This is a genomic window from Kitasatospora sp. NPDC059673 (assembly GCF_042734215.1).
GTDB lineage: Bacteria > Actinomycetota > Actinomycetes > Streptomycetales > Streptomycetaceae > Kitasatospora.
On the sequence record NZ_JBHWEN010000007.1, the window covers coordinates 1 to 56,555 of the forward strand.

The 56,555-nt window shown below is 71.8% G+C and carries 50 protein-coding genes, 2 pseudogenes and 1 riboswitch; of the genes and pseudogenes, 19 read left to right on the top strand and 33 right to left on the bottom strand.

The features are described from left to right. Window positions 1-562: 562 nt before the first annotated feature. The 4 genes from ACFV18_RS10670 to ACFV18_RS10685 form a co-directional block, all read right to left on the bottom strand. The gene (locus ACFV18_RS10670; protein ID WP_380481555.1) at window positions 563-844 is read right to left on the bottom strand and encodes a hypothetical protein; all 282 of its coding nucleotides are present in this window, start codon (window positions 842-844) and stop codon (window positions 563-565) included. Window positions 845-1,079: 235 nt separating this feature from the next. After that, window positions 1,080-2,162 carry a threonine aldolase family protein gene (locus tag ACFV18_RS10675; protein WP_380481974.1) on the bottom strand — a complete coding sequence of 361 codons (1,083 nt, stop codon included), beginning with the start codon at window positions 2,160-2,162 and terminating at the stop codon, window positions 1,080-1,082. Next, complete coding sequence (locus ACFV18_RS10680) at window positions 2,159-2,929, bottom strand: SDR family NAD(P)-dependent oxidoreductase (protein ID WP_380481557.1); 771 nt, start codon at window positions 2,927-2,929, stop codon at window positions 2,159-2,161. The genes ACFV18_RS10675 and ACFV18_RS10680 overlap by 4 nt, the downstream gene beginning before the upstream one ends. Beyond that, window positions 2,926-4,326, bottom strand: a complete 1,401-nt coding sequence (locus ACFV18_RS10685; protein WP_380481559.1) for a DUF6421 family protein — start codon at window positions 4,324-4,326, stop codon at window positions 2,926-2,928. Before ACFV18_RS10685 ends, ACFV18_RS10680 begins: the two co-directional genes overlap by 4 nt. A gap of 361 nt (window positions 4,327-4,687) precedes the next feature. Between ACFV18_RS10685 and ACFV18_RS10690 the strand changes: the two genes are divergently transcribed. Then, a complete protein-coding gene (locus tag ACFV18_RS10690) occupies window positions 4,688-5,239 on the top strand; it encodes a DUF5134 domain-containing protein (RefSeq protein WP_380481561.1) in 552 nt (183 codons plus the stop codon). Window positions 5,240-5,409: 170 nt separating this feature from the next. Then, complete coding sequence (locus ACFV18_RS10695) at window positions 5,410-6,357, top strand: M56 family metallopeptidase (RefSeq protein ID WP_380481563.1); 948 nt, start codon at window positions 5,410-5,412, stop codon at window positions 6,355-6,357. 89 nt (window positions 6,358-6,446) lie between these two features. On the opposite strand, the gene ACFV18_RS10700 is transcribed toward ACFV18_RS10695, so the two are convergent. Next, the gene (locus ACFV18_RS10700; RefSeq protein ID WP_380481565.1) at window positions 6,447-6,866 is read right to left on the bottom strand and encodes a MarR family winged helix-turn-helix transcriptional regulator; all 420 of its coding nucleotides are present in this window, start codon (window positions 6,864-6,866) and stop codon (window positions 6,447-6,449) included. An 88-nt stretch (window positions 6,867-6,954) separates the two neighbouring features. Here ACFV18_RS10700 and ACFV18_RS10705 point away from each other — a divergent pair, with 88 nt between their 5' ends. After that, window positions 6,955-8,424: an MFS transporter gene (locus tag ACFV18_RS10705; protein WP_380481567.1), complete on the top strand. Its 1,470-nt coding sequence runs from the start codon at window positions 6,955-6,957 to the stop codon at window positions 8,422-8,424. 247 nt (window positions 8,425-8,671) lie between these two features. On the opposite strand, the gene ACFV18_RS10710 is transcribed toward ACFV18_RS10705, so the two are convergent. Further along, window positions 8,672-9,538 (bottom strand): helix-turn-helix domain-containing protein, encoded by an 867-nt coding sequence (locus tag ACFV18_RS10710; protein ID WP_380481569.1) that lies wholly within the window; start codon window positions 9,536-9,538, stop codon window positions 8,672-8,674. A 418-nt stretch (window positions 9,539-9,956) separates the two neighbouring features. Between ACFV18_RS10710 and ACFV18_RS10715 the strand changes: the two genes are divergently transcribed. Continuing rightward, window positions 9,957-10,481: an ATP-binding protein gene (locus ACFV18_RS10715; protein ID WP_380481571.1), complete on the top strand. Its 525-nt coding sequence runs from the start codon at window positions 9,957-9,959 to the stop codon at window positions 10,479-10,481. Window positions 10,482-10,586: 105 nt separating this feature from the next. On the opposite strand, the gene ACFV18_RS10720 is transcribed toward ACFV18_RS10715, so the two are convergent. Continuing rightward, a complete protein-coding gene (locus ACFV18_RS10720) occupies window positions 10,587-10,829 on the bottom strand; it encodes a DUF397 domain-containing protein (RefSeq protein ID WP_380481573.1) in 243 nt (80 codons plus the stop codon). Window positions 10,830-11,177: 348 nt separating this feature from the next. Here ACFV18_RS10720 and ACFV18_RS10725 point away from each other — a divergent pair, with 348 nt between their 5' ends. Beyond that, complete coding sequence (locus tag ACFV18_RS10725; protein ID WP_380481575.1) at window positions 11,178-12,074, top strand: sirohydrochlorin chelatase; 897 nt, start codon at window positions 11,178-11,180, stop codon at window positions 12,072-12,074. Window positions 12,075-12,241: 167 nt separating this feature from the next. Here ACFV18_RS10725 and ACFV18_RS10730 read toward each other — a convergent pair whose 3' ends face one another. Beyond that, a complete protein-coding gene (locus tag ACFV18_RS10730) occupies window positions 12,242-14,248 on the bottom strand; it encodes a hypothetical protein (protein ID WP_380481577.1) in 2,007 nt (668 codons plus the stop codon). A gap of 498 nt (window positions 14,249-14,746) precedes the next feature. Continuing rightward, a riboswitch (cyclic di-AMP (ydaO/yuaA leader) is annotated at window positions 14,747-14,920 on the top strand. Here ACFV18_RS10730 and ACFV18_RS10735 point away from each other — a divergent pair. Further along, window positions 14,905-16,161, top strand: a complete 1,257-nt coding sequence (locus tag ACFV18_RS10735) for a transglycosylase family protein (RefSeq protein WP_380481579.1) — start codon at window positions 14,905-14,907, stop codon at window positions 16,159-16,161. It overlaps the preceding riboswitch by 16 nt. A 149-nt stretch (window positions 16,162-16,310) precedes the next feature. After that, window positions 16,311-16,508: a hypothetical protein gene (locus ACFV18_RS10740; protein WP_380481581.1), complete on the top strand. Its 198-nt coding sequence runs from the start codon at window positions 16,311-16,313 to the stop codon at window positions 16,506-16,508. A gap of 150 nt (window positions 16,509-16,658) precedes the next feature. Here the strand turns inward: ACFV18_RS10740 and ACFV18_RS10745 are convergent, their stop codons facing one another. The 7 genes from ACFV18_RS10745 to ACFV18_RS10775 form a co-directional block, all read right to left on the bottom strand. Then, complete coding sequence (locus ACFV18_RS10745) at window positions 16,659-17,681, bottom strand: LacI family DNA-binding transcriptional regulator (RefSeq protein WP_380481583.1); 1,023 nt, start codon at window positions 17,679-17,681, stop codon at window positions 16,659-16,661. Between the two features lie 25 nt (window positions 17,682-17,706). Beyond that, window positions 17,707-19,425: a glycoside hydrolase family 13 protein gene (locus ACFV18_RS10750; protein WP_380481584.1), complete on the bottom strand. Its 1,719-nt coding sequence runs from the start codon at window positions 19,423-19,425 to the stop codon at window positions 17,707-17,709. Between the two features lie 37 nt (window positions 19,426-19,462). After that, window positions 19,463-20,365, bottom strand: coding sequence for a sugar ABC transporter permease (locus tag ACFV18_RS10755; protein ID WP_380481976.1), 903 nt, complete (start codon window positions 20,363-20,365; stop codon window positions 19,463-19,465). Window positions 20,366-20,427: 62 nt separating this feature from the next. Next, window positions 20,428-21,378, bottom strand: coding sequence for a carbohydrate ABC transporter permease (locus tag ACFV18_RS10760; RefSeq protein ID WP_380481586.1), 951 nt, complete (start codon window positions 21,376-21,378; stop codon window positions 20,428-20,430). Between the two features lie 113 nt (window positions 21,379-21,491). Beyond that, window positions 21,492-22,772: an extracellular solute-binding protein gene (locus tag ACFV18_RS10765; RefSeq protein WP_380481588.1), complete on the bottom strand. Its 1,281-nt coding sequence runs from the start codon at window positions 22,770-22,772 to the stop codon at window positions 21,492-21,494. 313 nt (window positions 22,773-23,085) lie between these two features. After that, a complete protein-coding gene (locus ACFV18_RS10770) occupies window positions 23,086-24,156 on the bottom strand; it encodes an aldose epimerase family protein (RefSeq protein WP_380481590.1) in 1,071 nt (356 codons plus the stop codon). A gap of 104 nt (window positions 24,157-24,260) precedes the next feature. Next, window positions 24,261-27,215: an ATP-binding protein gene (locus tag ACFV18_RS10775; protein ID WP_380481592.1), complete on the bottom strand. Its 2,955-nt coding sequence runs from the start codon at window positions 27,213-27,215 to the stop codon at window positions 24,261-24,263. A gap of 276 nt (window positions 27,216-27,491) precedes the next feature. Between ACFV18_RS10775 and ACFV18_RS10780 the strand changes: the two genes are divergently transcribed. Both ACFV18_RS10780 and ACFV18_RS10785 read left to right on the top strand, forming a co-directional pair. Next, the gene (locus tag ACFV18_RS10780; protein WP_380481594.1) at window positions 27,492-28,535 is read left to right on the top strand and encodes a hypothetical protein; all 1,044 of its coding nucleotides are present in this window, start codon (window positions 27,492-27,494) and stop codon (window positions 28,533-28,535) included. Between the two features lie 338 nt (window positions 28,536-28,873). After that, on the top strand, window positions 28,874-29,200 hold the full coding sequence (locus tag ACFV18_RS10785) for a nuclear transport factor 2 family protein (protein WP_380481596.1): 327 nt from the start codon (window positions 28,874-28,876) through the stop codon (window positions 29,198-29,200). A gap of 15 nt (window positions 29,201-29,215) precedes the next feature. Here ACFV18_RS10785 and ACFV18_RS10790 read toward each other — a convergent pair whose 3' ends face one another. Further along, window positions 29,216-30,436 carry a serine hydrolase domain-containing protein gene (locus ACFV18_RS10790; protein WP_380481598.1) on the bottom strand — a complete coding sequence of 407 codons (1,221 nt, stop codon included), beginning with the start codon at window positions 30,434-30,436 and terminating at the stop codon, window positions 29,216-29,218. A gap of 75 nt (window positions 30,437-30,511) precedes the next feature. Continuing rightward, window positions 30,512-30,844: a hypothetical protein gene (locus ACFV18_RS10795; RefSeq protein ID WP_380481600.1), complete on the bottom strand. Its 333-nt coding sequence runs from the start codon at window positions 30,842-30,844 to the stop codon at window positions 30,512-30,514. Window positions 30,845-30,958: 114 nt separating this feature from the next. Here ACFV18_RS10795 and ACFV18_RS10800 point away from each other — a divergent pair, with 114 nt between their 5' ends. The 5 genes and pseudogenes from ACFV18_RS10800 to ACFV18_RS10820 all read left to right on the top strand — a co-directional run bounded on the left by ACFV18_RS10800 (window position 30,959) and on the right by ACFV18_RS10820 (window position 36,736). Continuing rightward, window positions 30,959-31,486: an NUDIX hydrolase gene (locus ACFV18_RS10800; RefSeq protein ID WP_380481602.1), complete on the top strand. Its 528-nt coding sequence runs from the start codon at window positions 30,959-30,961 to the stop codon at window positions 31,484-31,486. A 62-nt stretch (window positions 31,487-31,548) separates the two neighbouring features. Then, complete coding sequence (locus ACFV18_RS10805; RefSeq protein ID WP_380481604.1) at window positions 31,549-32,331, top strand: TetR/AcrR family transcriptional regulator; 783 nt, start codon at window positions 31,549-31,551, stop codon at window positions 32,329-32,331. 302 nt (window positions 32,332-32,633) lie between these two features. Beyond that, on the top strand, window positions 32,634-35,189 hold the full coding sequence (locus ACFV18_RS10810; RefSeq protein ID WP_380481606.1) for a hypothetical protein: 2,556 nt from the start codon (window positions 32,634-32,636) through the stop codon (window positions 35,187-35,189). A 238-nt stretch (window positions 35,190-35,427) separates the two neighbouring features. Continuing rightward, window positions 35,428-36,158: pseudogene (locus ACFV18_RS10815) on the top strand (dienelactone hydrolase family protein). A 113-nt stretch (window positions 36,159-36,271) separates the two neighbouring features. Next, on the top strand, window positions 36,272-36,736 hold the full coding sequence (locus ACFV18_RS10820) for a DUF4259 domain-containing protein (RefSeq protein ID WP_380481608.1): 465 nt from the start codon (window positions 36,272-36,274) through the stop codon (window positions 36,734-36,736). A gap of 7 nt (window positions 36,737-36,743) precedes the next feature. On the opposite strand, the gene ACFV18_RS10825 is transcribed toward ACFV18_RS10820, so the two are convergent. The 7 genes from ACFV18_RS10825 to ACFV18_RS10855 all read right to left on the bottom strand — a co-directional run bounded on the left by ACFV18_RS10825 (window position 36,744) and on the right by ACFV18_RS10855 (window position 41,367). After that, a complete protein-coding gene (locus tag ACFV18_RS10825; protein ID WP_380481610.1) occupies window positions 36,744-37,067 on the bottom strand; it encodes a hypothetical protein in 324 nt (107 codons plus the stop codon). A 75-nt stretch (window positions 37,068-37,142) separates the two neighbouring features. After that, on the bottom strand, window positions 37,143-37,835 hold the full coding sequence (locus ACFV18_RS10830; protein WP_380481612.1) for a spermidine synthase: 693 nt from the start codon (window positions 37,833-37,835) through the stop codon (window positions 37,143-37,145). Between the two features lie 77 nt (window positions 37,836-37,912). Next, window positions 37,913-38,767 (bottom strand): amino acid ABC transporter permease, encoded by an 855-nt coding sequence (locus tag ACFV18_RS10835; RefSeq protein WP_380481614.1) that lies wholly within the window; start codon window positions 38,765-38,767, stop codon window positions 37,913-37,915. Then, the gene (locus ACFV18_RS10840; protein ID WP_380481616.1) at window positions 38,764-39,408 is read right to left on the bottom strand and encodes an amino acid ABC transporter permease; all 645 of its coding nucleotides are present in this window, start codon (window positions 39,406-39,408) and stop codon (window positions 38,764-38,766) included. Before ACFV18_RS10840 ends, ACFV18_RS10835 begins: the two co-directional genes overlap by 4 nt. Before the next feature lie 13 nt (window positions 39,409-39,421). Beyond that, window positions 39,422-40,342 carry a glutamate ABC transporter substrate-binding protein gene (locus ACFV18_RS10845; protein ID WP_380481618.1) on the bottom strand — a complete coding sequence of 307 codons (921 nt, stop codon included), beginning with the start codon at window positions 40,340-40,342 and terminating at the stop codon, window positions 39,422-39,424. Between the two features lie 9 nt (window positions 40,343-40,351). After that, window positions 40,352-41,080 carry an amino acid ABC transporter ATP-binding protein gene (locus ACFV18_RS10850; RefSeq protein ID WP_380481978.1) on the bottom strand — a complete coding sequence of 243 codons (729 nt, stop codon included), beginning with the start codon at window positions 41,078-41,080 and terminating at the stop codon, window positions 40,352-40,354. A gap of 41 nt (window positions 41,081-41,121) precedes the next feature. Next, the gene (locus ACFV18_RS10855; RefSeq protein WP_380481619.1) at window positions 41,122-41,367 is read right to left on the bottom strand and encodes a LapA family protein; all 246 of its coding nucleotides are present in this window, start codon (window positions 41,365-41,367) and stop codon (window positions 41,122-41,124) included. Between the two features lie 279 nt (window positions 41,368-41,646). Here ACFV18_RS10855 and ACFV18_RS10860 point away from each other — a divergent pair, with 279 nt between their 5' ends. Then, window positions 41,647-42,522: an aldo/keto reductase gene (locus ACFV18_RS10860; protein WP_380481621.1), complete on the top strand. Its 876-nt coding sequence runs from the start codon at window positions 41,647-41,649 to the stop codon at window positions 42,520-42,522. A 201-nt stretch (window positions 42,523-42,723) separates the two neighbouring features. Here ACFV18_RS10860 and ACFV18_RS10865 read toward each other — a convergent pair whose 3' ends face one another. Next, entirely contained in the window at window positions 42,724-43,548 is an 825-nt protein-coding gene (locus ACFV18_RS10865) for a MarR family winged helix-turn-helix transcriptional regulator (RefSeq protein ID WP_380481623.1), read from the bottom strand. Window positions 43,549-44,032: 484 nt separating this feature from the next. On the opposite strand from ACFV18_RS10865, the gene fabG reads away from it, so the two are divergent. From fabG to ACFV18_RS10880, 3 genes and pseudogenes are all read left to right on the top strand, one after another. Next, window positions 44,033-44,818, top strand: coding sequence for a 3-oxoacyl-ACP reductase FabG (gene fabG, locus ACFV18_RS10870; protein WP_380481625.1), 786 nt, complete (start codon window positions 44,033-44,035; stop codon window positions 44,816-44,818). 100 nt (window positions 44,819-44,918) lie between these two features. Beyond that, entirely contained in the window at window positions 44,919-45,110 is a 192-nt protein-coding gene (locus ACFV18_RS10875; protein ID WP_380481626.1) for a hypothetical protein, read from the top strand. Window positions 45,111-45,782: 672 nt separating this feature from the next. After that, window positions 45,783-46,037: pseudogene (locus ACFV18_RS10880) on the top strand (phosphatase PAP2 family protein); the annotation flags it as partial. A 209-nt stretch (window positions 46,038-46,246) separates the two neighbouring features. Here the strand turns inward: ACFV18_RS10880 and ACFV18_RS10885 are convergent. Then, window positions 46,247-46,432: an I78 family peptidase inhibitor gene (locus ACFV18_RS10885; protein ID WP_380481980.1), complete on the bottom strand. Its 186-nt coding sequence runs from the start codon at window positions 46,430-46,432 to the stop codon at window positions 46,247-46,249. Window positions 46,433-46,493: 61 nt separating this feature from the next. Here ACFV18_RS10885 and ACFV18_RS10890 point away from each other — a divergent pair, with 61 nt between their 5' ends. Further along, a complete protein-coding gene (locus ACFV18_RS10890; protein ID WP_380481627.1) occupies window positions 46,494-46,769 on the top strand; it encodes a DUF6343 family protein in 276 nt (91 codons plus the stop codon). Here the strand turns inward: ACFV18_RS10890 and ACFV18_RS10895 are convergent. From ACFV18_RS10895 to hpnE, 7 genes are all read right to left on the bottom strand, one after another. Next, the gene (locus ACFV18_RS10895; RefSeq protein WP_380481629.1) at window positions 46,766-48,157 is read right to left on the bottom strand and encodes an aspartate aminotransferase family protein; all 1,392 of its coding nucleotides are present in this window, start codon (window positions 48,155-48,157) and stop codon (window positions 46,766-46,768) included. The two genes, ACFV18_RS10890 and ACFV18_RS10895, sit on opposite strands and share 4 nt — an antisense overlap. Then, a complete protein-coding gene (gene dxs / locus ACFV18_RS10900) occupies window positions 48,154-50,097 on the bottom strand; it encodes a 1-deoxy-D-xylulose-5-phosphate synthase (RefSeq protein ID WP_380481631.1) in 1,944 nt (647 codons plus the stop codon). The genes ACFV18_RS10895 and dxs overlap by 4 nt, the downstream gene beginning before the upstream one ends. A gap of 126 nt (window positions 50,098-50,223) precedes the next feature. Beyond that, window positions 50,224-51,249 (bottom strand): adenosyl-hopene transferase HpnH, encoded by a 1,026-nt coding sequence (gene hpnH, locus ACFV18_RS10905; protein WP_380481633.1) that lies wholly within the window; start codon window positions 51,247-51,249, stop codon window positions 50,224-50,226. A 3-nt stretch (window positions 51,250-51,252) separates the two neighbouring features. Next, on the bottom strand, window positions 51,253-51,933 hold the full coding sequence (locus tag ACFV18_RS10910) for a 1-hydroxy-2-methyl-2-butenyl 4-diphosphate reductase (protein WP_380481635.1): 681 nt from the start codon (window positions 51,931-51,933) through the stop codon (window positions 51,253-51,255). Window positions 51,934-52,006: 73 nt separating this feature from the next. Then, window positions 52,007-53,965: a squalene--hopene cyclase gene (gene shc, locus ACFV18_RS10915; RefSeq protein WP_380481636.1), complete on the bottom strand. Its 1,959-nt coding sequence runs from the start codon at window positions 53,963-53,965 to the stop codon at window positions 52,007-52,009. A 7-nt stretch (window positions 53,966-53,972) separates the two neighbouring features. Further along, window positions 53,973-55,046 carry a polyprenyl synthetase family protein gene (locus tag ACFV18_RS10920; RefSeq protein WP_380481638.1) on the bottom strand — a complete coding sequence of 358 codons (1,074 nt, stop codon included), beginning with the start codon at window positions 55,044-55,046 and terminating at the stop codon, window positions 53,973-53,975. Window positions 55,047-55,132: 86 nt separating this feature from the next. Then, the gene (gene hpnE / locus ACFV18_RS10925; protein WP_380481640.1) at window positions 55,133-56,530 is read right to left on the bottom strand and encodes a hydroxysqualene dehydroxylase HpnE; all 1,398 of its coding nucleotides are present in this window, start codon (window positions 56,528-56,530) and stop codon (window positions 55,133-55,135) included. Window positions 56,531-56,555: the final 25 nt, after the last annotated feature.

Below are 56,555 nucleotides of genomic sequence, written 5' to 3' on the forward strand. Positions count from 1 at the left end.
TCCAACCGATCCAGACGGACCGGCCGGGGATGTCAACATATCTGGCGTTGACTTTTGGCACGCTGTTGAGTTCTCAAGGAACGGACACTTCCTTCAGGCGGCCTTCCGACCTGCCCTCCGGGCGCTTCGTTCTTTCGTGTTTCCAGCCTATCAGATGTTTTCCGCTCCGTTTTCCGGAGTTTCATTCATTCCGACTCGCTCTCGTCTTCCCGACCTGACGGCCCGTCCGACGTTTCAAACTCTAGCCGATCCCCGCTCCGAAAAGCGAATCCGCCGCAATCTCCGAAAACGCGCACAGCACATATGAACGGAGACGCGAAAAGGACGCGACCCGTCACGGATCAACTGGGTGGTTCTCAAGGATTGGCCGCCCCGGGACCGTCCACACAGATGCGTGTCCGGTGCTCCCTGCCGAGCGACCAGTGAACACTACGCCGGATTCACCCCGGGTGCAAACACCCGCACGAGCCGACCCGGAACGCTCCCCACCCAGGCGCCCAAGCTCAGAACGGGAGGCTCGTCGGAGACGGCAAGGTCTTCGGCCCACCGGGGTGGCACCGGTTCAGGTGTGGGCAGCTGAAGTGCGGCCACAGCATCCGCGACCGGCCGAGGTCGCGGCCGTCACCGACGCAGTGTCGGGGTCGAGGCCGCGGCAGTGTCGTGCGCCGTCGCCGTGCTGTCCGGCCGGGGTTCGGGAGAGCAGCAGCTCGGCTGTGTCCTCGTCGCGACCGGCGAGTCCCGCGATGTCGACCAGGGCCTGGACAAGAAAGTGGTCGTCAATTCCTGTGCTCAGCAGGACGAACGCCTCGTCGGCCCGGCCATGACGGGCCAGCAGGTGCCCCAAGCGCGGCGTCCATGGCCGCGCACCGTCCCCAGCCCCACCGACACCAGGCACCAGGCACCAGGCACCAGGCACCAGGCACCAGGCACCACCCGCGCCGACACCAGACACCAGGCACCAGGCACCACCCGCGCCGACACCAGGCACCCCGCCCCCGCCGCGAACACGCGCGACGGCCGGCCCGGAAGTTCTCTTCCGAACCGGCCGTCGCACGCTCGAGCCACCAGAAAGCGGCCCGTCAGCCCTGGCGCCCCATCTCCTCCGCGATCGCGGCGGCGAAGGCGTCGATGTCGGCCTCGGTAGTGTCGAAGGCGGCCATCCAGCGGACCTCGCCGGTGTGCTCGTCCCAGAAGTAGAAGCGGTAGCTCTTCTGGAGGCGCTCGCTGACCTCGCGCGGGAGGATCGCGAAGACGGCGTTGGCCTGGACGGGGCGGACGACCGTGACGCCGGGGATCTCACGGACGGCGGCCTCCAGGCGGAGCGCCATCGCGTTGGCGTGGCCGGCGTTGCGGAGCCAGAGGTCGCCGGTGAGCAGGGCCTCGAACTGGACGGAGACGAAGCGCATCTTCGAGGCGAGCTGCATCGACATCTTGCGCAGGTACTTGAGGTCGCGGACCTTCTCGGGGTTGAGGACGACCACGACCTCGCCGAGCAGCAGGCCGTTCTTGGTGCCACCGAAGGAGAGCACGTCGACGCCGGCGTCGGTGGTGAACTCGCGGAACGGGACGCCGAGGGAGGCGGCGGCGTTGGCGAGCCGGGAGCCGTCCATGTGGACGAGCATGCCGCGTTCGTGGGCGTGCTCGCAGATCGCGCGGACCTCGTCGGCCGTGTAGAGGGTGCCGAGTTCGGTGGACTGGGTGATGGAGACGGCGAGCGGCTGGGCCCGGTGCTCGTCGCCCCAGCCCCAGGCCTGCTGGTCGATCAGCTCGGGGGTGAGCTTGCCGTCGGGGGTGGGGACGGTGTGGATCTTGATGCCGGCGAGCTTCTCGGGCGCGCCGCACTCGTCCACGTTGATGTGCGCGGTGGCGGCGGCGATCACCGCACCCCAGCGCGGCAGCAGGGCCTGCAGCGCGACCACGTTGGCGCCGGTGCCGTTGAAGACGGGGAACGCCTCGGCCCGGTCGCCGAAGTGGCGGCGGAAGACGGTCTGCAGGTGCTCGGTGTACTGGTCCTCGCCGTAGGCGATCTGGTGACCGTCGTTGGCCAGGGCTATCGCGGCGAGGATCTCGGGGTGGACGCCGGCGTAGTTGTCGCTGGCGAAGCCGCGCACGGCGGGGTCGTGGTGCCGCACCGCGTCGGTCGGGCCGAAGGGGGTGGTCATCGGGCTGTCAGCCACAGGTGCTGTCCGTTCAGTTCTGCTGCGGGGCGGTCCCAGAGGCCCGCCATGGTGGTGGCCAGGTCGGCGGTGTCGGTGAAGCCGGGGAACTTGGCGTCCGGCTTCTCGGCACGCATCTCGGGGCTGACCAGGGCCTTGATGACCAGGATGGCAGCTGCGGCGGTGGGGGTTCCGTCCTCGGCGGTGGTCTCCTTCGTGAAGGAGTGCGCCATGGCGAGGGTCCAGGCCTCGGTGGCGGCCTTGGCGGCGGCGTAGGCGGCGCCACCGCCGGTGGGCTTGTGCGCGGCGGCGGCCGAGACCATGGCGTAGCGGCCGGCGGGGCTGCGCAGCAGGGCGGGCTGGAAGGCCAGCGAGGTGTGCTGGAGGGTGCGCACGACGGTGTCGTGCAGGAAGTCCCAGTCGTCTATCCGGGTCTCGAAGAAGGTCTTGCTGCCGCGCCAGCCGCCGACCAGGTGGATCAGGCCGTCGACGTGGCCGTGTTCGGCTTCGAGGTGGTCGGCCCAGTCGTGGACTTCCTGCGGGTCGAGCAGGTCGATGACCTGCCCGGTGATCTGTGCGCCGGGGACGGCGGTGCGGATGCCGTCGATGGCCTTGTCGAGGCGCTGCTGGTCGATGTCGGCGCCGATCACGGTGGCACCGTCGGCGGCGAGGCGGCGCAGGGTGGCCTGGCCGGCGGGGCCGCTGGCTCCGGCGACGGCGATGACCTTGCCGGCCAGCGGGCGGCCGTTGTCGGTGGCGGGTGCGGTGGTCACGCGGCGATCTCCTCGACGTCGGCGCTGGTGATGCCCTTGGTGTCGGCGATGACCCGGCTGAGCTTCTTGGCCAGGGCCTCGTAGAACATGCTGAGCGGGAACTCGTCGGGGTGGACGGCGTCGCACAGCGCCTTGCGCAGTGCCTTGTCGTCGCCGAGGTCGAGCGGGAGTGCCTCGGGGCCCTTGGCCCAGGTGGAGGCGGGGTGCGGGGTGAGGTACTTGGAGACCAGCTGGTAGGCGGCGATCCAGTGGGCGGTCTTGGGCCGGTCGATGCCCTCGCGGTAGAGGGTCTCGATCTCGGCGCAGAGCTGGTTGGTGACCTCGGCGACGCGCGACCAGTCGATGGTGAGGCGGTTGTCGCGCCAGCGCAGCGCGTCGTGCTTGTGCAGGTAGGCGAAGAGCAGCTGGCCGCCCATGCCGTCGTAGTTGCGGACGCGGTCGCCGGTGACCGGGAAGCGGAACATCCGGTCGAACAGGACGGCGTACTGGACGTCGCGGCCCTGGGTGTAGCCCTCGGCCTCCAGCTTGACCGACTCCTTGAAGGTGTTCAGGTCGCAGCGGAGCTCTTCGAGGCCGTACATCCAGAACGGGCTGCGCTGCTTGATCATGAACGGGTCGAAGGGCAGGTCGCCGTGGCTGTGGGTGCGGTCGTGGACCAGGTCCCACAGGACGAAGGTCTGCTGGACGCGGTCCTGGTCCTGGAGCAGGCTCGCCGCGTCGGCGGGGATGTCCAGGCCGAGCTGGCGGACGGCGCTGGTGGAGACGGTGCGGAAGCGGGCGGCCTCGCGGTCGCAGAAGATGCCGCCCCAGGTGAAACGTTCCGGCGCTTCGCGGACGGCCACCGTCTCGGGGAACAGCACCGCGGAGTTGGTGTCGTAGCCGGCGGTGAAGTCGTCGAAGGTGATGCCGAGGTAGCCCGGGTTGTCGAAGCGGGTCTTCTCCAGCTCGGCGATCCACTCGGGCCAGACGACCTTCAGCAGGACGGCTTCCAGGTTCCGGTTCGGGTTGCCGTTCTGGGTGTACATCGGGAAGACGACCAGGTGGCCGATGCCGTCGACGCGCTGCTCGTCGGGGCGGAAGGCCATCAGCGAGTCCAGGAAGTCGGGCTCCCGGTAGCCGGTGTCGGCCCACTTGCCGAGGTCGGTCCGGACGGCGGCGAGGTACTCGGCGTCGTGCGGGAAGTACGGGGCGAGCTCGGCGACGGCGGCCTGCACGGTCTCGACCAGCGGATCGACGGTGGCGCGCGGCACGGCGGCGAGGTCGATCGAGCCGTCCTTGGACTGCAGGGGCCGGAGGGCCTCGACGGCGTCCTTGAGGCGCAGCCAGGCCGGGTGCACGGCGAGGTCGGCGGTGGGGGCGTCACCCGCAGCCGCGAGAGTCGGCGAAAGATTCTGCATCTCAGGCTCACTTCGACAGGAGTTATTTCGACAAGACCACGTTAAATGCGAAAGGTCTTCCGGCTCAAGAGCAAGTTGACGGCGGACGCTCCAGTTCGTAGCGCGATCGACTCCGCTCCCTGACGAGTTGGATGAAACGGACAGATCCGGCGTTGCTTCCGGTACGGCCGACCCTGCCCCGCCCCCGAACTCACCGCCACCGGGGACCACCGGAGCGTCACCGCCGGCCGCGCCGGGTGCCGCGCGCACGCCCGCCGCGGGACCGCCCGAGCCTCGGTGCGCCCCCGTTCACGCCCTGCTGCGCCCGGTCGGGGTCGGTGATCGTGGGGTGGGCGCGCACATCCGGCCGGAGGGGGAGGCGATGCACGGTCCGGCGCTGGTGAACTGGCTGCTGGCGGCGCTGGCCACGGGCAGCGGCGGCTACTGCGGGTGGCGGCTACGGCGGGGTCGGCAGGGCGCGGCCTGCGGGGGCGAGCGACCGGCCCGCCGCGAGTCGGACCTGCTGGAGGCGGCGATGGGACTGGGCATGGCCGGGATGGCGCTGCTGCCGGGGGTCGCCTGGGGCTGGCCGTACGCGCTGCTGGCGGCGGCGCTGCTGGTCGGCGCGCTCGCCGGACGCAGCGGGGCCGGGCTGCGGGCGCACCGGCTGCACCACGGGATCGGCGCGCTGGCGATGGCGTACATGGCGCTGGCGATGGCCGGCGGCGCGCCGGGCGGGCACGCCGGTCATCACGGGGAGCCGGCCGGGCTGCCGGTGGTGACGGGGCTGCTGCTGGTGTACTTCGGCGGCTATGCCCTGTGGGAGGGCAGCCGGGTGATCGCGGCGGGCGGCGCGACGGTGGCGGCGCCGCTGCCGCGGGCCTGCCGGGCGGCGATGGGGATCGGGATGTTCGCGATGCTGCTGACCATGTGACCCCTCTTCGGGGCCCCCGTCGCGGATGGCTGACGGGGCGTCCGAAACCCTGCGGGGACGTGGTGTTGGTCACTGGAGGCACCCGGCCGTTCCCCGTCGGCGTGAGGCGGCATAGGTTGGGGGGAGGCGCACTGCCGCGCCTCGAAAACCCGCCTCGGGGGGCTTCTGCCATGACGGCACTGCTGAGCCTGCTGCTGCTCGGACTGCTGCTCGCCACCGTGGCGCCGAGCCGCCTGGCCCGGGCCCGTTGGCCCGAGCGAGAACCGGTGCTGGCCCTGCTGGTGTGGCAGATGCTGGTGGTCGCGGTGCTGTTGTGCTGCGTGCTGAGCCTGTTGCTGGCGAGTGCGGCAGCTCTGCCGGCCTGGCGGGACGTGGTGTTCTCGGGCGCCCCGGACGGGGTGGTGGAGGCGTACGGCCTGGCCGGCCGGGAGGGTTGGGGCCGGCTGTCGGCGGCGGTACTGGCGGCGGGCGGGCTGTGGACGGCGCTGTCGCTGGCCCGGGAGATCCGTTCGGCGCGCGCGGAGCGCGGCCACCGTCATACCCAACTGGCGCGGCGGGCCCCCGAGTTGCCCCCCTCGCTGCTGCCGCGTCGGCGGCCGGCCAAGGAGCCGCTGGTGGTGCTGGAGAACGTCCGGCCGCAGGCCTGGTCGCTGCCCGGGCCGCAGGCCCGGCTGGTGGTGACCACGGGGGCGCTGCAGCAGCTGTCGGACCGGGAGCTGGCGGCGGTGCTGAGCCACGAGCGGGGCCATGTCCGGGCCCGGCACCACTGGTTGACGCAGTGTGCGCAGGCGCTGGCGACGGGCTTTCCGGGGGTGGGGGTGTTCTCCGAGTTCCGCGACCAGGTGGCGGTGCTGGCGGAGCTGGCGGCGGACGACCGGGCCGCCCGGCGGCACGGGCGGGTGACCACCGCGCTGGCGCTGGCGGAGCTGAACAGCGAGGTGTTCGCGTCCTGCCCGCCGCGGCAGCTGGCGCAGTCGCCGGCCCGGGTGGACCGGCTGCTGCTGGGCGAGCCCCGGCTGTCGCGCCGGGCCCGGCTGGGCTGGACGCTGGCGGCGCTGGCCGCACCCGTGACGGCGGCGCTGATCGCGGCCGCACCGGGGCTCTCGACCCTGCTCTGAACCGGGGCCTGCCCGGCCGATCCTGCGGGGCGCGCGCCGCCGCCCACCGATCCGACAGGATCGACCGGACAGACCCTGCGGCCGCGCCCTCAGCCCTGCCCGCCGAGCTTCTCGGCGAGGATCCGGCGGTGCACGGGGCGGGCCTTGCGGTAGCGCTCGCGGCCCTCGTCGGTGAGCGTGATGAAGATGCCCCGGCGGTCGTCCGCGCACATCGAGCGCTGCACCAGGCCGGCCTTCTCCATCCGGGCGACCAGCCGGGAGAAGGCGCTCTGGCTGAGGTGCACGCTCTCGGAGAGCACCTGGGCGCGCGAGCCCGTCAGGTGCTCCTCCTGCTCGTACTCCCAGAGGCGCTCCAGCAGTTCGAACTCGCTGACGCCGAGTCCGAAGGTCTCGCCGAGCTCGCGGTCTATCGCACAGGACGTGGTCGCATGGCTGGCCAGCACGGCGCGCCACTTCTCGGCCAGCGCCGTCTCCGCCTCTGGGTCACGATCCGGATCTAGGTCGGTCACGCCGCCAGGTTAGCACATGCGTACGCATCTGTTGCAGCTACATTAAATGCACTTGCATCCCATGCATATGCATGTAGCGTACGGTGCCATGACCGACACGCGATGGACCCCACGCCTCTGGGGCGCCCTGGTGGTGCTCTGCGCCGCCATGTTCCTGGACGCCCTCGACGTCTCGATGGTGGGCGTCGCCCTGCCCTCGATCGGCGCCGACCTGCATCTCTCCGACTCCGCCCTGCAGTGGGTGGTGAGCGGCTACGTCCTGGGCTACGGCGGTCTGCTGCTGCTCGGCGGTCGCGCCGCCGATCTGCTCGGCCGTCGCCGGGTGTTCCTGATAGCCCTCGCCGTGTTCGCCGGCGCCTCGCTGCTCGGCGGCCTGGTCGACAGCGGCCCGCTGCTGATCGGCGCCCGCTTCCTGAAGGGCGTCAGTGCCGCGTTCACCGCCCCGGCCGGCCTCTCCATCATCACCACCACGTTCGCCGAGGGCCCGGCCCGCAACCGCGCGCTGTCCATCTACACCACCTGCTCCGCCGCCGGCTTCTCGCTCGGCCTGGTGATCAGCGGGCTGCTGACGTCGGCCGGCTGGCGGCTGACGTTCCTGATGCCCGTCCCGATCGCGCTGATCGCCCTGCTCGCCGGCGTCAAGCTGCTGCCCCGCCAGCACGGCGAGCAGCGCAGCTCCGGCGGCTACGACATCGCGGGCGCGATCACCGGCACCGCCGCCGTGCTGCTGCTGGTCTTCACGGTCACGGAGGCGCAGGGCGCGGGCTGGCTGTCGCTGCGCACGCTCGGCTCGCTGCTGCTGGTGGCCGCGCTGGCCGCGGCCTTCCTGCTGATCGAGGCGCGCACCGCGCACCCGCTGGTGCGGCTCGGCATCTTCCGCAACGCGGGCGTCCGCCGGGCCAATCTGACGGCGCTGACGCTGATGGGCTCCTACGCGGGCTTCCAGTTCGTGGCCACGCTGTACCTGCAGCGGCTGCTCGACTGGTCGGCGCTGGAGACGGCGCTCGGCCTGCTGCCCGGTGGCGCGATCGTCGCCTTCTCGGCCGGCTCGGTCAGCCGCCTGCTGGACAGGTTCGGCCCGGAGCGGGTGCTCCCGGTCGGCGTCGTCTCGATGGTCCTCGGCTACGCGCTCTTCCTGCGGCTGGACGAGCACAGCTCCTTCCTCGGCCTGGTGCTGCCCAGCATGCTGCTGATCGGCGCGGGCTTCGCGCTCGCCTTCCCCTCCATCAATGTGGCCGCCACCAGCGGCGTGACGGACGACGAACAGGGCCTCGCCTCGGGCCTGGTGAACACCGCGCTCCAGGTGGGCGGCGCGATAGTCCTGGCTGTCACCACCGCGGTGCTCACCGCCGGCACCGGCAGCGGCACCGACGCGCACGCCCAACTCGCCGGATACCGGCCCGCCCTGCTGCTGGTGACGGGCACTACCACGCTCGGCCTGCTGATCGCGCTCACCGGCGCACTGCGCGGCAGCCGCCGCAAGGCCGTCGCCGCACCCGCCTCCGTGCCGGACTACCGCTACCGGCCGCTGGGGGAGGAGGTGCTGTCGGAGCGCTGAGCACCGTCCACCAGGATGTCGGAGCCGGCTCCACCAAACCCCCGTGTTGGTGGAGCCGGAACGCCACCCGTACCTGGCCCGCTGGGCCGGGCGGACTGCGGCGCAGTCACCATGGCAGCTTGCCGGGCCCCGGTCAATCCACTCGGCCCCGCCGATACCGAACTGCGGCCGGGCCGCCGCGGCGCGGGCCCTGCCCTGATGTGCCGTCAGTCACAGACGGCCCGCCGAGCACCGAAGGCCCCTGCCGTCACTGGCTCTTGAGGATGCCCTGGAGCAGGTCGAGGGTCTGCTGCGGGGTCAGGCTGTCCACGCAGAGCCGCTCCATCACCTGCACGTACTCGTCCACATCGTCGCGCTTGTCCAGGTACAGCGCGCTGGTGAGCTGCTCCAGGTAGACCACGTCCGGCAGGTCCTGCTCGGGGAAGCGCAGCACCGAGAACGCGCCGCTCTCACCGGCGTGCGCGCCGAACCGGAAGGGCATCACCTGGAGCACCACGCTGGGGAGTTGGGCGAGCTCCACCAGGTGCTCCAGCTGGGCGCGCATCACCTCGGGGCCACCGACCGGGCGGCGCAGCGCGGCCTCGTCGATGACGGCCCACAGCTTGGGGCCGCGGCCCTCGGTGAGCAGCTTCTGCCGCCGGGCGCGCAGCGCGACCCGGCGTTCTATCTCGTCGTCGGCGAGCACGGGCCGGGTCTGCGCGAAGATCGCCCGGGCGTACTCCTCGCACTGGAGCAGGCCGGGAACGAACTGCACCTCGTAGGTGCGGATCAGTGCGGCGGCCTCCTCCAATCCCATGTAGGTCTGGAACCAGTTGGGCAGCACGTCGTTGTAACTGTGCCACCAGCCGGACTTGTTGGCCTCGCGGACCAGGGCGAGCAGGGTCTCCCGCTCGGCGCCGCCGGCCAGGCCGTAGAGGCTGAGCAGGTCGGCGACGTCACGTTCCTTGAAGGAGACCCGGCCGAGTTCCATCCGGCTGATCTTGGACTCCGAGGCGCGGATCGCGTAGCCCGCGTCCTCCCTGCTGATCGCGCAGCCCTCCCGAAGCCGGCGGAGCTGGGAGCCGAGGAGGATGCGGCGCACCATCGAGCCCCCACCGGGCTGCACTGTGGTCATCTGACCAAACCTCCACTCGGAAAGACCAGTTGCACAGTCTGCCATCACTTGGACGCACTGAGTGCCGGTAGTGGTGCGCGGGGCTACCGCTTCTGACACACGGACACCATCTTGCACGTGCATCCGGTGCATGCATATGCCAATCGCACGACTGCACGTGAATCGACTCTTGCATCTGCCGTGAGCGCAGAGGACCATGGTGCACGTGCACTTGCACGCCCTTGGCAACCCCGCGGGCTCCGCGTCGACAGCTTGCGCGATTCCGCACACCCGTCCCGGCAACGCCCGTGCGTCGCTGGGTACTTGCGTGTGCGCGCAGCGGTCGGGCGCGGCGGCAGAGCGGCCGAGCGAGTCGGAGGTGACCGGCATGACCCCGGTGGGTCCCGCCGTGTCCGCCCCCTTATGGGAGGAGCTCTTCATGAGCACCGGTACCGCCGTGGCGACCGACCCGCATGTGGTCAGCTGCACCCTCGCTCCCCGGTTCGAAGCCGTGCGCACCGCGCGGGAGTTCGCCCGGATCACCCTCGACACCTGGGGCCTCGGCGATCTCTTCGACGATGTGGCCCTGGTGGCTTCGGAGTTGGTGACCAACGCGCTGCGGCACGCACTCGGCCAGCACGAGCCGTCCCGCGTCCCGGCCCAGATCACTCCGCAACCGGCCGTCGGCTCACTGCCGATCCGGATCAGCCTGGTGCACCGGGCCCCACAGGTGGTGTGCGCGGTGAGCGACCCGTCCAGCGCCGGCCCGATCGCCCGCGAGGCCGATTTCGTGGCGGAGTCCGGCCGCGGCCTGCACCTGGTGGACTCCTTCTCCCGTTCCTGGGGCTGGCACCCGCTGGCGGGCGCGGGCAAGGTGGTGTGGGCACTGTTCGACGCCCCCGCGTCGCAGGCCGCCATCGAGCCCCCGCTGCCGAACCTCGGCCGGCACCGCCGCTCCGCCTGACGCGCCGCTCCCCTTCTTCTCTCCTCCGCGGCCGAGACCAGGAAAGCAAGAAGGCCGTCGCGGGATCTCCCACGACGGCCCGACTGTACGGCCGTTGACACGCCGTCAGAGCGCGCTGCCCAGGTGGTCGAACTCCCCGTCCTTCACGCCGAGCAGCATCGCGTCGATCTCCGCCCGGGTGTAGACCAGCGCCGGCCCGTCGGGGAAGCGCGAGTTGCGCATCGCGACGTCACCGTTCGGCAGCGCGGCGAACTCGACGCAGTTGCCCTTCGAGTTGCTGTAGCCGCTCTTCTGCCAGACCACGCCCTCGAGGTCCGTCGCCGCCATGCCGTTGTACGCCTCACCCATCGTTTTCTCCCCAGACCCTGGTGAATGCCTCACTTGACGTGATGATAGCTCGGCTGCACGTGCATCAGCATGGGATATTTCCCGTGCAGAAGAACGTGCCGATGCCGTCACCAAGCCTTCACGAGAACGCAATTGACGGTGCGTAAGCGGACACAGCCGGGCGAATCGGAATCCGATCCATGACCGTCCGCACACAGCCGTCAGCGCGTTGTCGATCATCACCGCCCGTCCCACGCCTCACAGCCAGTCACAACTCGCGCTGTGATGACCGTCACTTCCTGGCGGAAAGCCGCCCACTGTCGGCATCCGGCTGCAAGGCACGCTGGGCAATGACCTACGATCTGGCGCATGAGCACCGCAGCCATCCCGGGCGCGCCACTGCCCGTCCGTACGCCAGGCTCCCGTGCGCGGGGGCGCCACCGCCGTCCCGAGCGCCCCGAGATCATGGCCGGTTCGCCTGCCCTGGTGCTGGCGGTTCCGGCCGTCGCCGGGCCGGAGACCCGTCCGGTCGTCGACGAGCTGCTGTCCGTCGTGCGCGGCGACCAGCCGGGCATCGAGGTGACGGCCGCTTACCTGGGCGGCGAGGACGCCTCGACGGTGGCCGATCTGCTGAACGCGGCCGCGGAGGCCGGCCGGAGCGCGCCGGTGGTGCTGCCGCTGGTTCCGGGGCCGCACGAGTTCCTGCCGGAGCTGCACAAGTCGGCCGCCGAGACCGGCGCCCAGGTGCTGGACCCGCTGGGCCCGCACCCGCTGCTGGCCGAGGCGGTGCACGTGCGCCTGTCCGAGGCGGACCTGGCCCGCGCCGACCGCGCCCGCCTGTTCGCGATCGCCACCGCCGCCGACGGCGTGGTGCTGACCACCACCGGTGGTGAGGAGGCCGCGGCCGCGGCCGGCATCACCGGTGTGCTGCTGGCCGCCCGGCTCGCCGTGCCGGTGGTCCCCGCCGCGCTGGACGTGCCCGGCTCGGTCGCCGCGGCCGTCGCGCACCTGAAGTCGACCGGCTGCGAGCGCCCCGCGCTGGCCCCGCTGGTGATCGGCCCCGAGGCCGACCCGGAGCTGCTGGCCGCGGCCGCCGAGGAGACCGGCTGCCCGAGCGCCGCCCCGATCGGCGCCTACCCGACGGTGGCTCAGCTGATCGCCTCCAGCTACCTGGCGGCGCTCCCCGAGCCCACCCAGGAGCAGTTGGAGGCCGCCGAGGCCGCCGCCGAGCAGCGCACCACGCCGGGAGCGCACGCGGCGCGCTGACGCGTCACCCGAGGACCGCGACGGGCGGGAGCAGCGCATCGACGCGTTCCCGCCCGTCGTGCTTTCGTTCCGGCCCAGGCCCTGGACGCGTACGGGCGGGCGCCGAGCCGGTGACGCGTGCGGGCGCCCGGACGGTAACGCGCCCGGCCGGTGACGCGTGCGGGCGCTCAGCCGGTGACGCGCCCGGTGCGCGGCGCGCCGTCGGTGAACTTCAGCGTGGGCAGCTCCACCTGACGGGGCGGTGTGGGCGCGGTCGCGGGGCTGGTGGCGGCGCTCCACGGTCCGGCGGCGAGGCCGGGGCGGGGTTTGCCGAGCGCGAGGGTCTCCGACTGCCCGGCCCTGCGGAACAGGATCTGCTTGGGCGCGGGCGCGTCCGGGTCGAGCCACAGCTCGGGGCCGTCGCCGAACTCGCAGTCCAGCACCGCGATGTCGTCGGGCTTGCCGTCCCCGGTGGCCCGGAACGCCACCCCGGCCTTGCGGTGGCCGGTCAGCCGGCTGCGGCTCAAGGTGACGAGTTCGCCGTCGAGTTGGTGCTTGAGGGTGGCCACCGCGTAGTCGGACTGCCCGGCGGCGTCGATCAGCAGCCCGTCGAACACGGTGCCCTTGTCGCGGCCGAGCGCATGGACGGCGATCCCGCCGGCGGCGTTGCCGTACAGCACCGACGCGGTGTACGCGAAGTCGTTCAGGTAGGCGCCGTGCTCGATGCCCCAGCCGCCGTTGTGGTAGGCGGCGAACCGGGTGACGGTGTGCGGGTGTTCGGAGTTCTGCCAGACGAAGATGCCGTTCTCCAGGTTGTTGTGCGCCAGGCAGTTCTCGAACGTCCACACTCCCTCGCTGGTCTCCGGCCACTCGTACCCGGAGGCACCGGTGGCGCCCTGCACGCCGACGGCCACGCAGTCCCTCGCCGAGGAGCCGGTGCCCGCGCCGAGACTGAACCCGGTCAGCCGGTAGCCGCGCGGGTTGGGCTCGAACACCGTCCGGGAGGCGACGCACCCCACGTAGGCGATGTCGTCGGACGGCCCCTGCGGGGTGCGGGTGTCGATCGGGCCGTCCCACCAGTACGCGTCCTCCAAGGTGTTGTGGGAGATGCAGCCGCGGAAGGTGATCCCGTGACTGTTGTGCGGCACGAACGCGTGACTGCCGGCATCGCGGACCACCACGCCCTCGACCACCGTGCCGCGCGAGGTGTCCAGCAGCATGTGGAAGTGCAGCCCGTACCGTCCGAGCACCGGTTCGCTCACGGGCTGCCCGTTCCACTTCTCCTTCCCCACCGCCCGCGGCCCGACCCGGCGCAGCGCCGCATGCCGGACGTCGGCCGGCCGGCTGGACGTCAGATGGACGTGCGCCCGCCCCTGCTCGGTGCCCTCGACCCGGACGTTGCGGGTCAGGTTGAGCACCTCCGCGCCGAACACCGCCCCGCCGCCGAGGCTCACCCGCGGGTGGGCGTGCTGGAGCGGAGCGGTGAGGGTGACGTTCGGGCCGTCCACCCGCTGGACCGTCACCAGGTCGTAGGAATCGGAGAAGCCCTCGGCGTCGGGCGGCGCGGTCGGCGTGACGGCGAGTTCGTCACCCACCTGCCAGCCCTCGGGTGCGGCCGCCAGCTTCAGCACGGCGTCCCCTGCCTTCAGCTCGGTGGCGGCCCGCACCCACGCCGTGCGGGGCGCGCCGTCCAGCCGCAGGTAGCCGCGGCCGGTGACCCACAGGCCGGTGTCGGTGTCGACGACGCTCATGCCGCCGCCCTGGAAACGGCGCTCGTCGATGTCGGGAAAGCGCAACGTATGGGTGTGCGCCGCCTCGGGCGCGAGCGCGAGCGTGCCGCGGACCTCGACGTTGCCGGTACTCTCCAGCGTCAGCGACCGGTCGGTGGCGAACACCAGCGACCCGCCGGTGTCGATCAGCAGCGAGCCGACCTTGGCGTCCCCGTCCAGCACCACCTTGTCGGTGATCCGCACGGCACTCCCCGCCCCGGGCACCTTCCCGCCCCACCCCTTGGCGTCCGACCACCTCCGCCCGCCCTGGTCCACCGCCCCCGCCACCGGCTCCGCCCCGGCCAGCGACTGCCGCAGCACCACTCCCCCACCGACGGCCGTCACCGTCCCGACCGCCAGCCAGGTCAGCATTCGCCGCCGGCCCAGCAACGGCCGCCGGTGCCGCCCGTTCTCCCACTGCTCCACGATGGCCGCCTCCCGAAACGCGCAGGGACTCCGAATCGTCGGGGGCAGCATAGGTGGCGGGTTCGGTGGAAATCGGCGACTTCCGAGGCGACTAAGCATTCTGACGTACCGTCATCCACCAGTTCGGCAGAAATGGGTGACGGGGGCAATTCCATGACCCGTCAGCAATGGGCCCTGGACGCCGGAGCAGAGTGGACAGAAGCTCACAAATCACCCATCGACTGACTCCCAAACAACCACAGAAGTGAACTTTCGCCTGACAAGTGCCATAACCACCCAAAACGGGCACAAGATCGACAACTTCCTGACGGCAGCCCAGTTCCGGCCACGCACAGCGGAGTTCGTCCGGAATTCCTTGATCGCATTTTCCGGGCCCGGTGACGGCCGTCACAGGAATTTGCGAATCGTCCTTAAATCCGCTTAATCTCCTGCCCACGTTCGTGGACACACGGACCCAGCTCGCCCGGAACGCCGAATCCTGCCGCCGGGTGGGCCGGCTCATGCGAAACGCACCGCGGCAGGGGCGGGGGAACCAGGTAAGTCGCCCTGGGGCGGTCCTGACGGACCGGTCCGGGGCTTGGGGTGAAGCCGGGCGCGCCGAGAGGTGCGCGCGGCCGGGCAACTCCAGCCCGAATCCGACAGCTCACCTCGCAGGCGTGGGAGAGGAACGCATCTTCATGCTGCCCATCAGCGCCAAGCGCGCCCGCCGTCTGATCGCCACCACTGGTGTGGTGGGCATCGGCCTCACGGTTCCCGGCCTGGCCGCGGGTACCGCCTCCGCCGCGTCGGTGGCCACCTGGGACAAGGTCGCGCAGTGCGAGTCCAGCGGCAACTGGTCGATCAACACCGGTAACGGCTTCTACGGCGGCCTGCAGTTCACCGCCTCCACCTGGGCCGCCTTCGGCGGTACCGCCTACGCCCCGCGCGCCGACCTGGCCACCAAGGACCAGCAGATCGCCGTCGCCGAGAAGGTGCTCGCCTCCCAGGGCCCCGGCGCCTGGCCGGTGTGCTCCGTCCAGGCCGGTCTGACCAAGGGCGGCGCCGCCCCGCAGGTCAACACCTCCACGGGCTCCACCACCGCCCAGACCCAGGCCCCGAAGCCGGCCGCCCAGCCGCAGGCTCCGAAGCAGACCCAGCAGGCGGCCCCGCAGCAGCGTCAGGGCCAGGCCCAGAGCCGCCCGCAGGCCCCGGCCCAGCCGCAGGCCGACCAGGGCGCCCAGGCCGCCGGCAGCTACACCGTGGTGGCGGGCGACTGGCTGTCCGCCATCGCCCAGCACCAGAACGTCGAGGGTGGCTGGGAGAAGCTCTACGAGCTGAACCGCTCCGTCCTCACCAAGGGCCCGGACATGATCTACCCGGGTCAGAAGCTGGCGCTCGGCAACGTCGCGGTCGCCGAGACCCCGGCCAAGCAGTCCGCCCCGGCCCGCAAGTCCTCCGGTTCGACCCCGGCGCCGAGCACCCCCGCCCCGGCGCAGCCGAGCACCCCCGCCAAGCCCGCCACCACCACGACCGCCACCACCGCCACGACCGCCACCACCGCCCTCAAGGCGACCGGCTCCAAGGCCGCGGCGGTCGACTTCGCGCTGTCGAAGGTCGGCCAGCCGTACATCTACGGCGGCACCGGCAACGGCGGCTGGGACTGCTCGGGCCTGACCCAGGCCGCGTTCCGCCAGGCCGGCATCAGCCTGCCGCGCGTGGCCGCGGACCAGGCCGACTACTCGACCCGGGTCTCGCTGAACAGCCTGCAGCCGGGCGACCTGCTGTTCTGGTCGAACAACGGCGCCAACTCGGGCGTCTACCACGTGGCGATCTACATCGGCGACGGCAAGTACGTCGAGGCCGCCAACCCGAAGTCCGGCGTGAAGACCGAGACCATCGCCAACTGGGCGCCGGACTTCGCCGGTCGGGTCTGAAACGCCTGACACCGCGCACACGCGCATGAGGTGACCGCACCGCGGACACCGCTGCCCTCGGGGACCCTGGTCGGCTCCGGGGGCAGCGGCCTATTCTCGGCCGAAGGCCAAAGGCCGGAAGCGGTCCCGAGACCCTGGAGCGGTGTGCGATGGCGAAGGTGACGATCACGCTGGACGCGGACCTCGCGCTGGAGGCGATGATGCGCCTCGGGGTGAGCAGCCCGCAGGACGCGGTGGAGCTGCTGGTGCGCGACTACCTGTCCACCGGCCGCCGCACCCAGGCGCGCACCGGCGGCAGCCGGGACGGCGAACGCTTCGCCGGCCCGGCCCCGTCCGTCGAAGACTGACCCGGCAACGCCCGGCGCAGAGCCAACACCCGTTACGCCGAGAGGCCCTCGGCACCGCCTACCGCCGCGACAGGGCAGCTCTCCGGCCGAACACCGCTGCGGCCCCCGTCCGACGAACGAACGAGGGCCGCAACTACCGCACCAACAAGCTCAGTTGCGCGGACCGGAGCCGGTGGAGCCACGCATCACCAGCTCCGGCTGGAACATGAACTCCGAGCGCTGCGCCGGGTTTCCGCCGACCTCCTCCAGCAGGGCGTCGACGGCGGCGGTGGCCATCGCCTCGACCGGCTGCCGCACGGTGGTCAGCGGCGGTTCGGTGAACGCTATCAGCGGCGAGTCGTCGAACCCGACCACCGAGACGTCCTGCGGCACCGACAGTCCCCGCCGGCGCACCGCGCGGATCGCGCCGAGCGCCATCATGTCCGAGCCGCAGACGATCGCCGTGCAGCCCTTGTCGAGCAGCGCCTGGGCGGCGGCGTGCCCGCCCTCCACGCTGAACAGGGTGTGGTGGATCAGCTCCCCGGCCTCTTCGGCGGTGCGCCCGGTGAGCTGCTGGAGCGCGGCGGTGAAGCCTTCGATCTTGCGCAGCACGGGGACGAACCGCTTCTGACCGACCGCCAGCCCGATCCGGTCGTGGCCGAGTTCGACCAGGTGCTGGACGGCCATCCACATCGCCGCCCGGTCGTCCGGGGAGATGAACGGCGCGGCGATCTTCTCGCTGTAGCCGTTGATCAGCACGAACGGGACCTGACGGCCGGAGAGTTTGGCGTACCGGTCGTGGTCGGCGGTGGTGTCGGCGTGCAGTCCGGAGACGAACACGATGCCCGCCACGCCGCGTTCGACCAGCATCTCCACGAGTTCGTCCTCGGTGGAGCCGCCCGGGGTCTGGGTGCACAGCACCGGCGTGAAGCCGTGCCGGCTGAGCACCTGTTCGATGACCTGGGCGAGTGCGGGGAAGATCGGGTTGCTGAGCTCGGGGGTGATCAGGCCGATCAGCCCGGCGCTGCGCTGGCGCAGCCGGGTGGGCCGCTCGTAGCCGAGCACGTCCAGCGCGGCCAGTACCGTCTGCCGGGTGGTCGCGGAGACGCCCGCCTTACCGTTGAGTACGCGGCTGACGGTGGCTTCGCTGACCCCCGCCTGCGCCGCGATGTCGGAGAGTCGCGCTGTAGTCACGAGCCCAGAGCCTATTGCAACCACCTCAGACCGCCCACCATGCGGTGCTGTCGGCCGGGAGTTCGGTGTGCTCGGCCGCCACCACGGCGGCCGAGGACAGCAGCAGCCGGCCGGGCGCCGGGATGCTGACGCTCTCCCCCGTGACGTTCACGGTGCACACGAACGACCCTTCGGCGGCCTCGCGACGGAACATCAGCACGCCCTCGGGGGCGGCCAGCCACTCGACCTCGGTACCGGCGCCGAGCGCGGGCTGCTGGTGGCGCACGGTCAGCGCGGAGCGGTACAGCTCCAGCGTCGAGGTCGGGTCACCGGTCTGGACCTCTACCGAGAGCTCGGCCCACTCGGCGGGCTGCGGCAGCCAGCTCGGGCCGCCGGCCACCGGGCCGAAGCCGTACGGCGCCTCGCTGCCGGACCACGGGATCGGGACCCGGCAGCCGTCGCGGTAGCCGTCCTGGCCGGCCTGCCGGAAGAACGACGGGTCCTGGCGGACCTCGTCGGGCAGGTCGGTGACGTCCGGCAGGCCGAGCTCCTCGCCCTGGTAGATGTACGCGGAGCCGGGCAGCGCGAGCATCAGCAGGGTGGCCGCGCGGGCCCGGCGCAGGCCGAGCTCGCGGTCGCCGGCGGTGCGGATCTGGGTGCCCAGGCCGGGCTCGTTGGCGAACCGGGTGGCGTGCCGGGTGACGTCGTGGTTGGACAGCACCCAGGTGGTGGGGGCCTGGACGGGGCGCATCGAGTCGAGCGAGAGGTCGATCACCTCGCGCAGCTTCGCCGCGTCCCAGTCGGTGCCCAGGTACTGGAAGTTGAACGCCTGGTGCAGCTCGTCGGGGCGGACGTAGTTGGCGGTGCGCTGGACGGTCGGGGTCCAGGCCTCGGCGACGCCGATCCGGTCGCCGGGGTACTCGTCGAGGATCTTGCGCCAGCTGCGGTAGATGGCGTGCACGCCGTCCTGGTCGAAGAACGGCATGACGTCGTTGCCGAGCAGCTTCAGCTGGTCGCGGCTGCCGAGGTCGGGCAGGCCGGGGGCCTTGACCAGGCCGTGGGCGACGTCGATCCGGAAGCCGTCCACGCCCATGTCGAGCCAGAACCGCAGGATGGAGCGGAACTCGTCGGCGACGGCGGGGCTGTCCCAGTTGAAGTCGGGCTGCTCGGGGGCGAACAGGTGCAGGTACCACTCGCCGGGGGTGCCGTCGGGGTTGTCGCTGCGGGTCCAGGCGGGGCCGCCGAAGATGGACTCCCAGTCGTTGGGCGGGAGTTCACCGCTCGCGCCCTTGCCGGGGCGGAAGTGGTAGCGCTCGCGCAGCGGGGAGCCGGGGCCCTCGCGCAGCGCGCGCTGGAACCACTCGTGCTGGTCGGAGGAGTGGTTGGGGACCAGGTCCACAATGATCCGCAGGCCCAGGTCGTGGGCGTCGCGGATCAGCCCGTCGGCGTCCAGCAGGGTGCCGAACATCGGATCGACGGCGCGGTAGTCGGCGACGTCGTAGCCGGCGTCGGCCTGCGGGGAGGCGTAGAACGGCGAGAGCCACACCGCGTCCACGCCGAGGTCGCGCAGGTAGGGCAGACGGCTGCGGATGCCGGGCAGGTCGCCCATGCCGTCCCCGTTGCCGTCGGCGAAACTGCGCGGGTACACCTGGTAGATGACCGCGTCCCGCCACCAGCCGCCTCTGGAGGCCCCATTGGTCGCAGCAGTCGTCCGAGCGGCGGGAACGGCGGCGGGCCGGGAGGCGTCGGCCAGGTTCTGGGTCATTGGACAGTCATCCCTTGGGTGCTGTGGAAACGGAGGGTCAGGACTTCGCCGCGCCGGCCGTCAGACCGGTCACCAGGTGACGCTGCACCAGGTAGAAGACGATCGCGGCGGGGATGGCGATGAGCACCGAGGTGGCGGCCATCAGCTGCCACTGGTGGTCGTGCTCGCTGACGAACGAGGCCAGGCCGACCGCCAGCGTGTACTTGCTGGACGAGAGCATGAAGGTGGAGGCGAAGGCGACCTCGCCCCACGCGGTGAGGAAGGAGTAGAACGCGGCCACCGCCAGGCCCGGCCGGGCCAGCGGCAGGATCAGCCGCCAGAAGGCGCCGAACGGCGACAGCCCGTCGACCCGGCCGGCCTCGTCGATCTCCACCGGGATGGTGTCGAAGTAGCCCTTCAGCAGCCAGGCGCAGTACGGCACGGTGGTGGTGGAGTAGACCAGGATCAGGCCGGTGTAGCTGTCCAGCATCTGCAGGTTGGACAGGATGTAGTACATCGGCACGATCAGCACGGCGATCGGGAACATCTGGGTGACCAGCAGGGCCCACATCAGCGGGCGGTAGCCGGGGAAGCGCATCCGGGAGACCGCGTAGCCGGTGGTGGCGGCGATCAGCACGCCGATCACGGTGGTGCCGCCGGCCACGATCGCCGAGTTGCCGAACCAGCTGAGGAAGTCGGTGTCGCCCAGTACCCGGCTGTAGTTGGCCAGGGTGGCCTTGTCCATGATCTTCGCCGGGTGCAGGTAGTCCATGTCGTCCGGGCCCAGCGAGATGTACGCGATGTACAGCACCGGGAACAGGGCGACCAGGCTGGCGACGATCAGGGTGCCGTGCGTGAGTACGGTGGCCAGCGGCGTGGACTGGCCGCGCAGCCGGACCTTGCCGGGTCGTCCGGCCGGCTTCGGGTGGTCGGTGGCGGGGCGGTCGGCGGTGAGGGTCATCGGGCTACCTGCCTGGTCCTGGTCCTTGGGCTGGGGATCGGTTCCGGTACGGGCGTCGGCGCTCATCCGTTGGCCTTCTCGACCCGGGCCGTCCAGCGGCGGTAGAAGCTGGTGAAGACGATCAGGATGGAGAGCAGCAGGATTCCGTAGGTCGCCGACTGCGCGTAGTCCGCGGGCTGCTGGCCGAAGCCGAGGCGGAAGGCCCAGGTGACCAGGATCTGGGCGTCGGGGGCGCCGGAGCCGAACAGCAGGAAGATGATGGCGAACTGGTTGAAGGTCCAGATCACGCCGAGCAGCACGACGGTGGAGGAGACGGTCCGCAGCCCGGGCAGGGTGACGTAGCGGAACCGCTGCCAGGCGTTGGCGCCGTCCATCTCGGCGGCCTCGTACAGCTCGGCCGGGATCGACTGGAGTCCGCCGAGCAGCGAGATCATCATGAACGGCACGCCGACCCAGGTGTTGACCAGGATCGCGGCGAACTTCTGCGCCAACGGGTCGGACAGCCAACCGGGTTCGGGCAGGTGCAGCATCGACAGCAGGCCGTTGACGGCGCCGCCGTCGGCGAGCATCAGCCGCCAGGAGAAGACGGTGACGAAGGTCGGTACCGCCCAGGGCAGGATCAGGACCAGCCGGTACAGGCTGCGGCCGCGGATCTTGCGGTTGAGCAGCATCGCCAGGCCCAGGCCGATGCTGTAGTGCAGGAACACGCAGACCGCGGTCCAGATGACGGTCCAGATGAAGTGCGACCAGAACCGGTCGTAGGCGGTCGGCCCCCACAGCACGTCCGCGTAGTTGTCGAGGCCGACGAAGTCGAAGCTGTCGGGTATGTGGTTGACGCCGATCTGGCGGCCCACGTTGAGGCTGGTGGCGTTGGTCAGGGTCAGGTAGAAGCCGCGGACCAGGGGGTAGCCGACCAGCACCCCGAGGACGATCACGACCGGCGCGACCATCGCGTACGCGTACCAGTACTTCGAGTACGACAGCCTGATGCGCTGAACGACCGCAACTGCCATGGGTTGACACCTTCTCCGGGAGGTCCGCCGCCTGCCTCGGCGACTACTGCTGTGGTCTGACGGCGTGCGCCCGGCCCACCGTCAGGTGTGGGCCGGGCGAGCCTGGTTCCGACTTACTTCTTGAAGTCCGGCAGGAGCTTCGCGTAGTCGGTGGCGGTGGCGTCCAGGCCGGCCTTGGTGTCGGACTGGCCCTGGACGATCTTGCCGAGGTTGGTGCCGAAGGAGGCGAACAGCGAGGCGTACTCGGGCAGTTCGGGGCGCGGCTGGGCGGAGGGCAGGATCGCCTGGAAGTCGGCGGTGGCCGGGTTGGCCTTGACCTCGGCGGTGTAGGCGTCGCTCCGGGTGGGCAGGGTGCCGTTCTTCAGCGCGAGGAAGGTCTGGCTCTCGGCGGAGGTCAGGAACGCGGCGAGCCTCTCGGCGGCGGCCTTGTGGGCGGCGTCGGAGCCGGCGTAGACGGCGACGTTGTGGCCACCGGTCGGGGCGCCGCCCTTGGTGGAGCCGGCCGGGACGGCGGCGATGCCGAGGTTCTTCTTGTCGGCGAAGGAGGCGCCCTTGTAGATGTTGGTGACCTCCCACGGACCCTGGATGATCGCCGCGACCTTGCCGTTGTTGAAGGCGTCCATCATGTGCGCGTAGGCGTCGGTGGTGACGTCGGCCTTCGCGGTGCCGGGCGAGGTGAACATCGACTTGTAGGTCTCGATCGCCTTCACCGCCTCGGGCGAGTTGACGGTGACCTTCTTGCCCGCGGCGTCCACCATGTTGGTGCCCTCGCCGTACAGGAACGGCATGGCGTAGTAGCCGTCACCGGCCTTCAGCCAGAAGCCGTCCACGCCCGCCTTCTCCTTCAGCTGGGCGGCGTCGGCCTTCAGCTCGTCCCAGGTGGTCGGCGCGGCGGTGATGCCGGCCTTGGCGAACAGCTCCTTGTTGTACATCAGGGCGAGGGTGTCGGTGACCAGCGGCACACCGTAGGTCTTGCCCGCGTACTTGGCCTGCTGGATCAGCGAGGGCTGGAAGGCGGCGGCGTCGGTCAGCGCCGGGGTGCCGTCCAGCGGCTCCAGGTAGCCGGCCTTGGCGAAGGCGGAGGTCCAGCCGACCTCGGAGCGGAAGGCATCCGGCGCACCCTTGGCACCCATCGCGGTCTGGAGCTTGTTCTGCGCCTGGTCGAACGGCACGTTCTCGAACTTGACCTTGATGTTCGGGTTCGCGGCCTCGAACTTCTTGACCAGCTCCTGGTAGTTCGGCGCCTCGTTGGTGGCGTTCGAGGTGTCCCAGTAGGTGATGGTGACCGGTCCGCCGTCGCCCTTGGCGTCCGAACCGGAGCCGCTGCTGCCGCAGGCTGCAAGAGTGACCGCAAGAGCCGCAACGAGAGCGGAGGCCGCGATGCCACGCCGCATGGAAACTCCTAGAAAGGTGAGGGTGCCCGAGATGGTGGGGGACCGCGCATAATGGCTGTCCGGGCCGACTGCGCCCTCGCAGGCCGTCGGGCTTGAGCAGGAACGTAACAGCGCGGTGAGCACGCCTGAAAGGTCTTGCAGCAAGTTTCTGCAAGTTACCGGCGATCGTTACATCGACGTGTCCTTAGAGTTGCCGCCGCGCGTCTTGACCATCCGTGGCCTTGCGGAAACTCCTTGCAGCCCCACCCCCGCTGACCAGCGGAAAAGGGCCCCGGGACAGCTCCCGGGGCCCTTCTCGACACCGCCCTCGTGCTCAGCCGGTGACGCCCAGCCGCAGCACCGTGCTGGAGCGGAACTCCCGCCCCGGACGCAGCTCGGTCGACGGGTACGAGGGCTGGTGCGGCGAATCGGGGTGGTGCTGGGTCTCCAGCGCGACGCCGGCGAACGGGCCGTACGCCGTCCCGGACGGGCCGGTGACGCTGCCGTCGAAACCGTTCGCGGTGTACACCTGCAACCCGGGCTCGGTGGTCAGCACCTCCAGAACGCGCCCGCTGCCCGGGTCGGCCAGCACCGCCGCCCGCACCGGCGGCCCGTCCGCGGGGCGCTCGCGCAGCACCCAGTTGTGGTCGTACCCGTGCGAGAGCTTCAGCTGCGGATGCCCCTCGGCGAGGCCCTCGCCGATCGGCCGGGCGGTGGTGAAGTCGAACGCGGTACCCGCCACCGGCTCGTGCGGGCCGTACGGGATCTGCCGCTCGTCGGCCGGCGTGATGGCGTCCGCGTCGATGGTCAGCAGGTGGCCGAGCACGTCGCCGCGGCCCTCACCGGCCAGGTTGAAGTAGGCGTGGTTGGTCAGGTTGACCACCGTGGGCTTGGTGGTGACGGCCCGGTAGGAGATGGTCAGTTCGGCACCGCTCAGCGTGAAGTCCACCCACACGTCCAGCGCGCCGGGGAAGCCCTGGTCGCCGTCCGGGGAGTGCAGGTGCATCCGCACCCCGCCGGGGATCTCCTCCGCCTCCCACACCCGGTGCGAGAACGAGTCCGGGCCGCCGTGCAGGGTGACGCCGTGTCCGGTGGGCAGCAGCGGGTGGTCCTCTCCGTCCAGGGTGATCCGGCTGTCGGCGATCCGGTTGGCGTACCGGCCGACGGTGACGCCGTAGTGCTTGGCCGGGCCGAGCAGGGTGCCCACGTCCTCGGTGGTCAGCAGCACCTGGGCGGGCGTGCCGTCCCGGTCGGGCGCGGTCAGGGTGTGCAGCGCCGCGCCCAGCGTGATCACGGTGGCCTCGATCCGGTCGGAGCGCAGCGTCCACCGCTCCAGCCCCATACCGGCCCCCGACAGGTCGTACGGCGCCCGGTGCACCTCGGTGAGCCGGTCCGGCGCGGTCATGGGCTGCTCCTTGGTTCGTGATCACCCTTTTTTGGCCAGCCTAGCGGGGCCCGGCGGGCGGGCCCGTGACCCCGCTCCCGCGCGCCGGGGCGCCTGTCGGTCCGTCAGCCGTCCTGCCCGGGGCCGTCGGTGGGCAGGCCGAGCGCGTCGGCGAGACCCTCCGGTCCGGTGCCGAGCTTGCGGTGGACGGCGGCCAGCCGCTGCCTGACCACCGCCACCGGCAGCTTCAGCTGGTCGGCGATCCGCTGCGGCGGCAGCGCCCGCACCGCCAACTCGGCGACCGCCAGCTCCTCCGGGTTGAGGGTGACCTTGTTCGGTACCAGCGCCCGGCTGGGCTGCAGGCCGGACGCGGCCAGCACGTTGCGGGCCCGCACCTCCAGGCCGTCCGCCCCGCAGTGCTTGGCCAACTCCATTCCCTGGTAGAGGTGTTCGGCGGCCTCCAGGCTGCGGCCGACCTGCACCAGAGCGGCGCCGAGATCGACCAGCGCGTGCGCGTGCTCGTAACTGGCCGGGGAGCGGCCGAGCCAGCCGACCGCCTCCTGGAGCAGTTCGACGGCGTGCGGGCCCTCCCACACGCTGGCGGCCAGCCGCAGCGCGCTGCCGATCGCCGACGGCGAACCGGACTCCCGGGCCCGGGCCACCGCGTCGTCGCCGTTCTTCCGGGCGGAGGGCAGGTCCCGGTGCGCCATCGCCACGGCCAGGTGACCGGCCCACGGCGCGTGCACGGTGGAACGCCAGCCGCGCTTGTCCAGCCGCATGCCGGTCTCGGCGAGCACCTCGACGGCCATGTCGTAGTCGCCGCGGGAGATCAGCAGCTTGCCGTAGATGGTGGCGACGTCGGGCAGCACCAGCGCGGTCTGGTGGTACGGCGGCGAGAACCGGTACTTCTGCGCCACCTCCCAGGCCTCCCGGTCGCGGCCGCGGGCCAGCAGGGTGTCGATCAGTGAGCCGACCAGGTTCCACTGGAGCGGCAGTCCGGTGCCCATCCGGTCGGCGATCCGCAGGCCCCGGCGCAGGAAGTCCTCGGCCTCCGGGAGGAAGCCGCGGCGCAGCCGGGCGAAGCCCATCAGGAAGTAGGCGAAGCCGCGGTGCGCGCCGCTCCACCCGGCGATCTCGAACTCCAGGATGGCGGAGCTGAACAGCTTCTCGGCGCGGGCGAGTTCGTCGTTGTAGGCGAAGCAGAGGCCGAGCAGCGCGGGCAGTTCGAAGTTCCAGGTGGTGTTGGTCCAGCCGAGGCTGCGGGACAGCCGGCCGTTGACCAGCGCGTCCTCGGCGGCCCGCAGTGCCTCGGTGCTGGGGCCGCCCTTGAGGGTGAGGTCCCAGGCGTGCAGGGCGCGCACCGGCCGGGAGGCCTCGCTCTCCTCCTCGACCTGCGCGGCGAGTTCGGCGACCTTGCGGGCCCGTTCGGGGCCGTTGTCCTCGTCGCGCCGCAGGGCGGTGTACAGCAGGTGGGCGGTCAACAGCCGGACCCGGCCGAGGCCGTCGGGAGTGTTCTCGGCCTCGGCCAGGCAGAGCCGGGCGGCGCCGTTCAGGTCGCCGCCGTGGGCGGTCACCTCGGACAGCCGGAACACCGCCTCGACCCGCAGGTCGGCGCTCAGGCCGTCCTCGATGTCGAGCGCGCGGCGCAACTGGTTGGCGGTCGCCTCGGGGTCGGTGAGCAGCGCGGCGCTGCCGAGTTCGTACAGCACCTCGGCGCGGTCGTCCACGTCCGGCGGCTCGGCGAGGGCGCGTTCCAGACAGCGGCGGGCGGCTTCGGGGGCGCCGATGGCGAGGTTCTCGGCGGCGGCCCGGCGCAGCTTGCGGACCATCGCGTCGTCGCCCTCGCCGGGGTGGGTCTCCAGCAGGTGGCGGGAGGCGGCGAGCAGCGAGCCGCCCCGGTCCTCGATCGCGGTGGCGGCGACACCGTGCATTCCGGCGCGGGTGGCCTCCGGGATCGACTGGTAGATCGAGGTGGCGATCAGCGGGTGGACGAACTCCAGCCTGCCGTTGGGCTGGGTGGTCAGCACCCGCATCCGGCGCAGTTCGCGGACCGACTGGATGGTCTGCGAGGGGCCCTGGGCGCAGATCGCGGCGGCCAGGTCCTCGTTGATGTCGGTGCCGAGCAGCGCAGCGGCCCAGGCGAACTGGAGGACGGTCGGGCCGAGTTTGTCGAGCCAGTAGTCGCGGCCCTGGCCCCGGGCGGCCGCGGCAAGGTCGCGCAGCCGGGGCGAGTTCTCCTCGATGGGTTCGAGGTTCTGGTCGCGCACCTCGCGCAGCAGGGCGACGGTGTCGAACGGGGCGCCGGCGGTGACGGCCCACACCTGGCGGCAGAACGCGTCGTCGGCCTCGGCGAATTCGGCGTGCACGATCTCGGCGATCGACAGCGGGTTGAGCGGCAGCAGGTCGTGCCGCCGCTCGGCGCGTTCCTGGATCTGCAGGACGAGCGGGCGGCCCGCGTCGTCGAACTCCTGGCGGTAGGCGAAGACCAGCAGCACCGGAAGCTCGCGGGCGCGAACCGCGAACGAGGCCAGCCAGGTCAGTGACTCCTGGTCGACCACATGCAGGTCGTCGATCACCACGACCAGCGGGGCCCGCCGGGGCGCGAGTTGGGTGATGACGAAGTCCAGGCCGTCGTGCACGCCCTGCGGGTCGATCCGCTCGCGCGTGTCGGGCGGCGGGGCCAGGCCGACGGCCGGCGCGACGATGTTGTACCAGTTGCCGAACACCTCGGTGCGCTCGTCCGGGTCCAGAGTGCCGAGGACGGGCAGCAGTAGTTGCCGCAGGACACGGAACGGCTCGTGCTTCTGCCGTTCGCTGCCGCGGGCGAACAGCACGGTGGGGTCCTTGCGGGCCCCGGCGATCCGGCGGACCTGTTCGAGCATCGTGGTCTTGCCCATGCCGGGTGGCCCGGAGAACAGCAGCAGTTCACCGATCTTGGTGCCGCCCGCGGCGAACTCCCGGCACAGTTTGTCCACGGCCTGTTCGGCGGAGTGGAGTTCCTTTTCGCGCTCCCACAGCCGCTGGCCGGCTGTTCCCTCCCCGGCCGCCGATTCCTGCGGCCTGCTCTGTCCTTCGGCCACGTCCGTCCTTCCGACTCGCCTTCCCGGCACTCCGTTTCCGACCCTAGCGCCGTCAAGGGCCGCTCGGGTGGCGTTCCCGCAGGCGGCGGACCTGGAGGGGAGCCGGAACGCCTGGTCAGGGGCAACCCGCTTACGCAGAGCCACCTCTGACGATCAGTCAGGGTTAACTCTTTCCGGTTTTCCAGGTGTAGTCGATCTTTGCCGGGGAAGACCGACGCCGGGCGCGAGCCCGAACCGACTTGACACACCAGCACATCAGGCCGCACTGGAGACACGTTGGCTGCCATACCCCCGCTCTTCTGCCCCATCCCCTCCGCCCTGCACCCCGCGCACGAGGAGGTCGGCAAGAGCACCGAAGTCTGGCTCGACGCAATGGGATTCACCGGAGACTCGGAACGCCGCCACCGCCTCCTGGCCATCGGCGCACACGAGTTCGTCTGCCGAATCGCCAAGGACGCCGAGGGCATCACGGGGCTGGAACTGGTCTCGCAATGGTTGTGCAGCATGCTCACGCTCGACGACGAGTGGGACACCGGCGGACTGAGTCGGGACCCCTCCCGTGTACTCACGATAGCAGCCACACTACTGGCCGTTATCAACTCCACCCCCTCCCACCGGGAGGAATCGGACATCTATGTCGCTTCGGTGCGTGACGTGTTCCGCCGGGCCCGGGACTGGGCCCCCGCGGTCGCCGTGAAACGTTGGGCGGACAGCCAGTTGGAGTCCTTCATGGGCGCCGCCGCCGTCACGGCCTACCGTTCCCAGGGGCGGTCGATGTCACTGTCCGAGTACCTGACGATCGGCCCGCTGGACCGTGGCAGCCGCTCCTGCATCGAGATCATCGAGGTCTGCGAGCGCACCGCCGTCCCGCAGTCCCAGCTGGACTCGCCGCGGGTGCACGCACTCACCGAGGCCGCCAAGTTCCTGGTGCTGATCTCCTCCGACATCTACTCGTACAGCCGCGAGGACAGCCACGGCGCGCTGGAGAGCAACATCGTCGATGCCCTGGAGCGACATCTGGGCTGCAAACGGGACCAGGCCCTGCTGGAGGCCGCCGCCCTGCACGACCGCACCATGTGCCTGTTCCTCCGCCTGTCGGACCGCGCCTCCCGCCGCGCCGGACCCGAACTGCGGCGCTACATCGCTCAGTTGTCCAACCTGGTGAGCGGAAACCTGGAGTGGGGATTCACCTCCGCCCGCTACACCACGCGCGTGCCCGGCGTCGTCCCGGTCGCCGAACGCGCCATTCGCCCTGCCGACGGCCGGCTCACCCCGCCGCCCTACCCCGAGATCGCCTGGTGGTGGGAACAGCTGTGGTGACAGCCCCCTGACAACCCCCTGACAGCCCTGACTGCCGTGACAGTCGTGACGGTCTGCCGAGGGCTCCCTGCCCGCTCCCTGCCGGCGACCTGATCGGCCAACAGCCGCCCCACGCTTCCCCGGCCGCGGTGCGAACCCGCCCATCCGGACATCACATCACACCCCTCCCACGGCCCCGGCCCGCGCCACGCGCCCGGGGCCGAAGCGTGCCCGCAGCGGTGGCGTACCGGCTCCGACCGGCCCAGAAAGGCTGGCGAACGGCGGCCCGGCGTGGTCACGTCGGGTCAATGTCCGACCCGTCGGGTCCGATCCGATCCACCGTCAAGGAGTGAACCCTCATGACCATCGCCGTCGACAAGCTCTCCGACCCGGCGGTACGCCGCCTGCTCGGCGCCGTCAACTCCGGCAACCGGGATGCCTTCTTCGCCGCCCTCACCGACGACGCCACGATGTCCGACGACGGCGCCGACCGCGACCTGGCGGACTGGGCGGACCGGGAGATCTTCTCCTCGCACGGTCACATCGAGGTGCAGACCGAGAAGTCCGGCGGCCGCACCCTGGTCGCCGACTACCGCAACGACACCTGGGGCGAGATGCGCACCGCCTGGCGCTTCACCGTCGCCCCGGACGGCCGGGTCAGCCGCTTCGAAACCGGCCAGGCCTGACCGCCCGGCCAACGCTCAGACCCGGACCGGCAGGCACTGCCGGACGGCCGTGATCAGCGCCCGCGAGCGGATGTCCCCGGTGACGCCCGGCTGCATGCCGTTGGTGACGTAGCCGAAGCCGATGCCCAGCTCCGGATCGGCGAAGCCCAGCGAACCGCCGCGGCCCGGATGGCCGAAGCTCGCCGGGGACGCCATCGGCGAGGTGCCGCTGTGCCGGAAGAAGCCCTGGCCGAAGGTGGTGTTGACGATCAGCACCCGGTCCGGCCCGCGCACCGAGGGACCGACCGCCTCGGCCAGGGTGGCCGGCTCGAACAGCGCGGGCACCCGCTGCCCGGCCCCGTCCGCCCGGTCGGTGGCTCCGATCAGCGACGCGTAGAACCGGGCCAGCGACCGGGCGGTGCCGATGCCGCCCGCACCCGGCACCTCGACGGCCTGCACCACCGGGTCGTTCAGGTCCACGCTGCTGCACACCGAGCCGAACGAGCGGGCCGTCAGCGAGCGCGGGTCCCGATAGGCGTCCACCACCGACTGCTTGGGACGTATCCGCATCCCGCCCGGCCCCGCCTTGGCCACCTCCGGCGCGGGCAGCTCGACCAGCCGCCCGACCCGGCCGGACTCGGCGGCGGGCAGGCCGATCCACAGGTCCAGGTCGAGCGGGGCGGCGATCTCCTCCGCGAAGTACCGCCCGACGCTGCGGCCGGTGGCCCGCCGCACCACCTCACCGACCAGCCAGCCGAAGGTCAGCGGGTGGTACCCGTGCGCGGTGCCCGGCTCCCACGCCGGGGCCTGCGCGGCGACGGCCGCCGCGGCCGGATCCCACGCCAGCACGTCCTCGATCCGCAGCGGCACGTCCAGCGCGGGAAGGCCGGCCTGGTGCGCCAACAGCCAGCGCACCGGGATCCGCTCCTTGCCGGCCTGCGCGAACTCCGGCCAGTACGCGGACACCGGCGCGTCCAGGTCGAGCAGCCCGCGCTGCACCAGCAGCAGCGCGGCGGCAGCCGTCAGCCCCTTGGTGACCGACCGCAGCACCTGCGCCGTCCCGGCCTCCCACCGCACCGCCGGCACCGGCCCGGCACCCACCTCGGGACAGGCGTCACCGCCCCATAGGTCGACCACCTTCCGGCCGTCCAGATACAGCGCGAACGCCGCACCCAACTCCCCGTACTGCCGGAAGTTGCCCTCGAAGGCCGCCCTGACCGGCTCGAACCCGTCCGCCGTGAACCCCTGGATCTCCACCCGCCCACCTTAGACACCACCCCCCGCGACCTGCGGCGGGGCCCTTCGGCGGCCGGCCGGCTCCTTCTCCATGGGCTACTCCACCGTCCAACCGATGTGCCCGATGCCGGAGGAGTAGATGGCGCAGTGACCGGCCGACTCCTGGGTCTCGCCCGGCTGGGCCGTCACCGAGGTGCCCGAAACGTCCGGCGCGAGGCCGCACACGATGTCGGCGTGGAAGGTGATCGGCTCGCCGGTGTTGTTGGTGCAGAGCACTCCTCCGGTCAGTGGGTCGTTCTCGTGCACCCAGGTGGTGCAGTCCAGCCCCGAGCGGACGGCGCCGGGCGCCGACGCGGCCGCGGCGGGCAGCGCGGTGCCGAGCGCGACCAGGGCGGCGGCGACGGACAGAACAACGACGCGGTTCCTCAACGCTCCTCCAAAGAAAGGTAACTGACGATCCGACAGCTGACTTTCCCAACTCCGCCGCTCCGTATACCAACTCTTTAGGGTGACACCGGCCGCCACTGGGCCAGAATGGCAGGCATGACCACCCCCGACTCCGACCCGCTGGACGAACTCGTCGACGTGGTCGACGAATACGACCGGGTCCTGCGCATCGCGCCCCGCTCCGAGGTCTACCGCGACAACCTGCTGCACCGCTGCGTCTTCGTGCTGGTCCGCGACCCGCAGGGCCGGATCTTCACCCACCGCCGCACCGACACCAAGGCGTTCGCCCCCGGCGCCCACGACTGCTTCGTCGGCGGCGTGGTCGGCGCCGGCGAAAGCTACGCGGACGCCGCCGTCCGGGAGGCCGAGGAGGAACTCGGCGTCACCGGCATCCGCACCCGCCCCTTGTTCCGCTTCCGCTACACCGACGGCGACCGGTTCAGCTGGTGGTCCGACGTCCACGAGGCCGAGTGGGACGGCCCGGTCCACCCGCAGGCCGAGGAAATCGCCTGGTACACCTGGCTCACCGAGGACGAACTCACCGACCGCCTCGCCGCCTGGGAATTCGTCCCCGACGGCCGGGAGGCCTGGCGCCGCTACCTGGAACAGCGCCCCGGCCGCTGACCTCCCTTGTTGACGCCCGTCCACGCTGTCCCGCACCACCCCGACGAACTAGGGTGGGCCGCATGGCTTCCCGTACGCCGTCCGTGGCCCCCCTCGCCGAGGAACAGCAGCCCGCCCGCACCCCCCGGCGGCGGCTCACCGTCGACGAACGCCGCGAACAACTCATCGCGGTGGCCCTCGAATTGTTCTCGGACCGGGCCCCCGAGGACGTCTCCATCGACGACATCGCGGCCGCCGCCGGCGCCTCCCGCCCGCTCGTCTACCACTACTTCCCCGGCAAGCAGGCCCTCTACGAGGAGGCCCTGCGCCGGGCCGGCCGGGAACTCGCCGGACGCTTCGAGGAAACCGCCGACGGCCCGCTCTCCGAACGCCTCTACCGCGTCATGGGCCGCTACCTGGACTTCGTCCAGTCCCACGAGGCCGGCTTCACCGCCCTGCTGCGCGGCGGCTCGGTCGCCGCCAGCCCCGACGCCGACGCCGTCATCGACCAGGTCCGGCGCGCCGCCCAGGAACAGATCCTCCGCCACCTCGGCCTCCCCGACCCCAGCCCCACCCTGCGCCGCACCGTCCGCGCCTGGATCGCCAACGCCGAGATCAGCTCCCTCGACTGGCTCGCCGACAAGCCCGTCCCCGCCGAGACCCTGCAACTCCACCTGGTCCAGGAACTCGTCGCCGCCCTCGCCGTCGCCGCCACCCGCGACCCCGAACTCGCCGCACTCTTCGCCGAGTTCCTCGCCGCCGAACACCCCAACGGCCCCACCGCCCACCTCATCCGCGACCTCACCACCACCCTCGCCCCGCTCACCCCCACCCTCCTCCACCTGGCCACCCCACCCACCCCCTGACGCCACCCCCACGCCCACTCCCCCGACGCCCCGTCACCTCACGTCGCTCAACACCCCCCACCCGCACGCCCTCTCCGCCACCTGACGCCCCAACCACCCACCCCCAACGCCCTTTCACCCCCGCACCACCCAAACCCCCACCCCCACACCACAGGCACCCCCTCCCCTCCCCCACCCGCACCACCCACCCCACCCCCACCCGCACCACCCACCCCACCCCCGACGACCCCGCATCCCACGTCGTCAGCGTCTGATAAAAAGTGGCTGAACTGTCCACACCCGAGAACGAGGGGGCTCGGCGAATGACGCAGGAAGGCTTCGCCGCCGCAGACCGGATCACGGCCACACTGGACGCGGCGTCCGCCGCACTTCTCGGCAGCCGCGCCACCCACTACCCCATCGACGCGTTCACCGCGTTCCGCCGGCCCCAACACCCGGCCGCCAAGGCCCTTTTCGGTCTGCGGATCAGCCAGATCGGCCCAGGCCTGCTCTCCGTCCCGAAGCTCGGCACGGTGATCGAGGTCTCCGCCAACCGCCGCCCGAACGCGAGCGCCGGCCGCGAGGCCGTCCCGGTCCTGACGCAGCGTTTCGCCGCCTCCGCCCTGGGCCTGACCGACGCCCCGTCGGTCTCCGCGCTGCGGTTGCACGCCGAGCCGACCCCGGTGGACAGCGAGCCGCTGGCCGGGTTCACCCAGTCCCTCGCGGCCCTGGCCGAACCTCGCGTCACGGTCGCCCCTGACGAGCTGTCGACCGGTTCGGGCGTCGAGGCGCGCCTGGTGGTCCCGCCGGCGTTCCACACCCTGACGGTCCGTGGTTCGGGCAACGCCCTGTCCGCCCATCTCACCGAGACCGCCGAGGAGTTGTTCTCCGGTGCGTCCCCGGCCGAGCGCAACGACTTCGCCGTGGTGGCGGCGCTGCTCGCCGAGCAGTTCGCCGCCGCGAACGTCGCCTACGCGGGTGTCGCGACGCTGCTGGTGAACGGCCGCCGCTCGCGGGTCTCGCTGGTGGTGTCGACCGTCCCGTGCGCGCAGCCGATCCAGGAGCTGGCGGTGGAACTGTCCACCGAGCGCCCGTTCTCCGAGGTATGGACGGTGCTGCTCCCGGCCGGCCCGGCCGCGGTGCTGGTGGAGAACCGCGCGATGCCCGCCCTGAAGGAGTTGCGCGACGAGCGCCCCGGCGGCGTGGTGCACAGTTCGGTGGTCGAGGCGTTCGTGCCGATGCCGGACGGGGCGACGGTCCTGACGGTCCAGCTGACCACCTCCGACACCGAGGACTGGGACGTCTACACCTCGGTCTTCGCCGACCTGCTCTGCTCGGTCCAACTCGCTTGGGACGGCGTGGCCGTGGCCCCCGCCCCGGTGCCGGTCGGCCGGGCCGTTCCCGCCCACAGCCCGGCCCCTGCGGCGCAGTCCGCCGCGCCGTCGGTGCCCGTCGCCCCGCCGGCTCCGGTCGTGGCGCCCGAGCAGCCCGACGCCCCGGCCGGCACCTCGGTGCGGGTCCCACCCTCGGAGTTCAACCCCTTCGCGGCCCCGGCCCCCACCGATCAGCCGGCCCAGCAACCGTCCCCGGTACTGGCCTCCGCCGACCCGTTCGGCGCCCCGGCCCAGGCCCCGGTGGCCCCGGAAGAGCCCGCCAAGGGCACCACCGTCCGGGTCCCCCCGGAGGACTTCAACCCCTTCGGCGCCCCCGCCCCGGCCTCCGCCGCCCCGGCCCAACCCGCCCCGGCTGCCGACCCGTTCGGCGCCGCGCCCGAGCCCTCCGTATCGGAGCCCGAACCGGAAGCCGCCGACCCCACCAAGGGGCGGCTCGTCAAGATCCCCCCAGCGGACTTCAACCCGTTCGGCGCCCCCGCCCCGGCAGCCCCCGCCGCCGCCCCGGAACCCGCCACCCCGACCGCCGACCCCTTCGGCGCACCCGACCCCTTCGCCGCGGCCGAACCCTCCGCAGCGGCCGACCCGTTCGCCGCACCTGAACCCTCCGCATCGGAGCCCGAACCGGAAGCCGCCGACCCCACCAAGGGCCGCCTGGTCAAAATTCCCCCGGCCGACTTCAACCCCTTCGGCGCCCCCGCCCCGGCAGCCCCCGCCGCCGCCCCGCAACCCGCCACCCCGACCGCCGACCCCTTCGGCGCACCCGACCCCTTCGCCGCGGCGGACCCTTTCGGCGCACCCGCCACACCCGCCGCACCCCACGCACCGGTACCCGAGCCCGAACCGGAAGCCGCCGACCCCACCAAGGGCCGCCTGGTCAAGATCCCCCCGGCGGACTTCAACCCCTTCGGCGCCCCGGCCCCGGCCGCGCAGAGTACCGACGCCGCCGAGGAACCGGAGGAGGCCGACCCCACCAAGGGCCGCCTGGTCAAGATCCCCCCGGCCGACTACAACCCCTTCGGCGCCCCCGCCCCGGCAGCCCCCGCCGCTCCGGCACCCGCCCCGGCCGCCGCACCTGCGCCCGCGCCTGCCCGCGCGGCCTCCGCCGACCCGTTCGGCACGGTCCTGTCCTCCGAGCCCTCCGACCCGTTCGGCACCGTCACCGGACCGCCGACCAACATCCCGCCCCGGCCCACCGCCCCGCCGGCGGTCCCCGCCCCGGCCGACCCGCCGGAGCAGGCCGACCCGACCAAGGGCCGCCTGGTCAAGATCCCCCCGGCGGACTTCAACCCCTTCGGGGCCCCGGCCCCGGCCGCACAGAACACCGACGCCGCCGAGGAGACGGAGGAGGCCGACCCCACCAAGGGCCGCCTCGTCAAGGTCCCCCCGGCCGACTACAACCCGTTCGGTGGCCTCTCCGCACCCCCGGCCCCGGCGGCGGCCCCGCAGTCCCCGCCGCCCCCGCCGGCCTACAGCCCTTTCGGCTGATCCGCACCTGACGAACGGCGAGCCCACCCCGGGCTCGCCGTTCCGCATTCCCGGCCGCCAGCCCCGCCGGGCCCGCCGCGCCACCAAGCCCGCCGACCTGCATCGCTGGCCTCGCCCCCTCCGGACGACCGGAACGGCCCCTCGCCACACACGAATCGGCGACCCGGTGCTCCAATGACCGCCGCCCGGACCCTCCTCCGCCCACCGCACCCAACCGTCAACCACGACCGAAGACTTGATGCCCACCTACGCCCGCACCGAACTGCTGCACATCCCCATCCCGGACGGCCACGCCGACGCCCTCGTCGCCATGCCCACGGAAGGCGGCCCACACCCGGCGGTACTGATGTACCCGGACGGCTTCAGCATCCGCCCCGTCCAGCGCGAACCGGCCCGCGAGCCGACCGATCACGGGTCCTACGTGCTCGTCCCCAACCTGTTGCGCCGGTGCTCGAACTCCCCCCGTACATCGGGGAGGACACCCGCGCCGAGCTCTTCGGCCGACTGATGCCGCTGATCACGGCGCACCCGCGCCGGCACGCCCTGCGCGACGCCGACGCCTACCTCCAATTCCTCGCCACCCGCCCCGAGGTCGCCGCCGGACCGATCGCCGTGACGGGCTACTGCATCGGCGGCCTCCAGGCCGTCCGCACCGCCGCCGCCCACCCGGACCGGGTCGCCGCCCTCGCCGCGTTCCACGCCCCGGTGGCCGCCGACGGTCCCGAACTCTTCGCCGAACTCACCGCGGAGGTCCATCTCGGCCATGCCGCAAGCGACTTGACCGCCGAGGCCCTCGCCGAGCTGAACAGCGATCTCGATGCCGCCGGGGTCCGCCACACCTCCGAGATCTATCCCGGCACCGTCCACGGCTTCACCATGTCCGACACCGACGCCTTCGACCCCGCTGCTCTCCACCTCCACTGGACCCGCCTGCTCCCCCTCCTCTCACGCACCCTCACCACCACCTGACGCCCGGCCCGCCTGCTCCCCCTCCCCTCTCGCGCACCCTGACCACCGCCCGGCACCCGACCTGTCAGTACACCCTGCAACGATCTCCGCATCCCGAACCGAAGGAGATCACCATGGGCGCCTGGGACATCGGACCGTTCGACAACGACACCGCCGCCGACTTCGCGGGCGACCTCGACGACGCCACCCCGGAGCAGCGCGAAGACCTGATCCGCGCCGTCCTCGGCGGCGGTGTCGGCGGCGGTGCCGGCGGCGGTGTCGGCGGCGGTGTCGGCGGCGGTGTCGGCGGCGGTGCCGCCGAGCTCGACGACCTGGACGCCGACAGCGGCAGCCAGATCGTGGCCGCGGCCGCCCTGGTCGCCGCCCAATGCCCGGGCGGCACCCCGATCACCACCGCATACGGCCCGGCCCACCCGCTGCCAAGCTTCGACCCCGCCATACGCCGGCTCGCCCTGGACGCGCTGGCCGGCGTCCTCGGCGAGGGCTCCGAACTCGCCGAACTCTGGGACGAATCGGACGAGGGCCCGGCCTGGCGCGCCGTGGTGGAGCAACTCCGGGCCGTTCTGTCCGGGGCCTGACGCCGTCTCAGGCCCCTCCTCGCTCGGTGTCGATCTCCTCGGCCAGCACCGCCATCCGGTACAGCGCGACGAAGTACCGCGAGGCGTAGCCGTCAGCGGCGAAGGTCGGCAGCAGCTGGTCGAGCAGAACTATTCGACTGCGCAGGTGCTCGCGGTGCCGGGCGCCGAGCGGCGGGCCGTCGAGGACGTTGGCGGCGAAGCCGGCGAGGACGGTGTCCAGGGTGACCAGGCAGGTGCCTTCGGGGTTCTGGTCGTACCAGCCGCTGGGGAACCGCATGGCGTTGAACTCGGCCCAGAGGCACGCCAGCAGGTCGGTCTTCTCGTCCGCCATGATGGTGATCATGCCGCACGCGAGCCCTGCTGTGAACGCGTCACGGGCACGACTTCCGTGGGCCGCCCGAAACCCTCAGCCGGCCCGGCGAGCCAGGTGCACCACGTCGGGAACCCCGCGCTCGACGGCGATCTCCTCGGTGCGGACATCGATGAACCCGGCGTCCCGCAGCGCCTGTTCGAAGGCAGCGGACGGCTGGGCGCTCCACACCGCGAGGACGCCGCCGGGCCGGAGCCGGGCCGCGGCATTGGCCAGGCCGACGGGGCCGTACAGCGCGTCGTTCTCCTCGCCGACCGTCCAGTCGGGCCCGTTGTCGATGTCGAGACAGAGCGCGTCGTAGCGTTCCACGGCCGAACCGAGATACGCCACCAGATCGGCGTGCACCACCTCGACCCGGGGATCGTCCAGCGCGCCGGCGGAGAACGCACCGAGCGGACCGCCCCGGTGCCAGTCGATGATCGCCCCCTCGCGCTCGACCACGGCGATCCGCCCCCACCGGGGCTCGGCAGCGGCGTACGCCAGCGAGAAGCCGACCCCCAGCCCGCCGATCAGCACACTCGGCCCGGCGGCCGCCCCCAGCGAGTCCAGCGCCGCCTGGATCAGCAGCCGTTCGGAACGCCCGTCGGCGGTGTCCATCAGGAAGCACCCGTTCGCGATGATCTCGTAATGCCCGCCGCGCCGCCGCAGCACCACCTCGCCGTACGGCCCGTCCCGCCGGTCGATCACTTCGGCGTCGGGCAGGCCCCGCCGGCTGGGCAGCACGGACATCCGGCAACTCCTGGTGTGCGCTCGGTCACAGACCATCCGACCCTAGCCGATCGCACCGCCCGGACCCATCGCATTTCCTACCCCTGCCCGTCCAGCACCGGCCCGGCCACGGCGACCGGCGTCTCCCCCTCGCGCGGGCTGCGCCGGCCGCGCCGCTCCAGCCACTTGGCCAGCCAGGACAGCAGCAGACACATGCCGATGTAGATCGGGGTGATCACCATCACCACGGGGATGAACGGCAGGTCGTAGTCCAGGTTGGTGGCGATCAGCTTCCCGGCGTGCAGGAACTCCTCGTAGGTGATCAGGAAGCCCAGCGAGGTGTCCTTCAGCGCCACCACCAGCTGGCTGACGATGGTCGGCGCCATCGCCCGGGTGGCCTGCGGCACCAGCACGTACGTCATCACCTGGGTCTTCCGCAGGCCGAGCGCGAACGCGGCCTCCTGCTGCCCCTTGGGAACGGCGAGCACGCCGGCCCGGAACACCTCGGCCAGCACCGAGCCGTTGTACAGCGTGAGGCCGGCCACCAGGGCCCACAGCGGTTCGACCTTGAGGGCGACGAAGATGAAGAAGATCATCACCAGCAGCGGCATGGCCCGGAAGAACTCCACCACCACGGTGGACGCCAGGCGCACCGGCCGGTGGTCGGAGAGCCGTCCGGCGGCGAACAGCGCGCCGAACGGGAGCGCGAACAGCACCGTCCAGCCGAACGCCTTCAGGGTGTTGCCGAGGCCGCGCAGCAGCAGCTCCTGCACGCCCTTGTACTGGAAGGCCGTCCACTTCTGGTAGGTGAACTGGTCGGTGTGGAACAGCATCCAGATCACCCAGCCGACCACTGCGGCGATCACCAGCAGCGCCAGGAGGCCGTACAGCCGGTGCCGGGCCAGCGCCTTCGGCCCGGGCACGTCGTACAGCGCGGAGGACTCCGTCGTCATCGGGACACCGCCACCCGTCGCTCCAGTAGGTTGAACAGGGCGCTGATCGCCAGCGTGATGATCAGATAGCCGACCGCGATCCAGATGAAGGTCCAGACGATGCTGTAGCCCAGCTCGTTGATCGTCCGGTAGGTACCGAGCAGTTCGACCACGCTGAACGAACCGGCGATCGCCGTGTTCTTCGCCAGCGCGATCATCACACTGCCCAGCGGGGCGACCACCGAGCGGTACGCCTGCGGCAGCACCACCAGGTTCAGCGTCTGACCGAACGTCATGCCCAGGCTGCGGGCCGCCTCGCCCTGCCCGACCGGCACCGTGTTCACCCCGGAACGCAGCGCCTCGCAGACGAACGCCGAGGTGTAGCAGCCCAGTGCCAGCACGGCGAAGGTGAAGAACGGCAGCGTGATGTGGAACCGGGGCAGGCCCAGCACCACGATGAAGAACAGCAGGGTCAGCGGGGTGTTCCGGAGCACCGTCACCCACCCGGTGCCGACGGCCCGCAGCGGCTTCACCGGCGAGACCCGGAAGCCCGCCATGACCACCCCGAGCACCAGCGCCAGCGCGGCACTGGCCAGGGTCAGCCACAGGGTGCCGAGGAAGCCGTGCCAGTAGGTGGACCAGTTGCTGGTCAGCACGTTCATCCGCGCCCCCTGCTCACTTGTACCGGTCGATGGCCGGGGGCTGCGGCGCGGGCACCCCGGAGAGGCCGAGTGTCGCGTCGTACGCCTTCTTCCAGTTGCCGTTGTCCATGTTCAGCTGCAGCGCGTCGTTGATCGCCATCCGCAGCACGGTGTCGTTCTTGGGAACGCCGATGCCGTACGGCTCGGTGGAGAACGGCTCCCCGACCATCTTCAGCTCGTCGGGGACCTTGGCCACATAGCCCTGCAGGATCGCGTTGTCGGTGGTGACGGCGTCGACCTGATTGCTGATCAGGTTGTCCACGCAGGCCGAGTAGGTGTCGTAGCCGACCAGCTTGGCCTTCGGATAGTCGGTCTGGATCCGCTGGTACGGGGTGGACCCGGCGGCCGAGCAGACCTTCCGGCCCGCCAGGTCCTGCGGGCCGTTGATCTTCGTCTCGCTCTTGCGGACCATCAGCGCCTGCCCGGCGATGAAGTACGGGCCGGCGAAGCCGACCAGCTTCTTGCGGTTGGCGTTGATGGTGTAGGTGCCCACGTAGTAATCGACCTGACCGTTCTGCAGCGCGGTCTCCCGGTTTGCGGAGGCGATGGTGCGGAACTCGATCTGGTTCGGCGCGAAGCCCAGGTCGGCGGCGACCATCTTGGCGATCTCGATGTCGAAGCCGGAGTACTCGCCGGTGGCCGGGTTCTTCTGGCCCAGGTACGGCTGGTCCTCCTTGGCGCCGATCACCAGGTGGCCGCGCGCCCGGGCCGCGTCCAGGGTCGGCGAACCGGTGACGGGGTTGCTGCGCACCTGGTAGCTGGGCAGCGCGCTCGGCTGCGGGCCCTTCGGCGGCGGGGTGCCCTCCTTGCCGCAGCCGGACAGGACGGCCAGCCCGGCCAGGCCGGGCAGCGCGGCGAGCAGCACGAGCGCCCGCAGTCTGTACCGCTGGTTCACCGCGCCGCCTCAGTGCTTCAGGATCTTGGACAGGAAGTCCCGGGCACGCTCGCTGCGCGGGTTCGCGAAGAACTCCTCGGGAACGCGGTCCTCGACGATCCTCCCGTCCGCCATGAAGACCACCCGGTTGGCGGCGGAACGCGCGAACCCCATCTCGTGGGTGACCACCACCATGGTCATCCCCTCGGCGGCCAGCGAGCGCATCACCTCCAGCACCTCGTTGATCATCTCGGGGTCGAGCGCCGAGGTCGGCTCGTCGAACAGCAGCGCCTTCGGGTCCATCGCCAGCGCCCGGGCGATCGCCACCCGCTGCTGCTGCCCGCCCGAGAGCTGCGACGGGTACTTGTCGGCCTGCGAGGCCAGCCCGACCCGCTCCAGCAGCGCCCGCCCCTTGGACTCGGCCTCCGGCTTTCCGCGCTTGCGCACCTTGATCTGGGCCAGCGTGATGTTCTGCAGCACCGTCCGGTGCGCGAACAGGTTGAAGGACTGGAACACCATCCCGACCTCGGCACGCAGCTTCGCCAGGCCCTTGCCCTCGGCGGGCAGCGGCTGACCTTCGATCAGGATGTCGCCGCTCTCCACCGGCTCCAGCCGGTTGATCGCCCGGCACAGCGTGGACTTCCCCGATCCGGACGGGCCGATCACCACCACGACCTCGCCGCGGCCCACCGTCAGGTCGATGTCCTGCAGCACGTGCAGTTGCCCGTAGTGCTTGTTCACCCGGCGCAGCTCGATCAGCGGCTCTCCGGCCGGCCGCCCCACGATCTCCTGCGGGGCCGTCACCTGGTGCGCCGGCCCTTCAGCAACCAGCCGAGCGCCGTCCCCGCGAGCAGTGTCGCCAGCAGCGCGATCCAGAGCGGGCAGGTGACGGTGAAGACCCAGAACTGGATCTTCACCTTGTCCAGGTTGGCGAACAGGAACCAGATCGCCAGCACCACAATGACGCCGATACCGATGTACCGGGTCGGGACACCACCGATCTCACTGCGCTGACCGGACGGAGAACCACCTGAAGTCTTTGTCACCCCGGCAGTCTGCGCCCGGCCCACCCGCCGACCGCCGCACCACCACCGCCGAGCCCGCCCATTCACCCGTCCGGGCCACCCTCTCCGGGCCCGGCGGAATCACCTGTGATGCACGCCACACGCATTTTCGCGGATCCACCCGATCCGAATGCCACCCCCGAAGCGTTTCCCTCATTGAGGGGAACTCTCGCCCATCGGGAATACTCCGCTGTTCACCCCGGTTGCCGCCCTCTTGGAAACACCCCACAGACTCCGCACAACCGAAGGGCACCCCTTCTCGTGACCAGCACTCCCGCAGTACCTCCGATCCCCTCGATCACGCTGAACAACGGCGTGCGGATCCCGCAGCTCGGTTTCGGCGTCTGGCAGGTGCCGGACGCGGAGGCCGTCCCGGCGGTGCGCACCGCGATCGAATCGGGCTACCGCTCGATCGACACCGCCGCGATCTACGAGAACGAGGCGGGCACCGGCCAGGGGATCGCCGAGTCCGGCGTGGCCCGTGACGAGCTGTTCGTCACCACCAAGCTGTGGAACTCCGGCACCCTCGACTGGTCCGGCGAGCAGGGCCGCGACCGGGTGCTGCGCGCCTTCGACGAGTCGATGGCCAAGCTCGGCCTGGAGCAGCTGGACCTGTACCTGATCCACTGGCCGCGGCCGATGCACGGCACCTCGTTCCTGAACATCTGGCGTGCCTTCGAGCAGCTGCTCGCCGACGGCCGGGTCCGCGCGATCGGCGTCTCCAACTTCCGCATCCCGGACTTGGAGCTGCTGCTCAAGGAGACCTCGGTGGTCCCGGCGCTGAACCAGGTCGAGCTGCACCCGTACTTCCCGCAGGCCGAGCTGCGCGCCTTCCACGCCGAGCACGGCATCGCCACCGAGGCGTGGAGCCCGCTGGGCCAGGGCGGCGACCTGCTGGCCGAGCCCGCGCTGCTGAAGATCGCCGAGAAGCACGGCCGTTCGACGGCCCAGGTGGTGCTGCGCTGGCACCTGCAGAACGGCGTGATCGCCATCCCGAAGTCGGTCACCCCGGCCCGCATCCGGGAGAACCTGGACGTGACGGGCTTCGAGCTGGACGCCGAGGACCTCGCGGCGATCGCCGCCGTCGCCACCGGCAAGCGGATCGGCCCCGACCCGGCCGGCTTCGACTGGAACTGACGCCCCGTCGTTCGCTCGTTGAGCTGACGTCGAATCAGCTTCGGCTGACGCTCCGTCAGCACGGAGAGTGACGACCGGAACAACCCGGAAGGGGCCGACACCTGACGTGGTGTCGGCCCCTTCCGGAGCGTCCCGAGCGGTGCCGCATGCCCGCCGGAGCGCGATCGCCGCCCAAAAATTGGACGACGCTTTGCAGAATCGTTACAGCCGAGCCGCCTTGGCGAGCAGCGCCAGCGCCGACGCGTGCTCGTGCGGCTCCAGCGGAGCGAGCAGCGCCTCCTGGACCTCGCGGACCCCGGCGGTGGAGCGGTGCAGCAGCTCCTGGCCGGTCGGGGAGAGCGAGAGCAGGTTGCGGCGACCGTCCGAGGGGTCGCGGCGGCGCAGCACCAGGCCGCGTCGCACCAGCCGGCTGACCATTTCGGCCATCGTCGCCTTGTCCAGCGAGGCGAGCTCGCCGACCGTGCGCTGGTCGGCGCCCGGTTCGGTCTCCAGGGCGTCCAGCACGGCGTACTGAGGAGCCGTCAGCTCGGTACCGACCTTCTCCGACCAGAGCTTGGTGTGCACCTGCTGGGCGACCCGGATCAGGTAGCCGACGGCCCGCTGGGCGTCCAGCGTGGGCCGGGCGTCGGCCATCACGGCGACGGCGGCCGGCTCCAGCCGGGCGATCCGTGCCATGGTCCGGACGAGTTCCAGCTGCTCGTCCGGGCTGAGCGGCTCGAACAGGGTCCGCTGGACCCTGACCACGCCACCGGTCGCCTCGCGCACGGCCTGAGCGCCGCTCTGCGAGAGGGCCAGCAGCTTGCGACGGCCGTCGGCCGGGTCCCTGCGGCGGAGCACCAGGCCCCGCCGGACCAGCCGGGCGACCATTTCGGCCATCGTCGCCTTGTCGAGCGAGGCCCGTTCGCCGACCGTTCGCTGGTCGGCTCCGGGCTCCAGTGCCAGTACCAGCAGCACCGCGAACTGCGGAGCCGTCAGCTCGGTACCGACGTATTCGGACCACAAGCGGGTGTGCACCTGCTGGGCCACGCGGATGAGGTGACCGGGCGACTGCTGCAGTCGACCGGGCACGCGGGTTGTCGGGATCTCCCCCAGCACCATGAAATCCGTCCCGGTGTCACGCTCGCGGTGTGTGTGGGACACCCGAGCGGGGCAGTAACGGCGAGTGAGCATCCCGCTGTGAGTAAGGACGCGCCGGCCGTGCAGCCGGTGGCTGCTGGCGCACACTATACAAACGGTCGGCCTGGACCGGCAGGTAGGGGCGCAGAGTAGTCGCAGGTTCGGCAAAGTTGGCATATTTCCCCCCTATGTCGGGGTCACGACCAATCCGGTTCACCCACTCGGCCGCCGCGCGCCCTCACCCTCCGTCACCTGCGGCGCTGCCCCTGGCCGGAATTCCTACTCGCCGGTAGGGTTGCCGCGCTGCGCGCTGCGCACCTCATTCAAATCTCATCCGCGGGTCACCGGCCCGGGCCGGTCCCGTCGTCCGACTTCGAGAGAGACGAGTACGAAGATGACCGAGCAGAGCACGTCCGTGACCGCCGAAGCTCCGGTGCGGGTGGCCGTGGTGACGGGCGCGGCCCGTGGGATCGGCGCGGCCACCGCGCTCCGCCTGGCCGCCGACGGTTACGCGGTCGCGGTGGTCGACCTGGAGGAGTCCAACGCGAAGGGCACCGCCGAGGCCATCATCGCCGCGGGCGGCCGGGCGCTGGCCGTCGGCGCCGACGTCTCGAACGCCGAGCAGGTCGAGGCCGCGGTCGACCGGATCGCCACCGAACTGGGCACCCCCGTGGTGCTGGTGAACAACGCGGGCGTGCTGCGCGACAACCTGCTGTTCAAGATGTCCGAGTCCGACTGGGACACCGTGATGAACGTGCACCTCAAGGGCGCCTTCCTGATGACCCGCGCGGTGCAGAAGCACATGGTCGCCGCCGGCTTCGGACGGATCGTCAACCTGTCCTCCTCCTCCGCGCAGGGCAACCGCGGCCAGGCCAACTACTCGGCGGCCAAGGCCGGCCTGCAGGGCTTCACCAAGACCCTGGCGATCGAGCTCGGCAAGTTCGGCATCACCGCCAACGCGGTCGCCCCCGGCTTCATCGCCACCGACATGACGGCGGCCACCGCGGCCCGGGTCGGCATGGAGTTCGAGGCGTTCAAGCAGGCCGCCGCCTCGGCGATCCCGGTGCAGCGGGTCGGCGTGCCGGACGACATCGCGCACACCATCTCCTTCCTCGCCTCCGAGGGCGCCGGCTTCGTCTCCGGCCAGGTCATCTACGTGGCGGGCGGCCCGCTCGACTAGTTCGGGTCTCGTGGTGCGCCGTCCCCGGCGCGGGTCCAGACTCGACGTGCAGACCTCCCGCCGCCCCTCCGCGCGGCGGGCGCACCCACGGAGGATCTTGATGACCGACACCACGGACAGCGACTCCAAGCCGACCCCGGACAATCAGCTGCACACCGGGGCGGAGAAGCCGGTCGACCCCGAGGACCTGGTGATGGCCTCGGGGCGCGACCTCACGGCGAAGCGGATCGCGAAGGCGAAGAAGGACCTGGAGGAACAGGGCGCGGCAGCGGTCGAACGGCTGCTGCCCTGAGTCGCACCGCCGCTCGACGAGGCGGCCGATTTCCCGGAAGTGACCTGCGTCACGGGAAATCGGCCGCTTCTTTCGTTCTCGCACTACCCGCCCGGCAATTGGAGAAACCCGGCGGAAACGGCACTGGGGAGCCGCGGGGAGGGTGATTTCGCACACTCCGCTCCGTTTTACCGCCCCACCCCGCGCGTACTGAACTGCCCGTATGGGGAAAGTGCGGACAACCGATCACCGGCGGGTGACAGATCGGTCGTACAGCCCAAAGCGCCCGGGGCCAGCCGGTAATGTCGAAGGGTGCCAGCCAAGCCCGAATCCCCCGTGCCGCGGATATCGACCGCACCGCGCACGTTTCCGGTCCAGTCCGAGCGCGATTCCGTCACCGAGCCGACCGAATCCGCACCTCCGTCGATCAGCCGGCGGCACCTTCTGCTCTTCGGCATCACCGCCGTGCTCTACCTGGCGGTGGTGCTGGCCATCGTGTGCGACTCGCCGCTGGTCGACCTGGACTGGTCGCTGCAGCAGCTGCGCCCGTACAAGCTGTGGCCGCAAGCACTGCCGTACCTGGACATCTGGGTGATCGCCGGCCAGCGCGGCCCGACCGCGATCGCGGCCTGTCTGTGGCTGGGCTGGCGCTGCTACCGCACACACTCGTCCCGGCCGCTGCTGGTGATGGGCATGGCGCTGCTGCTGCTGAACGCCACGGTGGGCGGGGTGAAGATCCTGACCGGCCGGCTGGGTCCGCACTACGCGCACTACGTGGGCTCGCCCGAGCTGTTCTCCGGCGGCACCATCTTCCCGTCCGGGCACACCGCCAACGCCGTGGTCACCTGGGGCGTGCTGGCCTACCTGGCGGCGCGCTGGCGGCGCACCGGCGCGGTGCTGGCCGCGCTCACCGCGGCCTCGATCGGCCTGACCACCGTCTACCTGGGCACCCACTGGATCTCCGACGTGTTCGCCGGCTGGGCGGCGGGGGCACTGGTGCTGCTGTCGCTGCCGCTGGCCGAGCCGGCCATCGCCGCGCTGGACGAGCGGGTGCTGGCGGTCTGGCACCGGGAGGGCCGGTTCGCCCGGCCGGCCCCGGTGCCCCGCCCGCAGCCGGCCACCGCGCACTGGGCGGGCCGCCCGCTGCCGGTGCGCCCTCAGCCCGCCCAGGCACGCTCCACCACGCCGTCCCGGACGGTCAGGTTGAGCCGCTCCGAGCGGTACTCCATGGTCAGCAGCGCCTCCGGCTCCAGCACTCGCACGGTGCGCCAGCCGCGCTCGGCGGCCAGCGCCCGCGCGGGCTCCACCGGCAGCCCCAGATAGTCGTCCAGCCGGTCGTCCATCGCCCCGCCTCCCCGCACCCGACAGTCCTACGCTGGAAGGGTACGAGGGAGGCGGTTGCGTATGCGGCGGGCGAAGACCCCGAAGGTCTGGCGCAGCGGGACGGAGCCGGCCACCGCACGCACCGATCTGAAGCTGCGCTTCCTGCTGTCGATGCTGTTCCTGCCGTTCTTCGCCCTGTGCACGGCGGGCTTCGCGGTCTGGGCGGCCTTCGCCTCGCCGCACGGCGCGCCCAGCAGCGGGACGCTGACCGTGTTCGCGGTGGGCTGCGGGCTGCTGACGCTGGTGGCGGCGGCGGACCTGTGGGTCGTGGTACGCCGCCGCCGCACCGAGCTCTAACGTGAGCCGACGGCCTGCTTGACCAGGGTGCGGCCGAAGTCCCACATCAGGCCGCTGCCGCGGTGGGCGTCGTCCATCACCTCGGTGAAGGCGTCCAGGAAGCGGTCGACGTCCTGCTCGGTGATGATCAGCGGCGGGATCAGCTTGATCACTTCCAGGTGGTCGCCGGAGACCTGGGTGAGGATCCGGTGCCGTTGCAGCAGCGGGACGACCACCATCTGCGCGAACAGGCCCTTGCGGGCGGCCTGCAGCGCCGTCCAGCCGGTGCGCAGCTTGAGCGACTTGGGCCGGCCGAACTCGATGCCGATCATCAGCCCGCGTCCGCGCACCTCGGCGAGCAGTTCGTAGCGTTCGACCAGCGCGGCCAGCCGGGCCCGCAGCAGCTCGCCGACCCGGGCGGCGTTCTCCACCACCTTCTCCTGCCGCATCACGTGCAGGGTGGCCAGTCCGGCGGCCATCGCCTGGGCGTTGGAGCCGAAGCTGGCGGAGTGCACCAGGACGCGGTCCATCGAGGAGTACACCTTCTCGAAGATCCACGACTTGCCGAGGGTGGCCCCGATCGGCACGTAGCCGCCGGACAGTGCCTTGGCGGCGCACACCAGGTCGGGCCGGACGCCGTCCTCGGCCTGGTGGGCGAAGAAGGTGCCGGTGCGGCCGATGCCGGTCTGCACCTCGTCGCAGATCAGCAGCGCCTTGTGTTCGTGCAGCAGTTGCTGGGCGGCGGCCAGCCAGCCGGGCGGCGGGGCGAGCACGCCCTTGCCCTGGATCGGCTCCACGATCAGCGCGGCGACGTCGCCCTTCTTCAATTCCCGTCGCAGCGCGTCGAGGTCTCCGAGCGGGATCGCGGTGTCCGGCAGCAGCGGGTCGAAGCCCTTGCGGAAGCCGCCCTCGCCGTTGACGGACAGCGCGCCGGCGGTGAGGCCGTGGAAGGCGTGCTCGCAGTACAGGACGCGGCGTCTGCCGGTGGCGTACCGGGCGAACTTGAGCGCCGTCTCGACCGCCTCGGTGCCGCTGTTGCCGAAGAACACCCGGTCCAGGCCGGGTGCCCGGGCGATCAGCTGTTCGGCGAGCAGGCCGGGCAGCGGGGAGCAGTCGAAGCGGGTGAGGTCGGCGCTCTCCAGGTCCATCACCTGCTGGACGGCGGCCCGCACGGCGGGGTGGTGCCGGCCGAGCGCGAAGATGCCGAATCCGGCGAGCATGTCGAGATATTCGTTGCCCTCGGCGTCGTAGAAGTACGGGCCTTTCGCACGCTCGTAGTACCGGTCGAAGCCGATGGTGTGCAGCATCCGCGGCAGTTGCGGGTTGAGGTAGCGGGCGTGCAGCTCGTAGCGTTCGCCGCCGCGGGCGTCGAGCAGGGCGGCGAGGTCGAGCGGTTCGGCCTGGGTCACGCTGGTTCGCTCCAATCGGTCAGCGGCATCCGGGTCCGGTACTCCTGGGCGCCGGTGCGGGTCCCGGGCAGCACCCGGCGGGCGTGGGCGGCGGTCTGGGCGGCGACGCCGGTGCCGGTGAGCCCGATCTCCTCGAGGAGCTCACCGCGCGAGGCGTGCGCCAGGAACTCCTGCGGGACGCCGAGGTCGCGCAGCGGGATGTCGACCTCGGCGTCCCGCATGGCCTGGGCGAGGGCGGCGCCGACGCCGCCGGTGCGGCCGTTGTCCTCGACGGTGACCACCATCCGGTGCGCGGCGGCCATCGTGACCAGCGCGGGATCGACGGGTTTGACCCAGCGCGGGTCGACGACGGTGGCGGTGATGCCGTCGGCGGCGAGCAGGGCGGCGGCGTCCAGGCAGGCGGGGGCCATCGGGCCGACGGCGACCAGCAGCACGTCGGGCGTGGGACCGGTGCGGGCGAGCACGTCGATGCCGCCGGTGCGTTCGATCGCGGGCACCTCGGGGCCGAGTTCGCCCTTGGGGAAGCGCACCACGGTGGGCGCGTCCTCGACGGCGACGGCTTCGCGCAGCTGTTCGCGCAGCCGGGCGGCGTCGCGCGGGGCAGCGATCCGCAGCCCGGGGACCACCTGCAGCACCGACAGGTCCCACACCCCGTTGTGCGAGGCCCCGTCGTTGCCGGTGACCCCGGCCCGGTCGAGCACGAAGGTGACGCCGAGCCGGTGCAGCGCGACGTCCATCAGTACCTGGTCGAAGGCCCGGTTCAGGAAGGTCGCGTACACCGCCACCACGGGGTGCAGCCCGCCGGTGGCCAGCCCGGCGGCGGAGGCGACGGCGTGCTGTTCGGCGATGCCGACGTCGAAGGTGCGCCCGGGGTAGGCCTTGGCGAACGGGCCGAGTCCGACGGGGTGCAGCATGGCGGCGGTGACGGCCACCAGGTCGGGTCGCTCGGCGCCGAGCGCGAGCATCTCCGCCCCGAACACGGAGGTCCAGGAGGTGCCGGCGGTCGGCGAGATCGGCAGGCAGGTGTACGGGTCGATCGGGTTCACGGCGTGGAACCGGTCGGCCTCGTCCTGTTCGGCGGGCCGGTAGCCGCGGCCCTTGACGGTGAGGCAGTGCACGATGACGGGGCCGCCGAAGTTGCGGGCCTGACGCAGCGCCTGTTCGACGGCGGCGATGTCGTGGCCGTCGATCGGGCCGAGGTACTTCAGGCCGAGGTCCTCGAACATGCCCTGCGGGGCGAAGGCGTCCTTGAAGCCTTTCTTGGCGCCGTGCAGGGCGTCGAACAGCGGCGGCCCGACCACGGGGGTGCGCTGCAGGGCGTCCTTGCCCCAGGCGAGGAAGCGCTCGTAGCCCTTGGTGGTGCGCAGCGTGGCGAGGTGGTGGGCGAGGCCGCCGATGGTGGGCGCGTAGGAGCGTTCGTTGTCGTTGACGACGATGATCAGCGGGCGGTCCTCGGCCTCGGCGATGTTGTTGAGGGCTTCCCAGGCCATGCCGCCGGTGAGCGCGCCGTCGCCGATCACGGCGACGGTGCAGCGGTCGACGCCCAGCAGTTGGTTGGCCTTGGCGATGCCGTCGGCGTGGCCGAGTGCGGTGGAGGCGTGCGAGTTCTCGATCAGGTCGTGCGGGGATTCGGCGCGCGAGGGGTAGCCGGACAGTCCGTCCTTGGCGCGCAGCCGGCTGAAGTCCTGCCGGCCGGTGAGCAGTTTGTGCACGTAGGCCTGGTGGCCGGTGTCCCACAGGATGCGGTCGTGCGGGGAGTCGAAGACGCGGTGCAGGGCGATGCTGAGTTCGACCACGCCGAGGTTGGGTCCGAGGTGGCCGCCGGTGCGGGTGACGGCGTCGATCAGGAAGTGGCGGATCTCGGCGGCGAGCGGCGGGAGCTGTTCGGGGTGCAGCCGGCGGAGGTCGGCGGGCCCGGTGATCCGGCTCAGCAGTGGCATGGCGTACCCCTCACGGCTGGTGCGGGTGGGTGGACGGTCGGTGTCCAGCCTGCGGCCCCGCTGTCGCGGTCGCCTGTCGGCGTGGGCCGCCCGCGCCGTCGCGCGGGCGGCCCGTGTGACGGCCGCTCAGCCTGCCTTGGGCGCGGCAAGGGTCTCCCGGGCGGCGCGGATCGACTCCTTGAGCGAGCCCATGGTGGCGAGCACCGCGGTGGGCTCGTACCCGCAGTGGGCCATGCAGTTGTCGCAGCGCGGGTCGCGGCCGCGGCCGTACTTGTCCCAGTCGGTCTTCTCGATGAGTTCCCGGTAGGTGGGGACGTAGCCGTCGGCCATCAGGTAGCAGGGGCGCTGCCAGCCGAACAGCGAGTAGTTGGGGATGCCCCAGGCGGTGCACTCGAAGTCGACCTTGCCTTCGAGGAAGTCCAGGAACAGCGGGCTGTGGTTGAGCCGCCAGCGCCGCCGGTTGCCGTCGGCGAAGGCCCTGCGGAACAGTTCGCGGGTCTGTTCGACGCCGAGGAAGTGCTCCTGGTCGGGGGCCTTCTCGTACGCGTAGGCCGGGGAGATCATCATCTCGTCGACCTTGAGTTCGTCGTTCAGGAAATCCAGCACCTCGACCACGGTCTGCGGGGTGTCGGTGTTGAAGAACGTCGAGTTGGTGGTGACCCGGAAGCCGCGCCGCTTGGCCTCCTTGATCGCCTCGACGGCCTCCGCGAAGGTGCCCTCCTTGGCCACCGAGGCGTCGTGCCGCTCCTGCAGGCCGTCGATGTGCACGGCGAAGGTGAAGTACGGGGACGGGGTGAACAGGTCGAGCTTCTTGCGCATCAGCAGCGCGTTGGTGCACAGGAAGACGTACTTGCGGCGGGCCACCAGCTGCCGGACGATCTCGTCGATCTGTGGGTGCATCAGCGGTTCGCCACCGGCGATGGAGACCATCGGGGCGCCGCACTCCAGGACCGCGCCGACCGCCTGCGCGACCGGCATCCGCTGCTTGAGCACCCCGGCCGGGTGCTGGATCTTGCCGCAGCCCTCGCACTTCAGGTTGCAGGCGAACAGCGGCTCCAGCTCCACGATCAGCGGGAACTTGTCCCGGCGCTTCAGCTTCTGCTGCATGAGGTAGGTGGACACGCGGAGGGTCTGACGCAGCGGCATGGCCATGGCTTAGCTCGCCTCCTGAGGGAGCGTCGAGGGCGGTGTCGAGGGCTCGGTGGTCGTCGGCGGACGGGGCGCGGCGGCCAGCTGCCGGTGCCACGCGGTGAGGGCGGGGACGGCGGCCCGCAGCGCCCGCCAGGCGCGGAAGCCGGCGGGCAGGGTGCCGGGGCGGATGAGTTCCCGCTCGGGGGTGTCGACCACCACCCGCAGCACGGCGGCGGGCAGCTCGGGGGCGTGCTCGGCGCGGGCGGCGAGCACCGCGGCGGCCTCCATGTCGACGGCGAGCGCGCCCTCGGCGTGCAGCCGGGCCCGTTCGGCGCCGCGCACCACGTGGTCGGCGGTGCGGTGGGTGCCCAGGTGGGCGCGGAGCCCGGCTTCCTCCAGGGCGGTGGCCAGCGCGGGCGCGGTGGCCAGCGGATGGACGCGGCCCTCGGCGTCGGTGACCCGGTCGGCGACGATCACCTCGCCGGGGCGCACCCCGGGGCCGACCGCGGCGCCGAACCCGGCGACCAGCAGCGCCCCGTAGCCGCCGACGTCCAGCAGCGCGCCGGCCCGCCGCCCGGCCGTCCGGCGGCCCATGCCGGTGCGGGCCAGCACCGGGGGGCCGCCGACCGCGCCGGACCAGTCGCCGCCGCGCAGCGCCCAGGCCTCGGGGCGCAGCGCGCAGAGCACCAGCAGGGGGGCGCTCATGCCCCCACCTCGCCGGCGCTCGGCAGGCGCTTCGCGCACGCGCACCTCTTGATGACGGCCTCACTTCGTTCGCTCATCGTCGGCCGCCCCGGCCGAGCGAGGCGTCGTGCACGTACCGGCCGAGGGCGGTGACCGGGAAGACCAGGCGGTACAGGTGGTAGTTGATGGAGAAGTCCCAGGGGAACCCGGTGCCGGTGAACTGCGGTTCGTCCCAGCTGCCGTCGGGGCGCTGGGTGCGGGTCAGCCAGGCGATGCCGCGTTCGACCGTCTCCGAGTCGCGTTCGCCGGCGGCGAGCAGCGCCATCAGGGCCCAGGCGGTCTGCGAGGCGGTGGAGTCGCCGCGTCCGGCCCAGGTGGCCGGGTCCTCGTAGGAGCGCATGTCCTCGCCCCAGCCGCCGTCGGTGTTCTGCCGGCCGGTCAGCCAGCCGACGGCGCGGCGGACGGAGGGGTGGCCGGGGGTGAGTCCGGCGGCGATCAGGGCGGGCACCACGGAGCCGGTGCCGTAGATGTAGTTGGTGCCCCAGCGGCCGAACCAGGAGCCGTCGGCCTCCTGGTGGCTCAGCAGCCAGGCGACGCCGCGCCGGGTGCGAGGGTCCCGGGTGCGGCCGGTCTCGGCGAGCATCTCCACCACGTGCGCGGTGACGTCGGCGGAGGGCGGGTCGATGACTTCACCGAAGTCGCAGAACGGCAGTTTGTTGGGGAGTTTGCTGGTGTTGTCGGCGTCGAAGGCGCCCCAGGCGCCGTCCTTGGACTGCATGCCGAGGTTCCAGCCGACGGCGCGTTCGACGGCGCCGTCCAGCCGGGCCCGGTCGGGGTGGTCGATCCGGCGCAGCGCCAGCACCACTTCGGCGGTGTCGTCGACGTCGGGGTAGGTGTCGTTCTGAAATTCGAACGCCCAGCCGCCGGGGGCGAGCCGGGGGCGTTTGACGGCCCAGTCGCCGCGGGTGGTGACTTCCTCGCCGAGCATCCAGTCACCGGCCCGCACCAGGGCGGGGTGGTCGCCGGGCAGTCCGGCGTCGCGCAGCGCGATGGCGGCCAGGCAGGTGTCCCAGACCGGGGACTGGCAGGCCTCCAGCCAGCGCTTGCCGTCCGCGGTGTGCACGGTGAAGCTGTCGAAGGCGGCCAGGCCGGCCTTCATCACGGGGTGGTCGAGGCGGTAGCCGAGCAGCCGCAGGGCGATCAGCGAGTACACGGCGGGCGGCTGGATGCCGCCCCAGCAGCCGTCGGCCTCCTGCCGCTCGACGATCCAGGCGGCGGCCTGTCGCAGCGCCAGGCGGCGCACCGGTTTGATGGCGTGCCGGTGGTAGCGGTGCATCAGCTGGTCGAGGCGCTGGAAGAGGCCGTCCCAGGTGTGCGCGGGGGCCAGCGGCCGCTTCGGGTACGGGTTCGCCGGGTCGGTGTGCAGTTCGGTGAGGTCGAACGGGGCCGGGCGGACCGGGCGGTGGGCGGAGACCACGGTCAGCGGGACGATGGTCTGCCGGGCCCACTGGCCGAAGGAGTAGATGTTCAGCGGCGCCCAGCTGGGCAGGAACAGCACTTCGGGGGGCAGTTCGGGGAGCTTCGCCCAGGGCCACCAGCCGAACAGGGCGAGCCAGATCCGGGTGAACACCCGGGTGGCGGCGATGCCGCCGTTCTCCCGGACGAAGGCGGCGGCGGCCCGCAGGTGCGGGGCGTCCGGGGGGTCCCCGGCGAGTCGGAGGGCGACGTACGCCTCGACGGTGGTGGACAGTTCGGGCGGGCCGCCGTGGAAGGTGGCCCAGGTGCCGTCCTCCCGCTGCCTGGAACGGATCCAGGCCGCGGTGGCCCGGGTCTGCTCCTCGGTGCGGATGCCGAGGAACTGGCGGAGCAGCAGGTCTTCGGCGTCCATGGTGACGTTGGTCTCCAGGTCGCCCTTCCACCAGCCGTCGGCGTGCTGGAGTGACAGCAGGTGTGCGGTGGCTCGGCTGAGCGCCGCCGCGGGTGAGGAATCGTCAGATCGTGTTACTGCAACTGAGGTTTGGGGTCCGAGCCTTCCACCCGCGGTTGCTGTCACTCTTACGTCACCTCTCTCTGACCACCACGAATTCGGCGAGTGCGACGAAGTGCTCGCGCACCTCGTCGGCCATGGGCACCTCGCCGAGCGCGGCGAGGGCGGTGTCGTACTGGCGGCGGGCCTCTTCCTGCGTCCAGGCCCGGCCGCCGGCCTTCTCGATCAGCGCGGCGCGGGCGGCGAGCTGCTGCTCGCTCTCCTCGCCGCGGCCGGTCGGGTCGGCCAGCTGTGCGGCCAGCTCGCGGGAGGCGACGCCCCCCTCGGCCAGCGCGGCGCACACCGGCAGCGACTTCTTGCGCGACTGGAGGTCGCTCCAGTGCGGCTTGCCCGTCACTTCGGTGGCACCCCAGATGCCCAGCAGGTCGTCCACCGCCTGGAACGCCAGGCCCAGGTGGTAGCCGTACCGCTGGAGCGCGTCGGAGATCCGGTCGTCGGCGCCGGCCAGTACCGCGCCGATCGCCGCGGAGGCCGCCAGCAGGGCGCCGGTCTTGCCGCCCTCCATGGTCAGGCACTCCTCGACCGTCACCACGTCCCGCTGTTCGAACGAGACGTCCAGCGCCTGACCGTCGATCAGCCGCCGGGTCGCGGTGGTGATCAGACGGACGGCGCGGGCGGCGTCGGTCGGGGTGGCCCCGCCGGTCACCGCGGCGTCCAGCAGGACCTCGGTGCCGAGGGTGGACAGCGCGTCGCCGACCAGCACGGCCTGCGCCGGGCCGAACACCGTCCAGGCGGTGGCCCGGTGCCGACGTGTCTCGTCACCGTCCATCAGATCATCATGAAGAAGGGAGAAATTGTGCACCAGCTCGACCGACACGCCGCCCGGTACGCCCACCTGCGCGTCCGCGCCGACCGCCTCGGCCGACAGCAACGCCAGCGCCGGACGCACCGCCTTGCCGCCGTCGCCCGCGGCGGGCTTGCCCTCGCGGTCGATCCAGCCGAAGTGGTACGCCGCGACGGTGTCCATCGGCGCGGCCAGACGGGCGACGGCCTCGCGCATCGGCGGCGTGCAGAGCGTGCGCCCGCGCGCCAGCAGGTCCAGGACCGTCAGGGTGTCCCCGACCGTCGAGCCGGTGCGTGCCTCCACGTGCGTTCCCTCTCGGTACGTCTGGTCGGCCGCGAACGGCGGCCGGCCGGGTGCGATGTCAGTGGTCGCGGACTGCCGGGTCGGCGTCATCGGGGCCACCGCCCGTCCGCGCGATCGACCGGGATCCGGCCGGAGCCGGCCAGCGCGGCATCGGCCGCGGCGTGCCCGCTGCGCACCGCGCCCTCCATGGTCGCGGGCCAGCCGGTGGCCGTCCAGGCGCCGGCCAGCAGGATGCCCGGCAGTTCGGTGCGCGCGCCGGGGCGCAGCCGGGCGGTGCCGGGCGCCGGGTCGAAGGTGGCGGTGCGCTCCCGGGTGACGAAGAAGTCCAGCACCCGGGCGTCGCGGGCGGCGGGCAGCAGGCGGGCCAGCTCGGGCAGGTAGCGCTCGCGCAGCTCGGCGACCGGCAGGTCGATCTCGTCCTCGGCGGCGGACTGCGACACCGCCAGGTACTGGGCGCCGGGTACGGCCAGGCCGGAGTGCGGGGTGCGGTCGAAGACGAACTGCACCGGGGAGCCGATCGCGGCGAAGAACGGACGGCGGATCAGCGGCCGGTCGTAGATCACGTGCACGTTGAGGATCGGCGCGGTGCCGAACCCGGCCAGCCGCTCCTGCCCGGGGATCGCGCCCGGCGGCAGCAGCGCGGCCGCGGCGTCCTGGGCGCCGGCCAGCACCACGGTGTCGGCGGTGAGCAGTTCGCCGCTCTCCAGCCGGACGGCGTTCGGCTCGGCGGCCTTGACCTCGGCGGCCTTGCTGCGCAGCAGCACCCGGACGCCCGCGCGTTCGAGTTCGGCGCGGGCCCGGTCGTGGTGGATCTCGCCGAGCGGGACGCGGGCGATGCCGATGTCGGCGGCGCCCGGGTCGGACAGCAGGCCGGTCTGGAACACCTTGGCGGCCAGCGCCAGCGAGGTGCGGTCGGCGGTGGCGTTCAGGGTGGCGACGCCCACCAAGTCCCACACCGCCTCGACGGTGGCCGGGGTCTGGCCGTGGCGGCGCAGCCACTCGCCGAAGGAGATCTCGTCGAGCGCCGGGTCGTCCAGGCGCAGCCCCTTGAGGGCGAGGGCGCCGCGCACCACCCGCAGCCGGTCGGCCGGGCCGAGGTGGCGGTAGGTGGCGAGACTGCCGGCCAGGTGCAGCGGGACGGGCAGGGCGGCGCGGCGCAGCCGGCCGAGGCTGCGGGTGCCGTCGGCGGCCAGGCCGAGCACCGGGACGTCCAGCCGGTCCTGGAGGTCGACCAGGGCGTCTGCGCCGAGGCGGTCGATCAGGCCGCGGTAGGCGGTGCAGCAGCGCAGGTAGACATGCTGGCCGTTGTCGACCGTCAGGTCTCCGCGTTTGAAGGAGAAGGCCAGGCCGCCGAGCCGGGGGCGGGCCTCGACCAGGGTGGTGCGCACGCCTGCGTCCGCCAGTCGGAGCGCGGCGGTGATGCCGGCCAGGCCGCCGCCGATCACCACGGCGGTGCGCTGCCGCTGCGGCGTCGGCGTGCTCATCGGTCCTCCCTGGCAGCAGTGGACT

Bases quoted from the DNA above. Each gene is read 5' to 3' on its own strand.
- ACFV18_RS10910 (WP_380481635.1), bottom strand. From the start codon at position 51,933: ATGAGCGCCCCCCTGCTGGTGCTCTGCGCGCTGCGCCCCGAGGCCTGG.
- ACFV18_RS10685 (WP_380481559.1), bottom strand. From the start codon at position 4,326: ATGCAGAATCTTTCGCCGACTCTCGCGGCTGCGGGTGACGCCCCCACC.
- ACFV18_RS10805 (WP_380481604.1), top strand. From the start codon at position 31,549: ATGGCTTCCCGTACGCCGTCCGTGGCCCCCCTCGCCGAGGAACAGCAG.
- ACFV18_RS10715 (WP_380481571.1), top strand. From the start codon at position 9,957: ATGAGCACCGGTACCGCCGTGGCGACCGACCCGCATGTGGTCAGCTGC.
- ACFV18_RS10695 (WP_380481563.1), top strand. From the start codon at position 5,410: ATGACGGCACTGCTGAGCCTGCTGCTGCTCGGACTGCTGCTCGCCACC.
- hpnH (WP_380481633.1), bottom strand. From the start codon at position 51,249: ATGGCCATGCCGCTGCGTCAGACCCTCCGCGTGTCCACCTACCTCATG.
- ACFV18_RS10760 (WP_380481586.1), bottom strand. From the start codon at position 21,378: ATGGCAGTTGCGGTCGTTCAGCGCATCAGGCTGTCGTACTCGAAGTAC.
- ACFV18_RS10820 (WP_380481608.1), top strand. From the start codon at position 36,272: ATGGGCGCCTGGGACATCGGACCGTTCGACAACGACACCGCCGCCGAC.
- ACFV18_RS10690 (WP_380481561.1), top strand. From the start codon at position 4,688: ATGCACGGTCCGGCGCTGGTGAACTGGCTGCTGGCGGCGCTGGCCACG.
- ACFV18_RS10830 (WP_380481612.1), bottom strand. From the start codon at position 37,835: ATGTCCGTGCTGCCCAGCCGGCGGGGCCTGCCCGACGCCGAAGTGATC.
- ACFV18_RS10750 (WP_380481584.1), bottom strand. From the start codon at position 19,425: ATGACCCAGAACCTGGCCGACGCCTCCCGGCCCGCCGCCGTTCCCGCC.
- ACFV18_RS10785 (WP_380481596.1), top strand. From the start codon at position 28,874: ATGACCATCGCCGTCGACAAGCTCTCCGACCCGGCGGTACGCCGCCTG.
- ACFV18_RS10890 (WP_380481627.1), top strand. From the start codon at position 46,494: ATGCGGCGGGCGAAGACCCCGAAGGTCTGGCGCAGCGGGACGGAGCCG.
- ACFV18_RS10740 (WP_380481581.1), top strand. From the start codon at position 16,311: ATGGCGAAGGTGACGATCACGCTGGACGCGGACCTCGCGCTGGAGGCG.
- ACFV18_RS10705 (WP_380481567.1), top strand. From the start codon at position 6,955: ATGACCGACACGCGATGGACCCCACGCCTCTGGGGCGCCCTGGTGGTG.
- dxs (WP_380481631.1), bottom strand. From the start codon at position 50,097: ATGCCACTGCTGAGCCGGATCACCGGGCCCGCCGACCTCCGCCGGCTG.
- ACFV18_RS10755 (WP_380481976.1), bottom strand. From the start codon at position 20,365: ATGACCCTCACCGCCGACCGCCCCGCCACCGACCACCCGAAGCCGGCC.
- ACFV18_RS10765 (WP_380481588.1), bottom strand. From the start codon at position 22,772: ATGCGGCGTGGCATCGCGGCCTCCGCTCTCGTTGCGGCTCTTGCGGTC.
- ACFV18_RS10800 (WP_380481602.1), top strand. From the start codon at position 30,959: ATGACCACCCCCGACTCCGACCCGCTGGACGAACTCGTCGACGTGGTC.
- ACFV18_RS10810 (WP_380481606.1), top strand. From the start codon at position 32,634: ATGACGCAGGAAGGCTTCGCCGCCGCAGACCGGATCACGGCCACACTG.
- ACFV18_RS10885 (WP_380481980.1), bottom strand. From the start codon at position 46,432: ATGGACGACCGGCTGGACGACTATCTGGGGCTGCCGGTGGAGCCCGCG.
- ACFV18_RS10840 (WP_380481616.1), bottom strand. From the start codon at position 39,408: ATGAACGTGCTGACCAGCAACTGGTCCACCTACTGGCACGGCTTCCTC.
- hpnE (WP_380481640.1), bottom strand. From the start codon at position 56,530: ATGAGCACGCCGACGCCGCAGCGGCAGCGCACCGCCGTGGTGATCGGC.
- ACFV18_RS10825 (WP_380481610.1), bottom strand. From the start codon at position 37,067: ATGGCGGACGAGAAGACCGACCTGCTGGCGTGCCTCTGGGCCGAGTTC.
- ACFV18_RS10725 (WP_380481575.1), top strand. From the start codon at position 11,178: ATGAGCACCGCAGCCATCCCGGGCGCGCCACTGCCCGTCCGTACGCCA.
- ACFV18_RS10835 (WP_380481614.1), bottom strand. From the start codon at position 38,767: ATGACGACGGAGTCCTCCGCGCTGTACGACGTGCCCGGGCCGAAGGCG.
- fabG (WP_380481625.1), top strand. From the start codon at position 44,033: ATGACCGAGCAGAGCACGTCCGTGACCGCCGAAGCTCCGGTGCGGGTG.
- ACFV18_RS10710 (WP_380481569.1), bottom strand. From the start codon at position 9,538: ATGACCACAGTGCAGCCCGGTGGGGGCTCGATGGTGCGCCGCATCCTC.
- ACFV18_RS10875 (WP_380481626.1), top strand. From the start codon at position 44,919: ATGACCGACACCACGGACAGCGACTCCAAGCCGACCCCGGACAATCAG.
- ACFV18_RS10770 (WP_380481590.1), bottom strand. From the start codon at position 24,156: ATGACCGCGCCGGACCGGCTCACCGAGGTGCACCGGGCGCCGTACGAC.
- ACFV18_RS10675 (WP_380481974.1), bottom strand. From the start codon at position 2,162: ATGACCACCCCCTTCGGCCCGACCGACGCGGTGCGGCACCACGACCCC.
- ACFV18_RS10720 (WP_380481573.1), bottom strand. From the start codon at position 10,829: ATGGGTGAGGCGTACAACGGCATGGCGGCGACGGACCTCGAGGGCGTG.